The following is a 57,671-nucleotide window of genomic DNA, read 5'->3' as shown; positions in this document are numbered from 1 at the left end:
GCGCTGCAGGCGGGCATTGCCGCTCAGACGGTGAAGATTGCGCGCTATGCGCTGTGCGCGACGCTGGATGACGTGGTGCTGAACACGCCCTGGGGCGGACAGTCTGCCTGGGGGTTGCAGTCGATGGTGGCGACCTTCCACCGTGAGGTGGTCGGCGGCGACCGTTTCTATGACTTGCTGGCGCGGCTGGAGAAAGAGCCGGGCGGCAATATCGACATGCTCGAGTTCCTGTACATGTGCCTATCGCTGGGGTTCGAGGGCCGTCTGCGGGTGGAGCAGGGCGGTTCCGAGAAACATCTGCAAATCCGCGGCGCGCTGGCCCGGATCATCCGAAATCAGCGCGGCCCGGTGGAGCGCGATCTGTCGCCGCATTGGGAAGGCCTGGTCAAACCGTTCAAGGCGTTGTCGGTCTGGCGGCTGGTCTGGATCACCCTGGCGGCCGCCTGCGCAGTGCTGGCACTGCAGTTTCTGAGCCTGAGCTGGATGCTGTCGAACCAGACCGAGAATGTGGTCGGGCAGCTGACGATTGTCGATTCCGGCCCCAAGGCGGAGCTGGAACGGCGTGCGCCTCCGCCGCCTCCGCCTCCGCCGGCGCCGACGGCCGAAGAACAGATCGCCAAGGTCACGGGCTTCCTGGAACCGGAGATCAAGGAAGGCATCGTGCAAGTCTTTCAGAAGGGCAACACACTGATTATCCGGCTGGCCGGTTCGGGCATGTTCGGCTCGGGGTCGGACCAGCTCAGCAAGAAATTCCGGTCCTCGGTGAACCGTGTGGCTGAGTCGCTGAATGACGAAAAGGGCAAAATTATCGTGGCGGGCCATTCCGACAATATTCCAATCCGCTCCTCCCGTTTCCCGTCCAACATGGCGCTTTCGTTGGCACGGGCGAAATCGGTGATGGCAGGCATGGCCAAGATGATGACAGACCCGGACCGGCTGTCGGCCGAGGGCCGCGCCGACAAAGAACCGATTGCAGATAACAGCACCCGCGCAGGGCGGGCCAAGAACCGCAGGATCGAAATCCTGCTGGTTCAGGAGGTTGAAGGATGATCCGCCGTTATATCTTTCCGCTGTTCCGGTCGATCTACACCGTTCTGCTGATCCTGGCAGCGGTGCTGTCGGCCTGCGTGTGGTATTTCGCGCCGTTTATTGGCGGCGATGAGTGGCGTCCGTTTGACAGCGTGATGTCGCGGCTGATCACCATCGGGATAATCTTCCTTCTGTATTTCATCATCATCGGCATCATCTTCTGGCGGCGCCGCCGCAAGGACAAGGAGATGACCGAGGAGATCGCCGAGGCGGTGGATACCTCGGAAGATGATGTTTTGTCCGAGGAAATCGGCGAACTGCGCGGCAAGTTCAAGGACGCGATGAAAGAGCTGCGCAAGTCCAAGGGCGGCCGCCGTCATCTGAACGATCTGCCGTGGTACATCATGATCGGCCCGCCCGGCGCGGGCAAAACCACGGCGATTGTGAATTCCGGCCTGCAGTTCCCGCTGGCCGAGAAACTGGGCAAGGCTGCGATTGGCGGCGTCGGCGGCACCCGCAACTGCGACTGGTGGTTCACCAATGACGCGGTGCTGATCGACACTGCCGGGCGCTATACAACCCAGGAAAGCGATGCCGAGGCTGATAACGCCGCTTGGCTGGGCTTCCTGGGGCTGATGAAGAAATACCGCAAGCGGCAGCCGATCAATGGTGCGATTATTGCAATCTCGCTGTCGGATCTGTCGTTGCAGGATGAGATCACACAGAAAAGCCACGCCGCTGCGGTGCGCCGCCGCTTGGCCGAGCTGCGCGAGAAACTGGGCGTGCGTTTCCCGGTCTATGTGCTGTTCACCAAGGCAGACCTGATTGCCGGCTTTCAGGAGTTCCATGACGCCTTGGGCAAGGAGGACCGCGAACAGGTCTGGGGATTCACCCTGCCAGTGCCCAAGGGCAAGAAGGAACAGGCGCCGATTGCCGGGTTTGACGAGGAATTCGGGCTGTTGCTGGGGCAGGTCAATGCGCAGCTTTTGGAGAAGATGCAGACCGAGACCGATCATCAGCGCCGCGCACTGATTGCCGGATTTCCGGCGCAGGTCGCCTCGATGCGCGGGGTGGCCCGGGAGTTTCTGACCGAGGTGTTTCAGGACAACCGTTATGAGCAGCGCCAGATGCTGCGGGGGATTTACTTCACCTCCGGCACCCAGGAAGGCACGCCGATCGACCGGCTGATGCTGGGCATGGCGCAAACTTTTGGCATCGGGCGGCAGGCGATTGGCACCGGGCAGGGCACCGGGCGGTCCTTCTTCCTGACCCGGCTGTTTGAAAGTGTGATGTTCCCCGAGGCGGGGCTGGTGTCGGCTGACGACAAGGTGGAACGCCGCTACCGCTGGACCCGCCGGATTGCGATCACTGCCACCGTTCTGGTGGCGATTGGAATGGGTGCGCTTTGGGTGCGTTCCTACCTTAAGAACACCGATTTGATTACTCAGGCCGAAGGCCAGGTTTCTGCTTATCAGGCCGCTTCGGCGCAACTGCCGCCCAGCCCGGTCGGCGATACAGATCTGGTGCCGGTGGCAGCAGCGCTGAACAACCTGCGCGACATGCCGGGCAACCCGGTGCTGTCGGATCCGGAGCCTGACGGGGCGATGACCTATGGCCTGTATCAGGGAGAAGTGATCGGCACCCAGGCGGCGCAGACCTACCGCACGGCGCTGAACCAGCGGCTGCTGCCGCGGCTTCTGGTGCGGCTGGAGCAACAGATCGAAGGCAACATCAACAACCCAGACACGCTGTATGAAGCGCTGAAGATCTATCTGATGCTGGGCCTGCAGGGGCCGATGAACCAGGATCTGGTCAAGGAGTGGATGCGGCTGGATTGGGAGCGGATCGCCTATCCCGGCATCGCCCGAAACCAGCTGCGCGCCGATCTGATGGATCACCTGACCGCCCTGCTATCGCAGCCAATGGAGGAGATTGCTCTCAACGGACCGCTGATTGCCCAGGCGCAAAACATTCTGTCGGAAATGCCGCTGGCACAGCGGGTCTATAACGGCATCTTGAACTCCAAGAAGGCCACTGCACTGGCGAAATGGCGGATCACGGACGTTGGCGGCCCGTCGGTCAAGCGGGTGCTGGTACGCAGCTCCGGCAAGCCGCTGAACGAGGGGATCGAGGGGATCTTCACCTATGATGGCTTCCATAACGTGTTCCTGCCGGAGGCTGTCAGTGTCGCCGAGCGTGTTCACCGCGAGGCCTGGGTGCTGGGTGAGCAGAACGAAGCCGCCCAGAACGAAGCGGTGCTGCTGAAACTCAGCCGCGATGTTCTGGACCTTTATTACAACGACTACATCAGCCGCTATGACCAGATCCTGGGGGATATTGACATTATCCCGCTGGAGTCACTGTCCCACGCCGTTGAAGTCACGAATGTGCTGTCGGGGCCAACCTCGCCCATCGTCAACATCCTGAACGACATCAGTGCGGAAACCCGGTTGAACGAGGACAAATCTGTGCTGGATGCCGGCACTCTTGCCGCGGGTGCTCAGAATGTGGCCGCGATTGAGGCGCGATCCAACCTGTCGATCCAGGGCCAGATCCTGCTGGAGGCGCTGGTCGGCTCTGCCGAAAACGCACCCGGACAGGCCGCCAAGCCGCCGGGCGCCTATGTGCAGGAGCGGTTTGAATGGCTGTACAATCTGGTGAACCGGCCCGACGGCCAGCCCTCGCAGCTGGATGATCTGATGGGCCAGCTGCAGCAGGTTTATCAGGAACTGAACAAGATGTCCTTCTCGGGCGTGGCCACGGGCGGGCAAAGCGGCCAGGCGCTGCTGCAGTTCCAGCAAACCGCCAGCCGGATGGGCGGGCCGCTGCCCCGCTGGGCGACGCAGATTTCCGCGGGGTCCTCGGGGATTACTTCGGAAGGCACGCGTGCTTCGATCAATGCGCGCTGGCAATCGGCGGTGCTGCCGTTCTGCCAACAGGCGTTGGGGAACCGCTATCCGTTCAACCGCTCGGCCCGGGCCGATGTGGCGATGGCCGATTTTGCCAAGCTGTTTGCGCCCGGCGGGCTGATCGACGGGTTCTTCAATGATCAGCTGTTGAAATACGTCGATACCCGCAGCCGTCCCTGGATCTGGAAGCGGGTGAACGACGTGGATCTGGGCATCAGTCCGGCGGTTCTGCAGCAGATGCAATATGCCGCCGAGATCAAGGAGGCATTTTTTGCCGGCGGTGCGCAGCCTGCAGTGCAGTTCCAGATTACTGTCAACGCGCTGGACCCCAAGGCCAAAGAAGTGGTGCTGGAGATCGATGGCTCCAAAGTGGCCTATAATCACCGGTCCGGTGCGCCGACGCCTGTGGCGGTGACCTGGCCGGGGTCGGTCGGGCTGGCGCGGATCACCCTTTTGCCCAAGAAGCGCGACGCCGAGAATGTGATGTCGCGGGACGGGCCTTGGGCCTGGTTCCGGCTGCTGGATGCGGCCGAGGTGCGGCGCACCAATGTCTCTGACCGGCGGCGGGTGAATTTCCGCGTCGGCGGACGTCTGGCGCTGTTCGAACTGCAATCGGGTTCAGTCATCAATCCCTTTGCCCTGCCGGCAATGGCAAAATTCAGCTGCCCGAAGTCGATGTAATGGCAGGCTTCGGTGCATTCGGTAAGATGCCTTCAGCCGGGGATTTTTTCCGGCTGAATACGCCGGGCGGATTTGTGCGGGTTTGGGATGCCTGGCTGCAGCAGGTTATGCTGGACGGGCGGGAGGCTTATGGGTCCGGTTTTGATGCCCACTACATGACCGCGCCGATCTGGCGGTTCTGCTTGCCTGCCGGGCTGGCTGGTGCGCAAAGGGTGATCGGGGTGCTGATGCCCTCGGTCGACCGGGTGGGCCGGCGGTTCCCGCTGACGCTGATGGCGGCGCTTCCCGGGCCGGGCGATGCGGCCTTGCCCCGCTTTTGCGAGGGGGGGCTGTTCGAGCGGCTGGAGAATGTTGCGCTGGATGCATTGGAGGACACGATGACCAAGGACGATCTGGCAGAAGAGCTTGCAAGCATTCCAGCGCCGGACATACGGTCGGCGGGTCCGCTGCCGGCTGCAGGCCCTGGCTTTGTTTTGGCTGGTGCCCAGGGGCCGGAAGTGCTGCCTGGCGCCCTGGCGGGTGCCGCGCTGGAAGGGAGGCTGACCGGCTGCAGCCTGTGGACGGCGATGCTGGATGGTGCGCCGCGGAGGCTGGCCTGTCCGGGTCTTCCGCAAGGCGGTACTGCATTGGGAATGTTTGACCTTGGGGCGCCGCTTTGGACGGTTGCGGAGGGGCTGTGATGAACCAGCTGCGCAAATACCGCTACACCGCGCAGACCCATGTCGGGCTGAAGCGCAAGGTTAACGAAGACGCAGTTCTGGCGTTGCCGGAACATGACATCTGGCTGGTGGCAGACGGAATGGGCGGCCATGACGCCGGGGATTATGCCAGCCGGCTGATCGCCGATGCGGCGGCCATGATCCCGCTGGGGCTTGATCCGGCGGCGCGGATGCAAGCGCTGCGGGAGGCGATCCAGAACGCCCATACGGCAATCCGGGCTGAGGCCGATGCCCGCGGCGGCGGCACAATCGGATCGACGGTTGCTGCACTGGTGATGGCCAATCAGCATTTTGCCGGGCTATGGGCCGGCGACAGCCGGATCTACCGGCTGCGGGACGGGCATATCGAAATGCTGACCGAGGATCACTCGGCTGTGGCAGAATTTGTGCTGGCTGGAAAAATGACATGGGACGAGGCGGAACAGCATCCGCAATCCAACGCGATCACCCGAGCTGTGGGTGTTGGGGAAGAGCTGGAAATCGACAAGATCCGCGGTGACACGGAACCTGGAGACCGCTTCCTGATCTGCTCGGACGGGCTGACAAAATATGCCACGTTCCAGATCCTGCAGGACGCGCTGACCGGCACACCGCTGGAGACCGTTGGTGATCAGCTGATCCAGATCGCGCTGAACGGGGGCGGCGCGGACAATATCACTGCTGTGGTGATTGACGTGATGTAGCGCAACCGTTTCCCTGCGAGGGAAACGGTCCGGAAAACACGTGTTTTCCGAGCCGGAATTTTCGCAAAATTCCGGTTTCCTGATCAGGGTTTGGCAGTGACCAGGATCCGGCTGTCCAATGACCGGATGCGGCTGGAATCGGCCTCGTAGCTGGCCTGCAGCGCTTCGGCAAAACCCACCGCGCTTTCGGAGGTCGGGCGCATGCCGTCAAACAGCGGTTCTGAGGAATGCAGGACCACCACCTTGCTTTTGCCAAGGGTGCTGTCATCAACCTTGAAAGCAATGCCGCCGCCGGTGGCGGATTCTTCCAGACTATAGGCGACTCGCACGGGAACCGCACCGGCGGTACCATCCCGCAGACTGGCGACGGCATTGTCTTCGCGCGAGATGTTGGGCAGCAGGTGGAACACATTGCCGGAAACATCCAGTATCGACACGGTCAGGTAACCCTCGGTCACATCATCCGGCAGCACGATATCGATGACCGGGTTTTCGCCGACAAAGAAACGGCCTGATGGGTTGGGTTCCACCGTTGTCCCGCCAACAGCAAATGCCACTTCGGCGCCGCCGGAAGGGGCTTTGGGCAGATGCTGTTCGACAACACAAAGCGCGTCGTTCAGCACCTCCACATCCAGTACCACCTGGCGTTCATGGGCCAGCGCGCGCAGCGCATCAAACAGTTCCAGCCGGGTGGCGGTGCTGGCGACGCGGCCGCTGATCAGCACCGGGTCGCTGGGCGCGTAACCGTCGTAATGGCCATTGCCGTCACGCAGCAGCGGGCCGCAATCGGCAAAAGTCTCCATCACCGCCTTGACCTCGGCCACCGGCAGCATCGGCAGCTCAAACCGGATCTCGGCCTTGCCTTCCAGGGCGCCGGGCAGGCCGTTGCGGAACAGCTCGTTCAGCCTTTCGGCCACGTTGGTGTCGTCGGTGGTGCCGGTGAGCCGGGCCTTGTTGTTGCTGACGACCAGGCGCCATTCTCGCAAACCCTCAAGCGGTTTAACCGTGTCGAGCACATCTGCGCCCCAAGTGTCGGATATCGCGCCGGAGGCCAGCGTCAGATCGGCATCCTGAGACAGCGCCAGAAGGGCATCGCGTGCCGCTTCGGACGGCACATTGCCAACGATCTGGACCGGGCCATCGACGGGTTTTTCGGCGATGAAGGAATAAGGGCGGGCCACAGGGTAGGAGGGCTGGAGAACACTGTCGAGCATACCGCTGAAGTAGGCGCCGGCCCCGCCGCCGCCGAGCAGAAGCAAAACCGCCAAGGCCGTCCAAAGACCGCCGCGGCTGCCTTTCTTTTCCTCTGCCTTGCCCCGAACCGGCTTGGCGGAGGGTTGCGGCGGCGGTGCGGGTTTGCTGGTCTGCGGGACGATAATAGTGGCGTCCTCAGCCGGGCCATCCAGCACATCCCCCAGGCTGCCACCATCGGGATTGTCCAAAAAGGCCAGAACTTCCCCTGCATTCTGGAACCGCGCGTTCGGATCCGGGGCGCACATCCGCTCGATCAGGGCTTTGAAGGGTTCGGGCAAGCCATCCGTATCGAGTGGTTTCTGCTTGTTTTCAACCACTTCCATCGGATTGGCGCCGAGTTTCGGCGCCGCGCCGCGGAAGTTGGCCAATAGCAGCGCCCCCAGCGAATAGATATCCGAGCGGGCGTCGGTGTCACCGCTCATCTGTTCCGGTGCGGCATAGGAGTATTTGCCGGCAAACTCATTTCCAACAATGGTCTGGGCGCCCGGATTGGTGTCCTTGGCGATGCCGAAATCGATGATGACGGCTTCGGCGGGATCCCCGCCGCGCAGGATGATGTTGTCCGGGCTAAGATCGCGGTGGACGATATTCCGGATATGCGCTGCCTGCAGACCCTGGGCCACGCGGCGGCAAATCACCAGCAGGTCGTCAGCCGCCATCGGCCCCTGTTTCAGGCGCTTGTCGAGACCGGGGCCTTCGACATAGTCCATCAGAAGATAGATATGCCCGTCTGGCGTGCGGTGATTTTCCGAATAGCGCACCACCGCGGCATGGCGGATTTCGCGGATATTCTCCTCGCGCGCCATCAGGACGGTGAAGTCCTCATTGGCGGCAAGTTCCTGTTTCAGCACCTTAAGGGCCACCAGGTTGCCGGAAATTTCCGAGCGTGCCTTATAGACATGAGACGTGCCGCCGCGGCCCAGCAGGCATTCGATCCTGTAGGTATTGTTCAGCAGGTCACCCGGCTGGAACAAGTCGCCAGGGCGCGATTCAAGCATGGAAGTCTCCCTGGCCTCTCATCCGGCGCGGGTCGGGGCTGTGGTCAGCCCAGAGCCTGGAATTCAACACGGCGGTTTTCGTCAGCGCGTGTGTTGTTTTCGTTGTAGGGCGCGGTTTCACCCATGCCGATGGCTTTGAGCATTTCCTCGCCCACACCGCAGGAGCTTATCAGGTGACGGCGGACTTCCTCCGCCCGCAGCAGCGACAGCCGTTCATTATAGGCGGCGGACCCAGAACTGTCGGTATGGCCGATGATCTGGAACACGGTGCCGTCGAGCGCCTTCATCGAGGCGCACATATTGGCCAGTTTCGGCGCCTGATCGGCGCGCAGCGCGGCGCTGTCGAAGTCAAAGGAGATCTGGACATTGATCTGGGTTTGCCGGTCGACCGGATTGTATTCCTCGGCTGCGGCGGCCACGGTTGCGGTTTCCTCTGCAGGATCCTCGGCCGCAGCTGTGCTGCTTGGCACGATCACCAGGCCGCGCGTCTTCTGTTTCTTGAAGGCTTCGGTGATTTCCTCGACCGACAATTCGCCGCCATTCGACTGCGCCTGAGCCAGCGGGGCGAAAATCAGGCCCGCACCCAGAACACTTGCAAAAATTCCCTTAAGGCGGATCATGCCCGGCGCCCTCCCCTGCCATTTCAACATGGCTGGCAGTCTATACCAGCACCTGCGGCCTGCCAATGGCAGGCAGAGTGAAGCGCGGGAAAAAAACACGGTGTTTCCGGCAAGTTGCAATCAGGGGGTTTACTGCCGCGTGGCGAGGGATTGAAATGGGCGCAAATGATCCGGGAGGGAAAATGCGGGTTCTGCCAGCAGTGATAATCGCCATTGGCCTTGTGCTGGCTCCGGCGGTTTGGTTCGGGCTCAGCTGGCTGCTGAGCGAAGAAGACTTCCAAGGGTCGGGCGGTGTTGATTCGACCGCGCGGATCGAGATCGAGATGCTGCGCCAGCAGGTCGAGGATCTGCAATCCCGGATGACGGATCTGCAGAGCGAGGTTGCCAGCCTGCCCGCTGGAGGGGCAGGCGGCGGAACCCCTTTTACCGATGACGCGGCAGGCGAGGCCGCAATCTGGAACCAGACCGGCGGCGCCGATCTGGATTACGCCCAGGTGGTGCTGATTGCCGACCGTTTGAATGTGAACCGGGGCCTGCGGGTAACAGGCGGCAAGTATCTGACAGAGAAACTGGGCCGCCCGCGGGAGGAATTGAACGATACCTGCCAGCCGATGACCAATGCGAACCTCAAGGAAAAACTGGTGACCGAACAGGTCGGGCCGATCCGGGTCAGCATGCTGCGCCCGGCGATCGAAAGCCTGAAGGTGGTGTTTGAAAACATCCGCCAGGCGGACCCGGACCTTTATGCCCGCATCAACACCGCCGGCGCGCTGTGCGTGCGCCGGATCCGCGGCACCGCAAATTCATTGTCCACCCACAGCTATGGTCTTGCCGTCGATTTGAACATTGACGGCAAGCTGGATAATTTCACTGATGGCAAGACCCAGCTGGGCCTGACCATCATGGCGGATTTCTTTTATGATCAGGGCTGGGTCTGGGGCGCCGGGTTCCGGCGCGAAGACAGCATGCACTTTGAGATCAGCCGCCGCCAGCTGGATGCGTGGATCGCGGACGGTCAGCTGTGACGGCGTTCCACAGTTCTGACTGTCAGCCTTCCAGCCCGTAAGCCTGCCGGATTCCCCGTTGGGTTCCAGGCCCGAAGTCCCCGTCTATGGCGCCGGCGTAGAAATTGTTCTCCTTCAGTTTCTGCTGAAGGGAACGCCGTGTCTGCTGAGTGAACATATTGGGCCGCTCGCTTAGCAGGTTGAGCACATCTGAACTGCCGCTGCGCAGAGCCGCATAAAGATAATGCGCTGAATCTTCCGGACCTTTCGACGGGATCAGACCGTCATCTATCAAGGCAGCGAAGTTAAACTGGGCCTGCGGGTGGCGCAGATCCGCAGCGCGTTCAAAGAAGGTCAGGGCTTTTTTCGGATTGGCAGGCAATCCCAGCCCGCCCTGGTAGTGCAAGAAGCCAAGGTCATTGATCGCATCCGCAAAATCCTGAGCCGCAGCAGCCTGGTACAATTCCAACGCCTTGGCCGGGTCCGTTGAGACACCTGTGCCGCGTTCATAAAGCTTGGCCAGTTCGAACTGCGCCTCTGGGGAGCCTGCATCCGAAGCGCGCTGCAGAAAGCCGACCGCCGCGGCTGGATCAAACCGGCCCTCATTGGGGTTCAGCCGGATATAGGCCAGGCCCAGCATCGAGCGGGTATCGCCAAGATCCGCCAGCGCCAGCAGCTGCTCTTCCTGGTCTGGTTTCAGCGCCGCCCAGGCCTCGGAGGCATCTGCGACCGTGAGCGGCGCATCATTTTTGCCCGGGCCGGCCAGATAGAAAGGCACGCCTGTCAGTGAGCCATAGGTATGCGGTTCCTGCAGATTGGCAGTGTTTTCCATCACCCGGTCGCGCACCTGACGGAACATCAGGCTGATCTCCAGCCCTGGCTGCACCATTTTTTCTATCAGCGCAGTGGCATAGGGCGAATTGCTGCCGGAGCCGTCCAATGCCACCTGGCCGTCCTTGGCAGCAAAGGCCACCAGGGTGCCGCGGTCCGGATCGGCTGCTGCCATGCCGCCGCCGCCGCGGGTTGCGGCAGTTGTCTCGGCGGCTTCATTGCTGCTTTGTCCCAGCGCAATGGAATCGCGCAGCGGGTTGTTGCGGCAGCTGTCGAGGATCACAATCCGCATCTTGCGGGCCCGGTCCACTGCCGCTAGCAGTTGCTTCAGCGACAAGGACTGGCGCTGCACATCGCGGTTGCTGGCCACCTGGGCATCTGCCGGGATCAGAAAATTCTCGCCCTGCACTTCAATCCCGTGGCCGGCGAAATAGACCAGCGCCAGATCGGCCACTTCGGAACGGAAGGTGAAATCCTCCAGCAATTGCACCATATCGGACATGCCGGGATCCAAGGCGAGGCTGACGTCAAAGCCGATCCCTTCCAGCGTGTCCGCCATTGCCACGGCATCGTTGCGGGTGTTCTCCAGCGGCGGCAGGTACTGGTAATCCGCCACGCCGATAACCAGCGCAAGGCGGTCGCTTGCAGCCTGTGCACCCGCTGCAACAAGCAGGCAGGCTGTGAAAATCAAAGGTTTGATGAGGCAAGACATGCGGATACCCGGGCTGGCAGTTTCAGCTATGGCCCAATGTAGTCCGCTGCAGCAGCAAAGAAAAAGGAAATTCGCCGCTGCTGATGGTGATAACACGGCCCCGCCCGGGTCGGGCGGGGCCGCTTGATTTCAGGTGCTTGCCAGGCTGCCTGCGGCGCGCAGCCGCTCGCGCAGCTTTTCAAGGGTGACCCCGGCCGCAGCGGCCGGCAGATCGGCAGGCCCGGATTCATCAACCTGCGCCTGCACGCGCTTGTAGAAACCGGAGAGCCCGGACAGAGTCTGGATCACCAAATCAAAGTCCTGCAACGAGCGCAGCTCCTGGCTGGTTGGGGCGGTGCCGCGTTCCAGCACGTCCAGGACAACGTCTTCCAACGCTTGCATCTGGCTGCGCAACTGCTCCATCTCCCAGGCCGAAGCGGCGCATAATTCGCCTAGGGCTTTGTCGGGGCGTTCCATGGTTATAGCCGCCCGACAACCTGCTCGATGGCCTGTTTCATCGTGGCCACCGTGAACGGCTTTCGGACAATATTGTTCAGACCCAGCTGTTTGCCCATCTGGATCATTTCCGGAGTCGGTTTGCCGGTTACCAGAATGAAACCAACCCGCTGGGTCACTTGATGGCCGCGCACTGCCTGCAGCAGCCCCAGCCCGTCCATGCCCGGCATGTTGTAGTCCGACAGCACCAGATGCACAGGTGTCTGGGTCAGCTTCTGAAAGGCGGATTGGCCGGCATTCTCGACCATGTAGTTCTTGATGCCGATCTCATCCAGGCTTTGTGTGATGATCCCCCGGCTTGTCGACATGTCGTCAACGACCATAACGCGGAGAGAGTCTTTCAAGCTCATTTTTTCTTTCCTTCTGCTCTGCTTGCAGCCGCGGTCAGGTGTTCCTGCCTGCGGGTGAGTTGACATAAGTGGTGATCCCGGCCGTCTTCAGCTGCTGCGCCGCCGGGCCTGACATGCGCTCGGAATGACCGATGAAGAGATAACCGCCCGGGTTCAGGGCATTTTGGAAGGCGCTCCAGACCTTCTGCTGGGTCGGGTTGTCGAAATAGATCGCAACGTTCCGGCAGAAAATCGCATCGAACCTGCCGCGGAACGGGAAAGGTTCGATCAGGTTCAGCACCCCGAAAGTGATCAGCTTGCGCAGACTTTCGGGAAAGCGCCCGTCGGGATCGCGTTTGGGCACCAGTTTGCTGTATTTTGCATCGATCTGGGCCAGCTCGTCTTCGGGGTATTTCGCCGTCTGGGCATGCTGCACCACAACCGGGTCGATATCCGTGCCCAGGATCTTGAAATCCAGCTGTGCCGCTTCGGGACAGATGTCCAGCACCGTCATGGCAATCGAATAGGGCTCTTGCCCGTTCGAGCAGCCCGCCGACCACAGCCGCACCCGGCCGCCGCGGCGCGCCTGTTCGATCAGCGGCGGCAGCACGTCGTTGCGCAGCGTCTCGAAATGGTGCGGCTCCCGGAAGAAATGGGTCACATTGGTGGTCAGCAGCGACAGCAGCCCGCTGCGTTCCTGGTCGGCATTCGGGCCGTCCAGGCTGGCAAGGTAATCCTTGAACTTGGTGATGTTGCGCTGGCGCAGTTTGCGGGCCAGGCGCGAAGACACCAGGGGCTTTTTGCTGGCCGCCATGGCCAGGCCGAAGTGTTTATGCGCGAACTGCGCAATGGCTTCGAATTCCTGATCCGACAGCGAAAAGCTCTCTGTGTTGGGGGAGATGGAACCTTCTGCGCTCACGGCATCACCTGCTCCGGAGCTGAGATCACCGCATCGAGATTGATGATGCGCACCATGGTGTCATCATGCGAGATGATGCCCTGGATGTACTCCATCGTGTTGCGGCTATCGACTGGCGGGGTATCCTGGATGTCGTCCGGATTGATCGAGATGATCTCGGAGACCGACTCGGCCAGCAAGCCAACCGGCTTGCCATGCACTGAAACGACGATGACGACGTTGCGCTCGCTGGCTTCGGTTTGCTGCAGGCCGAAACGGGCGGACAGATCGTAGATCGGGATCACCGCACCGCGCAGGTTCATCACCCCCAGCACGTCGGCCGGAGCATGCGGCAGGATCGTCACCGGCGACCAGCGCCTGATCTCGCGAATTTGGGTGATCTTCAGGCAGAAGGCCTGCCCGGCCACGGTGAAGCTGACAAACTCGCTGTGTTCAGCGTGTTTCACTTCCTGATCGGTTTGCTTCGCTTCAGCTTGCATTGCTCATTCTCCGCTCGGTGTCAAAGGCGGCCGCTGTGGGCGAGGCCGCAATGATGCTTTCAGGGTCCAGGATCATGGCGATCTTGCCGTCGCCAAGGATGGTTGCTGCGGCAACGCCGGCGATTTCCCCGCAGACGCCGTCCAAGCTTTTGATCACCACCTGGCGCTGGTCGTGGATGTCATCCACTGCCAAGGCGCAGCGCTGGCCGGTTTCGGTTTCCACCAGCAGGTAGACGCCGGCCTGCTGGTCGCTTTCGCGGTACAATCCAAGGCTGCCGGCAACGTCGCAGATGGGCACGAAGTTGCCGCGGATCGACAGCAAGGTGCCGTCGGCGCCGAGGCTGTTGATCATGTCATCGCTGCCGCGCATGGTTTCGACGATCGAGGTAATCGGCACCACCATGGTCTGGTCGGCAACCGACACTACCATGCCGTCCATCACCGCCAAGGTCAGCGGCAGAATGATGGTGAACGTCGACCCCTTGCCGGGTGTGGAGGAAATATTGATGCGGCCGCCTAGGCCGGTCACCGCATTTTTCACCACATCCATGCCCACACCGCGGCCGGAGAGGTTCGACACCTCCTTGGCGGTGGAGAAACCAGGCGCGAACAGTAGATTGTCGATCTCGCCGTCAGTCAGCTCGGCATTTTCCGGGATCAGGCCCTTCTCAATGGCGATCTGCTTGACCCGCGGGCGGTTCACACCGGCGCCGTCATCCTTGATTTCTATGCAAACGCTGCCGGACCGGTGGGAGGCCGAAAGCTGGATTTCCCCAACCTTGGATTTCCCGGCGGCTTCCCGGTCCTCAGGTTTTTCAACGCCATGGTCGACCGCATTGCGCAGAATATGCGTCAGCGGGTCGGACAGCCGCTCGATTACGGTCTTGTCCACCTCGGTGTTTTCACCCACATTCACCAGCTTACAGGTTTTTCCTGTCGCAGCCGAAGCTTCACGCACGATCCGCGCCATACGCTGGAACAGCGGTTTCACCGGCTGTGCACGGATGGCCATGACACCTTCCTGGATGTCGCGTGCGAGGTTTTTGAAGCCTTCCAGCTCCGTTTCAACGTCCCGCGTGTCAGAGACGTCGAGGTTGGCGATTTGCTGCGCCAGCATCGAATGGTTGATGATTAGCTCCCCGACAGCGTTGATCAGCCGGTCCACCCGCTCGAGTTCGACACGGAGCGTGGGCTTGGGACCGCCACGCTGCTCCTGCTTGCCGCTCTCGGCTTTCGGGGCCGATGCCTTTTCTTCGGCAGGTGCCGGCTTGGCTTCGGGTTCTGGTGCGGGGACCGGCGGCTCAAAAGGGACTGCGGGTGCCTCTCCCTCTGCTGCGTCCGCTGCCGGCGGCGCGGGAGGCGCATCCGGTGTGCTGAACATAGCGTCCAAAGCGGCCAGCGCATTGGCTTCCGCTTCAGCGTCGCCTTCGCCGTCGATCGACAGTTCGCAAAGACCTTCGACAAACTCGAAGACAGCCTCGACCATCGACCGGGAGTCCTTGGTCACCAAGGTGATGTCCCAGGCCAGGTAGCTTTCGCTCATGTCCATGGCGTCAAAGCCGGGCAGCTCGTTTTCGTCAAGCTTCACGGTCAGATCGCCCATGTCCTTAAGCGCCTGGAACAGGAAGAACGGCTCATTGCCGGTACCGTACATTTCCTTCAGCGGCTGGAACCGGATCCGGTAGGTTTCCTCCTGCGGCTCTGCCGGTGCTTCCGGCACAATGCCAAGATCGGCCACCGGCGCCGGAGCGCCAAGTCCCATCGGCTCGAAAGTGAGGTCTTCCTCTTCTTCGGGTATGTATTCATCCAACGCTGCCAACAGCGTATCATTGTGCGCTTCGTCAATCTCGCCACCGTCCCGGGCGACTTCGACCAGCGCCGACAGTTGATCGCTGGAGCGCAGCAGCAGCTGGATCAGCTTTCCGTCCAGCTCCATCCGGCCGGCGCGCACCTCGTCAAACACGGTTTCAAACCGATGGGCAAAGGCCACCAGGTCGTCCAAGCCAAAGGCCCCGGCTCCGCCTTTGATCGAGTGCACGGCGCGGAAGATTGCATTGACTGTCTCAGGGTCGTGATCGCCTCCTTCGATGGCGGTCAGCCCCTCATCCGTTGCTTCAAGGAGCTCTTCGCACTCCTCAAAGAAGGTATCCTGAATCGAACCCGACATCTTAGGCCGCAGCTCCTGTCACGCGCTTGAGAGCGAAGATCAGAGAGGCATCGTCAAACGGCTTGGTGATCCAGCCGGTGGCGCCGGCGCCGCGGGCGCGGGATTTCAGCTCAGGCGCGCTTTCAGTGGTCAGCACCAGGATCGGCACCTTGGAATTTATTCCGGTGCCGCGCAGCTCCTCGATCACGCCGAAACCGTCAAGGTTGGGCATGTTGATGTCGGTGATCACAACGTCCGGATCCACATCCGGGTACATGTCCACACCTTCACGGCCATCGACCGCGCAGTGGTATTCAAATCCGGCCTCTTCCAGGGTCGCGGCCAGAAGATTCCGGATGGTGCGGGAATCGTCGATTGCCAGAACTTTGGTTTTCATGCTGTTTCCTCGTCTTCAAAACGGTTGGGCTCCAGCCCCAGAAGGGTCAGGGACTTGCGGCAGGGTTCGGTGATGTTGGTGACTGAGAAGCCCACCCCCTCGGACCGCCACTGCTGCTCTGCACCGAGCAGGAGCTGCAGACAGCGCGAAGGCATCAAGGCAACACCGCGGCAGTCGACTTCGACTGCTTTGGAGCGTGCCCCTTGAAGAAAGGCGATCAGCGGATCCAGCTCCGCGAAGGCGTTGGGCAGATCCAAAATGTGCTTTTGCGTTTCCGTAGTCATTGTCGGCGATTCGCACCCCCGTTGTCGGCGATCAGTTCGAGTTTGATGATGCAATTGATATGCGGCGGGCCTTAACATTTGATTGCCGGTTCACCCGTGTGGAGGGGGATTCATAAGGAGCTCGGGTGCAATTTTGCCGTGGAAATCCCCTCAATTTTTATTCGTGCTGCCGGAGATGGGGAATCACCTGCGGGCCGCAATCATTGAGGGGTGCAATCTGCGTGCAGCCTGCGCGTGTATCTTTACCCAGCCTTTACAGAGTGACGCTTTTGCGCAGCAGAATTCAGCACCTTTTTGCGTTGTCACAAGGAGGATCCGCGCCTCCGTAAGCCGCAAATTAACATATGCGGCACATCCTGAGAGACATCATCTTTTGCGGGAGCCTAGACCGCAATGCTCTTAGGAGGACGGAATGAAAGCGCTAAAATCGCTCAAGCTGGCACACAAATTGCCGCTGTTTATTGTTGGGTTCGGTGTTCTGGTGACGGCGATTCTCGTCACGATCAGCACGATCAGCTTCCAGAACAGTGCAGAAAAAAATGCCGAAGACCAGTTCCGCTCCATGGTGGCTGACCGGAAGTATTCGGTACAGACGCTGTTGGATGGAATTCATGCGGATGTGCAGACACTGGCGGCCGTGCCGTCGACTGCTACCGCGATCGAATGGCTGACGATGACTTGGAACGATCTGGACGGAAATCCGGGGCAGGTTCTGCGTCAGGCCTATATTGACGATAACCCGAATCCGCTCGGACAGAAACATCTGCTAGCGCGTGCAAAGGGTGACTCGCCTTACCACATGCATCACGAAAGCTTTCACCCGGCGTATAAGACTCTGATCGAAAGCAAGGGTTACTATGATGCTTTCCTGATCAATCTGGCCGGGGACATCGTTTATTCGGTGTTCAAGGAAAGTGATTTCGGAACCAACATGATGACCGGTCAGTATAAAGACTCCGGCCTGGCAATAGTGTACCGCTCTGCCTTGGAAGGCAGCCGCGGCGAGGTGTTTTTTGCCGACTTGGAGCCCTATGCGCCTTCTGCCGGCGCAGCCGCGGCCTTTGCTGCGGTGCCGGTTGTAAACGACGCCAATTTGACGGTCGGCGTGCTGGCGGTTCAGATTCCGGTGGATTTGCTGGGAGCCATTGTCAACAATGAACAAGGCTTGGGGCAGACTACCCAGATCTACCTGGCAGGTTCTGACATGAAAGCGCGGACCAGTTCACGGTTTGAAGACGGGTTTGAAGTACTTTCTCAATTGCCTTCGACGGAGCAGGTGACAACAGCCTTTGATGGTGAATCCCATGTGCAGAAAGGCGTTCCGGGCCTGAACGGGCATCCAGTGCTCGCCTATTCCGAGCCGCTGCCGCTGGAATTCGCAAACTGGGCCATCATTGCCGAACAGGACTGGGCCGAATTGATGGCTCCGGCAGTCAAGAAACGCAACATGCTGCTTCTTGCCTCAGTGATCTGCGCGGCCGGCATGTCCTTCTTCGGCTGGCTGTTCGCCCGCTCCATCACGCGGCCGATCGACCGGATCTGCAACAATATGGAAGCCGTGTCGTCCGGTAATCTCGACACCGATATCGAAGCCGCAAACCGCAGCGATGAAATCGGCAAGATCGGCAAAACCCTTGTTTCGATGCAGGACGACCTGAAACTGGCCCGTGCCGCAGAAGAGGAACGCGCAGAAATGCAGCGGCAGCAGCAAGATGTTGTCGAAAGCCTGAGCGCCGGGCTTATGCAATTGGCCGAAGGCGACTTTTCCCAGCCGATCAAAAACGCGTTCCCACAGGAATACGAACAGCTGCGGGAGAACTACAACAGCACGGTCAGCAACCTCAGCTCCACGGTCCGGCAGGTGGTTGAAGCTTCGGGGAGCATCCGCAATGGCGCCGCTGAGATCAGCCAGGCGTCGGACGACCTGTCGCACCGCACCGAAAGCCAGGCCGCCACGCTGGAACAGACAGCTGCGGCTTTGGATGAGCTGACTGCGTCGGTGAAATCCGCCGCCGAAGGCGCCCGCAGCGTTGAAAGCACCATGGCCGAGGCCCGGACCGAAGCGGAAAACAACCGGGAAGTTGTGCAAAGCGCCGTGTCCGCGATGACCGAGATCGAGCAGTCCTCAAACCACATCTCGCAAATCATCTCGGTGATTGACGACATCGCCTTCCAAACCAACCTCCTGGCGCTGAACGCCGGCGTTGAGGCGGCGCGGGCCGGCGAGGCGGGCAAGGGATTTGCTGTGGTTGCCTCTGAGGTGCGCGCCTTGGCGCAGCGGTCCTCGGATGCAGCGATGGAGATCAAGACGCTGATCGGTGACAGTTCCAAACAGGTAGAGCGTGGCGTCGATCTGGTCGGCAAGGCCGGCGAGGCGCTGCAAAGCATCGTCGAGCAGGTCACCCATATCTCGCAGCTGGTTTCCGGCATTGCCGAAGGCGCGGCCGAACAGTCAACCGGCTTGCACGAGATTAACACCGGTGTCACCCAGCTGGATCAGGTGACACAGCAGAATGCGGCGATGGTGGAAGAAGCCACAGCCGCCGGGCACATGCTGAATACGGATGCCGGCAAGCTGTCCGAACTGGTCGCCCATTTCCGGGTGGCCGGCGGCAGCGCAGCACCCGCTCCGGCCCGTGCTGCCGCTTCAGCGGCACCCGCTCCCGCGGCCAAACCTGCGCTCTCGGCACATGGCGAGGCAGACTGCGAGATCGAGGCCAGTCCGGTGCCAGCCGCCGCGGCTGCCAGCGGCAACGCCGCGCGCGATCTCTGGCAGGACTTTTAAACACACACCGAATGCGCCGCGGCCCAGGCTGCGGCGCATTTATATATGTCAACCTATGCCTGCAATTCTGAGGGCATTGCAAATTGACTGGGGATCCCATTGTCTTCGCGAAACTTATTGATCATTACCACTGACCGCAGCTTTGCCAGGAATTTGCAAAGCTACATGGAATCTGCCTATCCCGGCATGAAGGTTCTTTTGGCCAACAATCTGATGATGGCCTACAATCAAGCAGAGGCCGCACAGCCGGTTTTTGCTTTTGTGGAAGATGGTTTTTCCAAACTGCCTGAGTTCGAAATGATGATGGCGCTGTTTTCCGCCATGGATACCCGATGGGTGGCTGTTATGGACACTCAAGGCGCGACGCCGGCCAGAAAATCCTCGCCGCTGCTGGATGTCGGGGCGGGCATCTTCGAACTGACGAAAGCGGATCATCCCAGCCAGTTTGCCCAGTATTTTGACATGATGATCAATGCGCCGCGGCGCAGCGCCCGTGCGGCCCCGGGTGCATCCGCTGCCCGGCCCTCTGCCGCAACAGCTGCCAGTAAGAAGCTGATCCTGATCGGGTCTTCTACCGGCGGCGTCGAAGCCTTGCGCAGCATTCTGGTCGGATTTCCCTTTGACTGCCCGCCGACGCTGATCGTGCAGCATACCGGCAAGAATTTCGGATCCGGCCTGGTATCGCTTCTGGACCGGCTGTGCCCGGCGCGGGTGCGTGCTGCTGAAGATGGGACCGCGCTGGAGCCGGGCCATGTCTATATTGCTGCAGGCCAGCGCCGTCATATGGGTTTAAGCAGCCGTAAGCCGCTGCGCCTGCGGATGAAGGAAGGGCCTGATATTTCCGGTCATACTCCGTCTGTTGACGCTCTGTTCACCTCTGCCGTGCCATATGGAAAGGAGGTTGTGGCCACCATCCTGACCGGCATGGGCCAGGATGGCGCCAGGGGGCTTCTGGAGTTGCGCAAGGCCGGCGCGAAAACATTTGCCCAGGACGAAAAGTCTTCGGTTGTATACGGGATGCCCAGGGTTGCCTGGGATATCGGCGCCGCACAGCAGCAGGTGCCGCTGCCGCGGATGGCCAGCACTCTGCTACAGGCAAGCAAGGCCTGAACACACTACAGGAAGGAACCAAAACATTGACCACTGTTTTCGCCAACTCGAAGTCTGTAACGGTTCTGCAGGGGGAATACCGGGTGGCCACAGATCCGAAGATCGTGTTTTCAACGGTGCTCGGCTCATGTATCGCAGCCTGCATTTACGATCCGGAAAATGGTGTGGGCGGAATGAATCATTTTCTGCTGGCCAATGCCCGCCAGGGCGGCGCAGCCAATGCCCGTTACGGCATCCATGCGATGGAACTTCTGATCAACGGCGTCCTGAAGAAGGGGGCGATCCGCTCCAATCTGAAAGTCAAAGTGTTCGGCGGCGCCAAGATGTCCGCAAACCTGTCGGACATCGGCGCAGCCAATGCCGATTTTGTGCAGCGGTTCCTGCGGGATGAAGGCATCCCCTGCATCTCTTCCAGCGTTGGCGGCACCTCGGCCCGCCGGGTGCGGTTCCATGCGTGCTCCGGCGCAGCCCAGCAGACCCATGTTAAGGACGACCGCAAGCTCGGCGAACTGGAACAGCGCGCAGCCGCCCGGCCTGTTCCGGCCCCGGCTCCGGCAGGCGGAAGTGCAGGTGCGGTCGACCTTTTCTGACTTAGGCTGCCGGCAAGGAACAGCTTGGGCATCCGAAATTTTGTTTGCCCGTGCCTGCCTGCAGAGGTAGGTCCTAACAGTGATGACGACAATCCAGGCTGCAGTTTTGACATTCCTGGTTCCGCTTGGAGCCTGGCGGGGCCTTTTGATGCCTGTTGCCTTGCTTTTGGGCTTGGCATCCATGGTGCAGGCGCAGATCACCGTCTTCGCGGCTGCCAGCACCAAAACGGCACTGGATGAGGCCGCTGCTGCCTACATGGCTGAAACCGGCCGGGCCGCCGTGTTGTCCTACGCGGGTTCACCGGCTTTGGCACGGCAGATTCAGCTTGGCGCCCCGGCGGATGTTTTCATTTCAGCCAATCCCGGCTGGATGGATGTTTTGCAGCAAGACAGGCTGATTGTTCCTGCCTCACGGTTGGATCTTCTGACAAACCGGCTGGTTCTCATCGCACATGGAGCAGGTGCCGCGCCGCTGGATCTGGAGACCGCCGACCTGGGCGCGCTGCTGGGGGAAAGTCGGCTTGCCATGGCGCTGGTCGATGCGGTGCCGGCCGGGATCTATGGCAAAGCCGCGCTGGCCGCGTTGGGGCAATGGCCCTCCGTTGCGTCCAAAACCGCCCAGGCCGCCAATGTGCGCGCCGCCCTGGTGCTGGTCGCATCGGGCGAAGCGCCAATGGGCGTGGTCTATGCCACGGACGCAGCCGCAGGCAGCAATGTCACAGTGGTTGCGGTGTTTCCGCAGGACAGCCATCCTCCGGTCATCTACCCCGCCGCGGCAATCTCAAGCGGCAATGCGGCTGAGGCCCAGACCTTCTTAAACTACTTACGCAGCCCGGTGGCCCGCGGCATTTTTCTGCGCCACGGGTTCGGAGTGTCTGACCCGTGAACGCTGAGGCTGCATGGCTGGGTCCCGAGGAGTGGCAGGCAGTGATGCTGTCACTGCGGGTCTCGTTGTGGGCAACACTGGCCGCGCTGCCACTGGCGGTGTTTGTCGCCTATGCGCTGGCGCGCTGGCAGTTTCCCGGCAAGCAGCTCCTGAACAGCCTGGTGCATCTGCCGCTGATCCTGCCGCCGGTCGTGACCGGCTATCTGCTTTTGATGGTATTCGGCACCAAGGGACCGGTCGGAGGTGCGCTGCAGCAGATCGGTATTGTTTTTGCCTTCCGCTGGACCGGGGCAGCGCTGGCCGCGGGTATCATGGCCTTTCCGCTGATGGTGCGGGCGATCCGCTTGTCGGTTGAGGCGGTGGACCCCAAGCTGGAACAAGCTGCCGCGACGCTGGGTGCATCTCGGGCGTTATGTTTTGCCACCGTTACCTTGCCGATGATCCTGCCTGGCCTGATTGCCGGCACAGTACTGGGGTTTGCCAAGGCGATGGGGGAATTCGGGGCCACAATCACCTTTGTTTCAAGCATTCCGGGACAGACGCAGACCCTGCCGTCGGCGATTTACACTTTCCTGCAGGTGCCGGGCGGTGAAAGCGCTGCGCTGCGGCTGACGCTGGTGTCGATTGCCATCGCATTGATTGCGCTGCTGCTGTCAGAACTGCTGGCGCGCAGGGTTGCTGACCGGGCTGGGGGGCGCTGATGCTGACTGTCTCGCTGCGGCATGCGCTGCCGGGGTTCGGGCTGGATGTGCAATTCGAGGCGCCACCAGGCGTCACCGTGCTGTTTGGCCGTTCCGGAACCGGCAAGACAACAGTGATACAGGCGGTGGCCGGCCTGTTGCGCCCGGATCAGGGGCGGGTGGCACTGGACAGTGAGTTGCTGTTTGACACCACCCAGCGGCACTGGCTGCCGCCGCACAAGCGCCGCATGGGCTATGTGTTTCAGGAGGGCCGGCTGTTCCCGCATCTGACGGTGCGGCAGAACTTGGCGTTCGGGCAATGGTTCGCGCCGAGGGATGCCAAGCGAGAGAGCCTGGACCGGGTTGTGGAGCTGCTGGGCATTGGCCCTCTGCTGCAACGGCGGCCGGGTCTGCTGTCAGGCGGCGAGAAGCAGCGGGTGGCACTTGGCCGGGCGCTGCTGTCGGCGCCGCGGATGATCCTGGCGGATGAGCCGCTGTCAGCTTTGGATGAGGCGCGCAAGGCGGAAATCCTGCCCTATTTTGAGCGGTTGCGCGACGAGATCGGCATTCCGATGCTTTATGTCAGCCACTCTGCAGCGGAGGTGGCACGGCTGGCCACCACGGTTGTGGTGCTGCAGGACGGCAAGGTGCAGCGGCAAGGAACCGCGGCGGAGGTGCTGGGCGACACTGCCGTCATGCCCGCAGGGGTTCGGGCCGCCGGGGCGCTGCTGGAGGCACGTGTTGCCAGTCATCACAACGACGGGCTGACAGAACTCGACGCGGGCGGTGTACTGCTGTTCCTGCCGCAGATCGCAAAAGCTGTGGGCAGTGTGGTGCGGGTCAGGATCTCGGCGCATGAGGTGATCCTGTCACGCCAGCCTCCCGAAGGTCTCTCGGCGCTCAACATTCTGCCCGGCACGATTGAGCATGTCCGCACTGGCGGCGGTCCGGGGGCCATGGTCTCGCTGCAAACGCCCGCCGGGCGGGTGCTGGCCCGGGTCACCCGGCGTTCTGCCCAGGCCTTGGGGCTGGAGGCGGGAGTGGAGTGCTTTGCTGTGGTCAAGACCGTGTCCATCGCGCCAGAGGATATCGGCGGGGGCGGATAGGGCAGCCCGCGTCTTCAAAAATACCAAAACAATCCTTCAAGCATTCTTGATACGGAATTAAGTTCGGTTGCGTGGCCCAGGCAGTTATCAAAGTGGCAGCAGTTCAGCAGGAAAGGCAGCCCATGACTAAACGATCCTATTACGCACCGGAAGGCGGGCTGCCGCCGCAGACCCAGCTGCTGACCGACCGCGCGATGTTCACCGAAGCCTATGCGGTGATCCCCAAAGGCACGATGAGTGACATCGTGACAAGTCTGCTGCCGTTCTGGGACAAGGCGCGGTTCTGGGTGCTGTCGCGCCCGCTGTCCGGATTTGCCGAGACGTTTTCGCAGTACATCGCAGAGGTGCAGCCTGGCGGTGGCAGTGATCGTCCCGAAACCGAAGCAGGCACCGAGGCGGTGCTGTTTGTGGTGCAAGGTGCGATGACCCTGGCCGTTGATGGCGCTATGCATGAAATGGAGGAAGGCGGCTATGCCTTCCTGCCGCCGCATGCCAATTGGAGCTTGCGCAACAATGGCGATGCGCCGGTCCGGTTCCACTGGATCCGCAAGGCTTATCAGCCGGTTGCAGGTCTGGACGCGCCGGAAGCATTTGTCACCAGCGACAAACACGTCGATCCGACCCCGATGCCGGAGACCGAGGGGAAATGGGCGACGACCCGCTTTGTGGACCCGAACGATCTGCGCCACGACATGCATGTGACCATTGTCACCTTTGAACCCGGCGCAGTGATCCCATTTGCCGAAACCCATGTGATGGAACACGGGCTGTATGTGCTGGAAGGCAAGGCGGTTTACCGGCTGAATCAGGACTGGGTCGAGGTGGAAGCCGGAGATTACATGTGGCTGCGCGCCTTCTGCCCGCAGGCCTGCTATGCGGGCGGACCGGGCAAATTCCGCTATCTGCTGTATAAAGACGTCAACCGGCACATGCCGCTGGCGCCGCTGCGTTGAGCGGCGGGGGAGCGCCCGGCCCGAATATGTGCCCGGACGCTTCCCGACTGTTCAGCCGGGCGGAGTTTCCACAGCTGCGGGCGCGCCCAATCCATACGAAAGTTTTTCTGCGGCGTCCTTCACCAGGGCGCCGATGCCGTTGATGCCGCCGTCCGGCATCCGGGCGGTGGGGCCGGAGATGGAAATCCCTGCCAGCACCTCACCCTGCATGCCAAAAACTGGGGCGGCAACACAGCGCATCCCCGGTGCTTTTTCTTCATCGTCGAACGACCAGCCGCGGCTTCGGATCTGCGCCAAATCAGCGCGCAGGGCTTCCGCGGAGGTCAGGGTTTTTTCCGTGAACCGTTCCAGTGCCTGCCCCCGCAGGAAACGGGTCAACTGATCCTCTCCGAAACAGCTGAGCAGCGCCTTGCCGATGCCCGAAGCGTGCATCGGTGAAGTGGTGCCGGGCGGGAAAAAGGCGCGGATCGATTCATGGGTTTCCACCTGGCTTACGAACATCACGTCGCCGCCGCGTTCGATGCCGAGGTTGGAGGTCTCGCCAGTGGCCTCCATCAGCTCCCGCATCACCGGCCGCGCCCTTTCGATCACGCTGGAGCGGCGCAGGAAGGCAGAGCCGAGACGGAACGCCATCGCGCCGATGTGCCAAGTCTGGCTTTGCGGCTCCACTTCGACGATCTGGCGAACCTCCAGTGTCGATAGCACCCGGTACATGGTGGCGGCCGACTGACCCAATGCAGAGGACAATTCCGTCAGCGTCATGCCGTTGGCAGCGGCCAGCGCGTCCAATACATCCAGCGCCCGGTCCAGCGATTGGATCGTGGCTGGCTGGCTGGCGGAATCAAAGCTCTTGGGGCGGCCTTTCCGGCGTGGTGGTTGGGGCATTTTTAGGTCTTCCAAGGCAATTCAAGCAGCAGCTTATGAATAAAACTGAAAATCACTTCTGTACAGTGAAAAAACACAAACCATTATTTTTAAAGTAATTAACCGTTCTGTTTGGATTTTTGAAAGCTTTTTTCAAAAAAATTCCCCTGCGCAGCACGGCCCTTTACAGTGACGGAAATCGCCACAGGAGGGCACGACATGAGCTTTCAAAATCCGGTTTTCATCCCCGGTCCGACCAATATGCCCGAAGTACTGCGCAAGGCAGTGGACATGCCGACGCTGGACCACCGCTCGCCGCTGTTCGGCCAGATCCTGCACCCGGCGCTTGCCGGTGTGAAAAAAGTTCTGAAAAGCGAAACCGCTGAGATCTTTGTGTTTCCGTCGACCGGAACCGGCGGTTGGGAAACCGCGCTCACCAACACGCTGAGCGCAGGCGACAAGATTCTGGCCGCGCGTAACGGCATGTTCAGCCACCGCTGGATCGACATGTGCCAGCGCCACGGGCTGAATGTGCAGGTTGTCGAAACCCCCTGGGGCGAAGGCCTGCCTGCAGACCGTTACGAGGAAATCCTGACCGCCGACACATCCCACGAGATCAAGGCGGTTCTGGCGACCCACAACGAGACCGCAACCGGCGTGAAATCCGACATCGCCGCCGTCCGCCGCGCGCTGGATGCGGCCGGCCACCCGGCATTGCTGTTTGTCGATGGCGTCAGCTCGATCGCCTCGATGGATTTCCGGATGGATGAATGGGGCGTCGATATTGCCGTCACTGGTTCGCAGAAGGGCTTCATGCTGCCGCCGGGCCTGGCCATCGTTGGCTTCTCGCCCAAGGCGATGAAGGCGGCGGAGACCGCGACCCTGCCTCGTACCTTCTTTGATATCAAGGATATGGCCGCGGGTTACGCCAACAGCGCCTATCCCTACACGCCCTCTGTCGGTCTGCTGAACGGGTTGAACATGGCCTGTGGTATGCTGCTGGACGAAGGGCTGGAGAATGTCTTTGCCCGCCACCACCGGATTGCCGAGGGCGTCCGCGCTGCGGTCCGGGCCTGGGGGCTGGAGCTGTGCGCCGTGTCGCCGGACGTCTATTCCGACAGCGTCAGCGCCATCCGCACGCCGGAAGGGTTCGACGCCAACAAATTCGTGAGCCTGGCGGCCGAGAAATACGGCGTCGCCTTTGGCACCGGCCTGGGCGAGGTCGCGGGCAAAGTGTTCCGCATCGGCCACCTGGGCAGCCTGACCGACGTGATGGCGTTGTCGGGCATTGCGACCGCCGAAATGGTCATGGCCGACCTGGGGCTGAACATCCAGCTGGGCTCCGGCGTGGCAGCTGCACAGGATTACTACCGCGGTAATACCGGCGCCAGCGCCAAGGCCGCCGCGTAATGAAGGATACCGTTATGTATATCCCCACTTACGAGGACATGCTGGCCGCGCATGAGCGAATCCAGCCGCATATCCGCCGCACGCCGGTGCGCACCTCAGCTTACCTGAATGAGCTGACCGGAGCCGAGCTGTTCTTCAAGTGCGAGAACTTCCAGGAGCCGGGCGCCTTTAAGGTGCGCGGCGCCAGCAACGCGGTTTTCGGACTGGATGAGGCGCAGGCCGCCAAGGGCGTGGCGACGCATTCCTCGGGCAACCATGCCTCCTGCCTGTCATACGCGGCGATGCTGCGCGGCATTCCCTGCAACGTGGTGATGCCGCGCACCGCGCCGCAGGCCAAGAAGGACACCGTGCGCCGCTATGGCGGCAAGATCACCGAATGCGAGCCCTCCACCACCTCGCGCGAGGAGACATTTGCCAAGGTGCAGGCCGAGACCGGCGGCGATTTCGTGCATCCCTACAATGACCACCGCGTCATTGCGGGGCAGGGCACCTGCGCCAAGGAGTTCGTCGAACAGACCGATGGGCTCGACATGGTTGTGGCCCCGATCGGCGGCGGCGGCATGATCTCGGGCACCTGCCTGACGCTGTCCAATCTGGCGCCGGAAACCCAGGTGATCGCGGCAGAGCCGGAGCAGGCCGACGACGCCTACCGCAGTTTCAAGGCGGGCTACATCATCGCCGATGATGCGCCCAAGACAATCGCTGACGGGCTGCTGGTGCCGCTGAAAGACCTGACCTGGCATTTCGTCTCGGGCCACGTGAGCGAGATCTACACCGCGTCCGATGCCGAGATCATCGACGCGATGAAACTGATCTGGAAGCACCTGCGCATCGTGATGGAGCCGTCCAGCGCGGTGCCGCTCGCCGCCATTCTGAAAAACAAGGACGCCTTCGCGGGCAAACGCGTGGGCTTGATCGTCACCGGCGGCAATGTCGACCTCGACAAGCTGCCCTGGATGAACAGCTAAACTGGGGAATAAAACCATGAACGCACAGACCAAATTCGAAGAGCTTGAAGTCGGCTATGACGTCCCGGCGATCCCGGGCATGGACGAAGCCGACATCCAGACCCCTGCGCTGGTCCTCGATCTGGACGCGCTGGAGCGCAATATCAAAAAGATGGGCGACTATGCCAAGGCGCACGGCATGCGCCACCGGGTGCACGGCAAGATGCACAAGTCGGTGAATGTGGCCAAGCTGCAGGAAGAACTGGGCGGCGCGGTTGGCGTCTGCTGCCAGAAGGTCTCCGAGGCGGAAGTCTTTGCCCGCGGCGGCATCAAGGATGTGCTGGTCTCGAACCAGGTCCGCGACCCGCAAAAAATCGACCGTCTGGCCCGCCTGCCCAAGCTGGGCGCCCGCACCATTGTCTGTGTCGATGACATCGACAACGTGGCCGACCTGTCGGCGGCGGCGCAAAAGCACGGCACCGAGCTGGAAGTCTTTGTCGAGATCGACTGCGGCGCGGGCCGCTGCGGCGTGACCACCACCGAAGCAGTGGTTGAGATCGCCAAGGCGGTGAACGCGGCCGAGAACCTCAAATTCTCCGGCATCCAGGCCTATCAGGGCGCGATGCAGCACATGGACAGCTATGAGGACCGCAAGGCCAAGCTGGACATCGCCATTGCCCAGGTCGCCGATGCAGTTGAGGGCCTGAAGGCCGAAGGCATCGAGTGCGATCTGGTTTCCGGCGGCGGCACAGGCTCCTACTACTTCGAGTCGAACTCGGGTGTTTACAACGAGCTGCAGTGCGGCTCCTACGCCTTCATGGACGCGGATTACGGCCGCATCCTGGACAAGGACGGCAACCGGATCGACCAGGGCGAATGGGAAAACGCCTTCTTCCTGCTGACCCAGGTGATGAGCCACGCCAAGGCCGACAAGGCCATCGTGGACGCGGGCCTCAAGGCGCAGTCGGTCGACAGCGGCCTGCCCTTCATCTTCGGCCGGGAAGACGTGGAATACATCAAATGCTCGGATGAGCACGGTGTCGTTGCCGACCCGAACGGTGTGCTGAAAGTCGGCGAAAAGCTGAAGCTGGTGCCCGGTCACTGCGACCCGACCGCCAACGTGCATGACTGGTACGTCGGCGTGCGGAACGGCAAGGTTGAAACCGTCTGGCCGGTCTCTGCCCGCGGCAAAGCCTACTAAGAACGATCCCCGAACTGGCGGAGGTGCGCATGCCGCCCTCCGCCGGCTTTTTTGTTGAGGAGAAACAGACATGTATATCGTTCCGGAAAAGGCGATTGCGGACCTGGTGACCCGCGAAGCCTCGTTCGACGCGGTCGAGAAGGTCTTTGCCGCGATGGCCGCAGGCGATGCTTACAACTTCCCCGTCGTGCGCGAGGCGATCGGCCATGAAGATGCGCTTTACGGCTTCAAGGGCGGCTTTGACCGCGCAGGCCTGACCCTTGGGCTGAAGGCCGGCGGCTACTGGCCGAACAACCTGGAAAAGCGCGGGCTGATCAATCACCAGTCCACCGTCTTCCTGTTCGACCCCGACACCGGCAAGGTGAAGGCAATGGTTGGCGGCAACCTGCTGACCGCGCTGCGCACGGCAGCGGCGTCCTCGGTGTCGATCAAGCACCTGGCCCGCCAGGACGCCAAGGTGATCGGCATGATCGGCGCCGGCCATCAGGCCAAGTTCCAGCTGCGGGCCGCCTTGGAGCAACGCAGCTTCGAAAAAGTGATCGGCTGGAACCTGCACCCCGAGATGCTGCCGAACCTGCAGGAGGTGGCAGATGAAGCTGGGCTGCCCTTTGAAGCGGTTGAACTGGACGGTATGCGCGAAGCGGATGTGATCATCTCGATTACCTCGTCCTTTGATGCGATCCTGAAGGCGGATCAGGTCAGCCCCGGCACGCACGTCGCCTGCATGGGTACCGATACCAAAGGCAAGCAGGAAGTCGATCCGCAGTTGCTGGTCGCAGCAGACGTGTTCACTGATGAGGTCGCCCAGTCGGTCTCCATCGGCGAGGCGCAGCATGCAATTGCGCAGGGCCTGATCCAGAAGGGCGACGTGGCCCAAATTGGCGCGGTCATCAACGGCATCAACCCGGGCCGCACCTCGGACGACCAGATCACCTTGTTCGACGGCACCGGCGTCGGCCTGCAGGATCTGGCCGTCGCGGCCTCCGTAGTTGATGTGGCGGTTGAAAAAGGCATCGCTATCGAGGTCGATTTCTAAGTCCCAGCCAGAAACACATTCTGCAAATATCCGCATAGCGGAATGGCAGGAGAGAGGTGTACCTCTCTCCTGTTTTTTCTTTGAGGGACTCCAAACATGTTTCTGGGATTGAGCCTGCTGGTGGTCGGCGTGGTGCTGTGCCTGAACGGCGTCTGGCAAGCCGGCCGGATCCAGGACCGGGAAATCATTCTGATCAATGCGGTCGCGGCTCTGGTGTTCTTTGCCATCATTCTGCTGATTGCCCTTGATGCCCGGCAGCCGGCAGACCTGTTGGATGCGGGCATGACCCTGCTGTTCGGTACCACCTATCTGTGGGTTGCCTACAACCGCGCGGTTTCCTCCAGCGGCGAGGGTCTGGGCTGGTTCAACGGGTTTGTGGCGCTGACCGCGGCGCCCATGGCGTTGCGGGTGCTGGCGCAGGCGGAGGGGTTATTCGATGTCTGGCTGGCCGCCTGCTGGGCCGCCTGGTCCGGGCTCTGGTTCCTGTATTTTCTGAACCTCGCGCTCAGGCGCGGAAACCCCCGGCTGACCGCCATGGCAACTCTGTTGTGCGGGATCTTCACCGGCTGGCTGCCCGGTCTGGTGGTTTTACACGGGCTGACTGGCTGAGGCCGCAACGAAAAAGCCGGCCCATCAAGGGCCGGCTCTTGCTTTCAATTCATGCAGCTTGCGTCAGGCGCGGTCCTCATGCGGCAACGACCCGCGGCCGTGGCCGCTTAGCCCGCCGGAGACTTCCTCAGTCGCCTCACCCGTCAGTTCCTGCGGCAGCAGCAGGTTCAGAACGATGGCAATCAGCGCCGCCGGCAGCAGGCCGCTGGTCAGCAGGATGCGCGCGGTGTCCGGCATGTGCTGCAGTGCGCCGGGTTCCAGCTGCAAGCCAAGGCCGATGGACAGGGAGATCGCAAAGATCACCATGTTGCGGCGGTTCCAGTCCACGTCCGACAGCATCGACACACCAGCCGCAACCACCATGCCGAACATCACGATCACACCGCCGCCCAGCACCTCGATCGGCACGGTGCGGATCACCGCGCCCACTTTGGGCACCAGGCCGCAGACGATCAGGAAGATGGCACCGCAGGTCACAACATGGCGGCTCATCACCCCGGTCATCGCGATCAAGCCGACGTTCTGGCTGAAGGAGGTGTTGGGGAAGGCGCCAAAGAAGCCGGCAAAAGCGGTGCCCATACCATCGGCGTAGGTCGCGCCTGCAATTTCCTCCTCGGTCGCCTCGCGGCCTGCGCCGCCCTTGGTCACACCGGAAACGTCACCGACGGTTTCAACCGCAGAGACAAAGCTCATCAGGCAGAAGCCGATGATGGCGGCGGCGGAGAACTCGAAGCCGTATTTGAACGGCTGCGGCAGAGCAAAGGCGGAGGCCCCGGACCAGGAGCCGGAAATCGCCTCGAAGGTCAGCATGCCGGTCATCAGCGCATAGACATAACCCACGATCAGACCCAGCAGCACGGCAGAGACCGAGAGCATCCCCTTGGTGAAGAACTTGAGGCCCAGGGTCACCAGGATTACCACCAGCGCCGCCGACCAGTTCAGCAGCGAGCCGTATTCCGGCGTGCCGATGGCTGGAACACCGCCCGCGGCATATTGGATGCCGACCTTGACCAGCGCCAGGCCGATCATCGTCACCACCAGACCGGTGACCAGCGGCGGCAGGGCAAAGCGGATCCGGCCGATCACCGTGCCGAGCAGACCGTGGAAGATGCCGCCCACGATGACGCCGGTGAACAGCGCGGCCAGCCCGTCCACTCCCTTGCCCGCAACCAGCGGGATCATGATCGGCAGGAAGGCAAAGGAGGTGCCCTGCACGATCGGCAAGGCAGAGCCGACCGGCCCCAGGGTGATGGTCTGCAGCAGCGTCGCAATACCGGCAAACAGCATCGACATCTGGATCAGATACAGCAGCTCCGGGAAATCCGGCGAGTTGGAGCCGAAGCCGAACCCGGCGGCGCCGGCAACAATGATCGCGGGTGTCACGTTCGAGACGAACATCGCCAGCACATGCTGGATGCCCAGCGGGATCGCCTTGTGCAAGGGCGGGGTGTAGTTGGGATCGCGCAGCTGTGCCGGCGACCCAATGGAAGTGTCAGCCATGAGGTCGTTTCTCCTGTCGGTCATGGGGATCTCGCCGCTTCTTGCTATTTTTCGAGCGGCTTCAGAGTGTTGCGGTCAGTCTGAGACCACTGTGAAAGGCTCCTTGAACCAATGTTCTTCAAGGTTCGGCGTGGTGCCGATACGGTCAACCACGATGTATTGCCCGGGCGCGCCCAGCGGGGCGAGTACCCCGTGCCAGGTGCCGCGGTGCAGGTTGATGGACTGGCCGGGCTGGCTGATGAAGGCTTTCAACTCAACCGGGACACCGCCTGCGTCTTCTGCGACAACAACCAGCATCGGCACGCCGCTGACCGGCACAAAGGCCTGGCTGCCGTCAGGATGGCGTTCCACCATGTCCACCTTGTGCGGCAGGTGGCGGGCCCGGGCGTCGAACAGGCTGATGCCCGCCCCCCCGTCCTCGCCGAAATCGAGGCGGGCGCGGTCGTGGTGACGGCCGCACATGCCCTGATTGATCAGCTTGTCCGGCGCACCTGCGACCTCGATCACATCGCCATAGGGCGCAAAGGCTTCGGCGGTCAGCGGCACGGCGGTCAGCAGCCGGCTCATGGCAGCAGATCCTGCAGCCGGAACTGGGCAATGCGCTCGACCTGGCGGCAGGCCTCGTCGAACTCAGTCGCCCGGTCGTTGGTGATCCGGCGGTTGAAGGCCTCCATGATCGACGCCTTGTTGTGGTCGCGCACTGCGATGATGAAGGGGAACCCGTGCTTCTCCACATACTCGGTGTTGAGCCGGGTGAAGGTCTCGCGCTCCTCGTCGGTCAGCATGTCCAGCCCGGCACTGGACTGTTCCGAGGTGCTCTCAGCGGTCAGGCGCCCGGCGGCGGCCAGCTTGCCTGCCAGATCAGGGTGCGCGGTCAGCACGCCCAGGCGCTCTTCTTCACTGGCGGAGCGGAAGATACGGCACAGCGCGTTGTGAACACCGGCGGCACAGTCATGCGCCGGACCCAGCTCCAGATCAAAGGCGCGGTCGGCGATCCAAGGCGAGTGCTCGAAGATCGAGCCATAGCTGGACACAAAGGCCGCGCGGTCCATCCGGCTGAGGCGCAGGTGCTTTTCGGGCGCATGGGTTGCGGCCCAATGTTCGGCAATGTCGATGCGGCGCGGGCACCAGACATCCTCGAAACCCTGGATATACTCAATAAAGCGCTTCAGGCCCGCGATCTTGCCCGGACGGCCCACCAGACGGCAGTGCAGCCCGATGGTTATCATCTTCGCAGCACCGGCTTCGCCTTCGGCGTAGATCACGTCAAAAGCATCCTTCAAGTACTGAAAGAAATGCTCACCCGTGATCCAGCCCGGCGAATTGGCGAAGCGCATGTCGTTGGCTTCCAGCGTGTAGGGAATGATCAACTGATCACGCCCGCCGGTTTCCAGCCAATAGGGCAGGTCGTCGTCGTAAGTGTCTGAGATATAATTAAATCCGCCTTCCTCAGCCACCAGCCGTACGGTGTTGGCGCTGCAGCGCCCCGTGTACCAGCCGCGCGGGCGGTCGCCGGTAACTTCGGTATGAAGACGCACAGCTTCGGCAATGGCGGCGCGCTCCTCCTCCTCTGTCATGTCCTTGTGCTCGACCCACTTCAACCCGTGGCTGGCGATTTCCCAGTCCGCGTCCTTCATCGCCTGCACCTGCTCGGGCGAGCGGGCCAGCGCGGTGGCGACGCCGTAGATGGTCAGCGGAATGCCGGCGCCGGTGAACAGCCGGTGCAGCCGCCAGAAGCCGGCCCGCGACCCGTATTCATAGACCGACTCCATGTTCCAATGGCGCTGGCCGGGCCATTGCACGGCGCCGGGAATGTCGGACAGAAAGGCCTCGGAGGCCGCATCCCCATGCAGGATGCAGTTCTCGCCGCCTTCTTCATAGTTGAGCACGAATTGCACGGCGGCTTTGGCCCCATTGGGCCACTGCGGGTCGGGTGCGGCAGCACCGTATCCGCGCAAGTCACGGGGATAGCGCGTCACGTCAGGTCTCCTGTCTTTTTATTATGTATAGAACAGACAATCCCGTTCAGCTTTCAGTATATTTTTGAAAGAACTTTTTGACTCTTCCTTCTGTATGCACTGGGCTGAACAGCGCATACTTTAAGTCAACAGAATTGAATGGAGGCTGGCATGACCGGATTTCTGACCACCCATGTGCTGGACACTGCCCGCGGCTGCCCGGCGGAAGGGCTGAAGATCGACCTTTACCGGATCGAAGGCAACGAACGCATCCACCTGCGCAGCCTGACCACCAATGACGACGGGCGCACCGATGAGCAGATCCTGCCTGCAGGTGAATTCGCAACCGGCACCTATGAGCTGGTGTTCCACGCCGGCGGCTATCTGCACAACACTGGCCAGGCGGGCGCGGACCCGCTGTTTCTGGACGAAGTGCCGCTGCGTTTTGGCATAAGCGAGGCTGACAGCCACTATCACGTGCCGCTGCTGCTGTCGCCCTACGGCTATTCCACCTACCGCGGCAGCTGAGCCGCACTTCCCAAGATACCTCTCCTCCCGCTTGGCACCTGCCGGCGGTTCCCGTCCCAGGAAACTGGGGCGGGCTTTTTCATTCTGAGGGGAGGGATGCCTGGATGTGGTCTACTATGAAATCCATGAACAGCCGCACCTTGGGGTCCTGGTGGCGGCGGTGGACATAGAGACAGGCCATCTGAATCGGGATCGGCGGCTCCTCTGCCAGCACTGGCACCAGCCGGCCCGAGGCAAGGTGTTCTGAAATCTCGAAAACCGGTTTCAGGATGATCCCATGCCCCTCCAGCGCCCAGTTGGTCAGCACGTCGCCGTGATCGGATTCAAACGGCCCGGTGACAGTCACCCGCTTAACCCCGTCCTGGCTGCGCAGCGGCCATTGGAACTCCGGCGCGCCGGGGTAGCGCAGGTTCAGGCAGTCGTGCGCCTCTGTCTTCAACTCGTCGCTGCTGGCAGGCTGGCCGCGGCGTCTGATATAATCCGGTGAGGCACACAGCACCCGCGCACAATCGGCAATCTTGCGGATCCGCAGGTTCGAATCCTCCGGCACTCCGAGGAAAAACGCTGCATCCAGCCCCTCGGCCGCCAGATCCAGCTTTCGGTCCGACAGCCGCAGGCGGATCGAGATCAGCGGATAGGCCTCGTTGAACTTCGGCACTGCCGGCGCAATCAACCGCTGCCCCAACCCTAATGGAGCCGCCACATACAGGGTGCCGCGCGGAGTTTGGGTGACGCTGCTGATGTCAGCCTCGGCCTCATCCACGGCCTCCAGGATCTTGACCGCGCCGTGATAAAACAGGTTGCCCTGCTCAGTCGGATTGAGCAGCCGCGTGGTGCGCTGGAACAGCCGCACGTTCAGATGATCCTCCAGCTGCGAAATCCGCGAGGACGCCACGGCTGCCGAAATCCGCATATCCCGGGCCGCGGCGGACATGTTGCCAAGTTCGTAGACACGGACGAAGGTACGGATGTTGTCGAGATAGGCCATTCAAGTATTCTTTGTGTTATTTTGAAACAGCTTGGGTTTTTTACCTAATACATGAAAATAGCGGCATGCTCTAGTCTCGGGTCAAAGCTTATGAGGAGAGAACAATGGAAGAGCTTGTGATCATGTGGGACTGGCTGGGCTTTGCGGTCCGCTGGCTTCACGTCATCACCGCCATTGCCTGGATCGGATCGTCCTTCTACTTCGTCGCGCTCGACCTTGGCTTGCGGAAGGTTCCGCATCTGCCGGTCGGCGCGCATGGCGAGGAATGGCAGGTCCATGGCGGCGGTTTTTACCACATCCAGAAATATCTGGTGGCGCCGGAAAATATGCCTGAGCATCTGATCTGGTTCAAATGGGAAAGCTACGCGACCTGGCTGTCAGGCGCGGGCCTGTTGATGATCGTCTACTGGGCGGGCGGGGAGCTATACCTGATCGATTCCAGCAAGGCCGACCTGGCCCTGTGGCAAGGCATCCTGATTTCCGGCGCGTCGCTGACCATCGGATGGATCATCTATGACTTCCTGTGCAAATCGCCGCTGGGGGAGAAGCCGACCTTCCTGATGGTGCTGCTGTTTGTGCTGCTGGTCGCCATGGGCTGGGGTTACAACCAGATCTTCACCGGCCGCGCGGTGATGCTGCACCTGGGCGCCTTCACGGCTACCATCATGACTGCAAACGTTTTTTTCATCATCATGCCGAACCAGCGCATCGTGGTGAAGGACCTGCAGGAAGGCCGGACGCCGGATGCCAAATACGGCAAGATCGCCAAGCTGCGCTCGACCCACAATAACTACCTGACGCTGCCGGTTGTGTTCCTGATGCTGTCCAACCACTACCCGCTGGCCTTTGCCACTGAGTACAACTGGCTGATCGCGGCGCTGGTGTTCCTGATGGGCGTGACCATCCGCCACTACTTCAACAGCAACCACGCGGGCACCAGCAACCCGACCTGGACCTGGCCTGTGACCGCCATCCTGTTCATCGGCATCATGATCCTGAGCCAGGCGCCGCTGCAGCAGGACACCTATGAAGAATCCGAGGCACGGGAGCTGACCAAATCCGAGCAAGTGTTTGCCAGCAACCAGCATTTCGAGGACGTGATGAATGTGGTGCCGGGCCGCTGCGCCATGTGCCACGCGCGGGAGCCCTACTATGACGGCATCCGCCGCGCGCCCAAGAACGTGCTGCTGGAGACCCCGGCCGATGTGGCGAAATACGCCAAGGAGATCTATCTCCAGGCTGGTGCCACCCACGCGATGCCGCCCGCCAACGTGACCTACATGGAGGACGAGGAGCGCGCCCTGATCCGCCGCTGGTACGGCAGCGCCTCCAAGGAGCAGCCCTTCGCACTGGCCGCGAACTGAGCTAGACCCATGTTCAATTCGAATGGCCCCGCCACCCCGGCGGGGCCATTTTTCGTCCGGCACTGGGCGTGCACCCCCTGTGCACCCCTGTAAACCGGCCCGCTGCCAAAACGCGCTGAGCCCGGCTGGCAGAGCTATTTCCCGGCGTCACTTCGCCGGAAGGCCGCCAGACCGTGTTTGACCGCGTAATCGACGAACAGCCGGATTTTGGGATCCTGCAGTTTCCGGTGCGGGTAGAGGCAGCCGAAAATGGTCGGCTCCGGCGGCGTGTCGGGCAGCACCTCCACCAGCGCGCCGCTGCGCATCTGCGCAGCCACGTCAAACCGCGGTTTGTTGACGATGCCACGCCCGTCCAACGCCCAATTGGTCAGCACATCGCTGTCATCGGCGTCGTATTTGCCCGAAACCTCCAGCTTGCGCGGACCCTCGGGGGTTTCCAGCGTCCAGTAATATTCCGGCGAGCGCGGGTAGCGCAGCAGCAGGCAATTGTGGCCGGTCAAAAGGTCCTCCGGCAGCTGCGGGGTGCCGTGACGCTCCAGATAGGCGGGCGCAGCACACAGCACACGGGCGCAATCGGCGATCTTGCGCATTTTCAGGGTCGAGTCATGCGGGGTGCCGATGAAGAACGCCACATCCAACCCGTCGGCCAGAATGTCGACTTTGCGGTCCGACATCCGCATGCGGATTTCGGTGGCCGGGTAATCCTCGACAAAACCAGGAACGAGCGGCGCGACGATACGGCGGCCCACACCCAGCGGCGCGGTTACCCGGATCACTCCGCGCGGCGCCTCGGAGAATTGCGCCACCACCGCCTCGGCGTCCTCAATCGATTCGAGAACTTTCCTGGCCTCGGCATAAAATAGCTGTCCGACCTCGGTCGGGGTCAGCGATCTCGTGGTACGGTTGAACAGCCGCACGCCAAGGTGCTTTTCAAGCTCCTTGATCCGTTTGCTGGCAACCGCCGGAGTCAACCGCAGGTCACGCCCGCCGGAGGTGATGCTGCCCAGTTCGACGACTCGGGTAAAGACCCGCAGGGATTCCAGATAAGACATGGTTCACAGACCTTTAGGGGCGTGATTACCGCTTGCCATTCATGCGGCCAGGCAGAAAACACACCGGTTCCGGCATCTATTAGCCTAACCATTTTCAACAGGGTGTTGAAAGCCTTTCGCGATTGCACCCGTTCATGGCGGCAGTCAGACAGTGTAAAACTGACATAAGCGGGCCAGCACGGCCCAACCACATTCCGGAGGCCAGATGACACATCAAACCGACATCCGCTTTCTGCTGAACGGCAAGAACATTGTGCTGGAGGAGGTAAAGGCCACCACGACCCTGCTGGATTTCTTGCGCCTGGAACAGCGTCTGACCGGTACCAAGGAGGGCTGCGCCGAGGGCGATTGCGGCGCCTGCACCGTGCTGGTGGGCCGGCTGCAGAATGGCGCCCTGCGCTATGAGGCTGTGAATGCCTGCATCCGTTTCCTGGCCTCGCTGAACGGCTGCCATGTGGTGACGGTTGAGCATCTGTCCGGTCCAGGCGGGCGGCTGCATCCGGTGCAGCAGGCGATGGTCGAATACCACGGCAGCCAGTGCGGCTTCTGCACACCCGGCTTTGTGATGTCGCTGTATGCGCTGTGGATGGAGAACCCGCAGCCGAGTGAGGCGGAAGTGGAAACCGCCGTGCAGGGCAACCTTTGCCGCTGCACCGGTTATGAGCCGATTGTCCGCGCCGCCAGGGCAGTGAACCAGTACGGCACCCCGGCGAATGATTACCTGAACACCGAGCGCGAGGCACTGACCGGCAAGCTGAAGGCAATCCAGCCCAACGCCCGCGTGGTGACCGGCCCGGAGGACGACCGCGCCATCCTGCCGCTGGATGCGGCGGACCTGGCTGAGGTGCTGGCTGGGAACCCCAAAGCGACCATTGTGGCGGGTTCGACCGATGTGGGCCTGTGGGTCACCAAATTCATGAAGCCGATCTCACCGGTGGTGTTTGTGTCCCACCTTGAGGAGCTGAAGGCGATCGAGCTGACCGGCGACGAGCTGACCATCGGCGCCAGTGTGACCTATACCGAGAGCGAGGCGGCGATCCGCCAAGCCTTCCCGCATCTGGGTGCATACTGGGACCGCATTGCCGGCTGGCAGGTGCGCAACATGGGCACCATCGGCGGCAACATCGCCAATGGCTCGCCCATCGGGGACACCCCTCCGGTGCTGATCTCGCTAGGCGCCGAAGTGACGCTGCAAAAACAGGGCGGCAGCCGCACCCTGCCGCTGGAGGAGTTCTTTATCGACTATGGCAAGCAGGACCGCGAGCCGGGCGATTTCGTCGCCTCGATCCGCATCCCAAGGCCCATGGCCGGGCAGATCGACGCCGCATACAAGATTTCCAAGCGCCGGGACGAGGATATCTCGTCGGTTGCGGCAGGGGTCAGTGTCACTGTGAAAGATGGCGTGATCGCCGCTGCGCGCATCGCATTCGGCGGCATGGCGGCCACACCCAAGCGCGCTGCAAGTGCCGAGGCCGCGCTGGTGGGCCAGCCCTGGGGCGAGGCCGCGTTTGACGCGGCGGCGGAAGCGGTGAGGCAGGACTTCACCCCGCTCAGCGACTGGCGGGCGTCGGCGGAGTACCGGTCGCTCTCGGCCAGCAACCTGCTGCGCCGCTTCTATCTGGAACATGATGCTGCCACCGCCGGGGCTGTCCGGCTGGCCGTCGCCTGAGGAGGATTTGAGATGAAAGACCATCAGACCATCAGCGGCGCCGTGCATCATGACCGCCAGCACGACAGTGCCGTCAAGCATGTCACCGGCCGCGCCGAATACACCGACGATATCGCCGAACCCTATGGCACGCTGCACGCCTATCTGGGTGTGTCCACCGTAGCGCATGCCAATATCAAGGGCATCGACCTGTCGGCCGTCCGCAACGCCCCCGGCGTGGTGGATGTGCTGACCGCCGAGGACGTGCCCGGCGTCAACGACATCAGCCCCACCGGCAAGCATGATGAGCCGGTGTTCCCGACCGAGAAAGTCGAATTCCACGGCCAGCCGATGTTTGCGGTAATCGCCGAGACCCGCGACGCCGCCCGCCGGGCCGCGGAGCTGGCGCAGGTGGATTACGAGGTGCTGCCGCATGCGCTGGACCCGGTCCAGGCGCAAGAAGCGGGCTATCCGATGATCACCGACCCGCTGAAGCTGGAGCGCGGCGATGTGGAGGTAGGCCGCAAGGGCGCGGCGCACCGCATTCAGGCGCAGATGACGGTTGGCGGTCAGGATCACATGTATCTGGAAGGCCACATCGCCTTTGCCGTCCCCGGCGAAGATGAAGATGTGACCGTGCATTGCTCCACCCAGCACCCCAGCGAAGCGCAGCATATGGTGGCGCATGTTCTGGGCGTGGCGAACAACGCGGTGACCGTCAACGTGCGCCGGATGGGCGGCGGGTTCGGCGGCAAGGAAAGCCAGATGAACCTGTTCTGCGCGGTGGCTGCGATTGCCGCCAAGAAACACAACCGCGCCGTCAAGATCCGCCCCGACCGCGATCAGGACATGACCGCCACCGGCAAGCGCCATGATTTCGTGATCGACTATGACGTAGCCTTTGACGATACGGGCCGTATTCAGGCGGTTGAGGGCGGCTTTGCCGCGCGCTGCGGCTATTCCTCGGACCTGTCCGGGCCAGTCACCGACCGGGCGCTGTTCCATGCAGATAACGCCTATTTCTACCCGAACGTGCTGCTGAAAAGCCGGCCCATGAAGACCAACACCGTGTCTAACACCGCGTTCCGCGGCTTTGGCGGCCCGCAGGGTGTGATTGCCGCAGAGCGGATGATCGAAGAGATCGCCTATGCCCTGGGCAAGGACCCGCTGGATGTCCGTAAGGTCAACTTCTATGGCGAGGAAGGCCGCGACCTGACGCCTTACCATCAGAAGGTGGAGGACAATATCCTCGACCGGCTGATCGGGGAGCTGGAAGAAAACGCCGAGTACCGCAAGCGCCGGAAAGAGATCATCGCCTTCAACAATGAGTCGAAGATCATCAAAAAGGGCATTGCCCTGACCCCTGTGAAATTCGGTATCTCCTTCACCGCAACCTGGTACAATCAGGCGGGCTCGCTGATCCATGTCTACAACGACGGCTCGATCCACCTGAACCACGGCGGTACCGAGATGGGGCAGGGCCTGAACACCAAAGTGGCGCAGGTTGTGGCCGATGCCTTCCAGGTGGATTTTGAGCGCATCAAGATCACCAAGACCACCACCGAGAAGGTGCCGAACACCTCCGCCACCGCGGCCTCTTCGGGCTCGGACCTCAACGGTATGGCAGCACTTGATGCGGCGGAGCAGATCATTGCCCGGCTGACCAAGTTTGCGGCGGAGAAGTATGAAGTGTCCGAAGCGGAAGTCGAATTCCTGCCCAACCGCGTGCGAGTTGGCAGCGAAGAGATCCCCTTCGACGCGCTGGTGAAAGCGGCCTATATGGCCCGGGTTCACCTGTCGGCGGCGGGTTTCTACAAAACCCCGGAAATCCACTGGGACCGCGCGGCGGGCAAGGGGCAACCGTTCTTCTACTACGCCTATGGCGCGTCCTGCTCGGAAGTGTCCGTCGACACGCTGACCGGCGAATACCGGGTGGAGCGCACCGATATCCTGCACGACGTGGGCCGCTCGCTGAACCCGGTCCTGGACAAGGGCCAGGTGGAGGGCGCGTTCATTCAAGGCATGGGCTGGCTGACCACCGAGGAACTGTGGTGGGACGGCGAGGGCCGGTTGCGCACCCATGCGCCCTCGACCTACAAGATCCCGCTTGCCTCTGACCGGCCGCGCATCTTCAACACCCAGCTGGCCCAATGGTCGGTGAACAAGAAACGCACCATCAAACGGTCCAAGGCCGTGGGCGAGCCGCCCTTCATGCTGGGCATCTCGGTGTTCGAGGCGCTGTCGATGGCCGTTGCCAGCACCGCGGACTACAAGGTCTGCCCGCGCCTGGATGCCCCGGCCACGCCGGAGCGCGTGCTGATGTCCATCGAAACCCTCAAAGGGCAGGGCTGAACCATGGCCCGCCGCCCCTCTCTCCAGACCTTTCTGGCCAGCCACAAACATGTGGTGCAGGTCGCGCTGACCCGCGTGCGGGGATCCTCGCCGCGCGAGGCCGGCGCCTGCATGTTTGTGGCGACGGAATCCTCATGGGGAACCATTGGCGGCGGCCAGCTGGAATACATTGCCATCGACCACGCCCGGCGGATGCTGAAGAGCCATGTCATCAGCGACACGCTGGACGTGCCGCTGGGGCCAGAGATCGGCCAGTGCTGCGGCGGACGGGTGGAGATGTCGCTGGCGCAGATGCGTCAGGCCGACCGTGAGGATGCGATTGCCAAAGAACAGACGGAGGAACAGGCGCTGCCGCATATCTATGTCCTGGGTGCAGGCCATGTCGGCCGGGCTCTGGCGGATCTGTTCCAGCACCTGCCGGTGCGCTGCATCCTGATTGACCAGCGCGCCGAAGAATTAGCCTTATGCCATGCGGATGTGGAAATCCGCCAAAGTGCCATTCCCGAGATCGACATTGCCATCGCCCCGGCGGGCAGCGCGTTTATCGTTCTCACCCATGATCATGCGCTCGACTTCCTGCTTGCCTCCGCTGCCCTGCAGCGCGGCGATGCAGGATACGTGGGCCTGATCGGATCGGCCACCAAGCGGGAGAAATTCCGCCGCTGGTGCCGGGACCATTGCGACGGTCAGCGAACCGACCGTCTCATCTGCCCCATCGGGGCAGGCGGCAGCCGCGACAAGCGGCCCAGTGTCATCGCGGCCTTCGTGGCTGCGGAAGTGATCGCTGATTTGACCTCTGAAACTGCCGCGTCCGCTCCAGCACGGAGCATTGACCTGCCTGATACGGGCAAGCAACCGGACGCAGAGGGAGAAACGGCTGGGGTATTCAGCCGTTAAGGACTGCGTCCTCTGATAGGAGGAGGCCGCCATGACCACAGGGCGGAGCTATACGTACAAACTGTTCGCGCGGAATGACTTCAGTGCATTCTGGGCGCTATTCACGGACAACCTGATCAACCTGATCGTGCTATCCGGCATCTGTCAGTTTGTCTTCAACATGCCGGCGGACATCGTGTTCGGCCGCATCGTGCCCGGCGCCGCAGTGGCGATCCTGGCAGGTGTCGCGGTTTACACCTGGCTGGCCAAACATACCGCCGAGAAAGAAGGGCGCGACGTGACCGCGCTGCCTTATGGCATCTCGACCCCGGTGATGTTTGTTTACCTGTTCGGGGTGATCGGGCCGATCTACTGGTCGACCAATGACGCGATGCTGGCCTGGCAGGTGGGCATTGGCGCGGGCTTCATGGGCGGTATCGTCGCTGGCCTTGGTGCCATCGTCGGCCCCTGGCTGAAGCGGGTGACACCGCGTGCCGGTATGCTGGGCACGCTGTGCGGCATTGCGCTGGTGTTCATCGGCACCGTGCCGCTGGCGACGATATTCGAGGATCCGTTCATCGGTTTTGCCTCGATGATCATCATCCTGTGGGGCCTGGTGGGCCGTCACCGGTTGCCGTTCAACATCCCCGCCGGTCTGCTGGCGCTGATTGTGGGCACCGTTGTGGCGCTTGGCATGGGCAAGGCTTCGGTCTCGTTCGAGGGTGTGGGCGTTTACCTGCCGGTCCCCTATTTCGGTGACCTGATTGCCGGTATCCAGCATCTGTTTGCCAACCCGGAGCTGTTCCTGGTGCTGGTGCCGGTGCAGATCTACAACTTCATCGAGACCATGAACAACGTCGAAAGCGCCGAAGCCGCGGGTGACCATTACCCGGTCGGCCTGTGCCAGGTGACCGACGGCGTCGGCACCATGATCGGCGCCGTGTTCGGCTCGCCGTTCCCGACCACCGCCTATATCGGCCATCCGGCCTATAAACGCATGGGCGCGCGCTCGGGCTATATCATCGGCGTTGGCCTGGTGATCCCCTTTGCCGCCTTCTTTGGCCTTCTCGCGTTCCTCAACAACCTGATCCCCGTGGCGGCTGCCGCGCCGGTTCTGGTGTTTGTGGCGCTCAGCCTGGTGACCAACACTGCGCATTCGGTGAAGACCGACCATATCGCCGCTGTCACCATCGCGATGATGCCGCATGTCTCTGCCTTCCTGGTGGTGAAATGGGGCGCATTGGCCGGAGCTTTGGGCGCATTGGGTGCGACCGGCATGGCGCAGCTGGGCGATGCGGAGCTGACCGCAGCGCTGCTGCAGCAGGGCGCGCATTACGAAGGTCATCTGGCCCTCAGCCAGGGTGCGATCCTGACCGGCCTGATCTGGGGCGCCATCGTGGCCAGCGTGATCGACGGCGACTTCCGCAACGCGGGCGGTTTTGCCCTGGCGGCGGCGGCAATGTCGCTGGTCGGCGTGATCCATTCTGCCAGCCTGCATTGGCCGGAGTTCACCGGTGTCGCAATGGGTTACCTGATCGCGGCCGGTTTCCTGTTCATCTACCCGATCTTCCACAAGGCGGATGAGCATGAGGAAACCGAAGACGATCCTGCCAAGCCCCATGTGCCGCATCTGCCGGCAGGCGAATAATCCCAAATGACAAGAGGCAGGGGGCCTCGCGCGCCCTGCCTGCGAACCAAGGACATCAAAGACATGACATCGAAACAGACGCTGCTGCGCGGACGGGTGCTTTCCTTCACCGCCGAGCCGCAAGGCCCCGAGGACACCAGCGCCTATGAGTTCATCGAGGACGGTGCGCTGCTGGTGGCGGACGGCAAGATCCTGGCCAAGGGCAGCTATGGCGGTCTCGCCGAGCTGGCCGCCGGGGCCGAGGTGATCGACCACCGTCCGAACATCCTGATGGCCGGCTTCATCGACACCCATCTGCATTTCCCGCAGGTGCAGGTGATCGCCTCCTGGGGTTCGCAGCTCTTGGAGTGGCTGAACAACTACACTTTCCCCGAGGAAACCCGTTTTGCCGATGCTGGCCACAGCACTAAGATGGCGGGCCACTTCTTCGACCTGCTGACTTCGCATGGCACCACCACCGCGGTGGCCTATTGCTCGGTCCACAAAACCTCGGCCGAGGCCTATTTCGACGAGGCTGCGCGCCGCAACATGCGGATGATCGGCGGTAAGGTCCTGATGGACCGCAACGCGCCGGCGGGCCTGTTGGACACGCCTGTCAGCGGCTATGACGATACCAAGGCGCTGATCGAAAAATACCACGGCAAGGGCCGCGGCATGTATGCGGTCACCCCGCGCTTTGCCATCACCTCGACCCCGGAACAGATGGAAATGGCCGGTGCACTGGTGCTGGAGCATCCGGACTGCTACGTCCAAACCCACCTGTCTGAAAACCACGACGAAATCGCCTTTACCGCCGAGCTCTATCCGCAGGCGCGCGACTATCTGGATGTCTATCAGTCCTACGGGCTGCTGACCGAAAAAATGCTGCTCGGCCATTCGATCCACCTGAAGCCGCGCGAGATTGATGCGCTGGCAGAGACCCAGGCCAAGCCGGTGTTCTGCCCGACCTCCAACCTGTTCCTGGGCAGCGGGCTGTTTGACGACGCTGGCCTGCGCGGCCGCGGCATCACCAATGCCATTGCCACCGACATCGGCGCCGGCACCAGCTATTCGATGCTGCAGACCCTGAACGAGGGCTACAAGGTCCTGCAATTGCAGAACCAAAAGCTGCACCCGTTGCGCGCCTTCCACTGGATCACCCGCGGCAACGCCGTGGCGCTAGGGCTGGAGGACAAGATCGGCACGTTGGAGGCCGGGACCGAAGCCGATATCGTGGTGCTGGACTCCCGCGCCACTCCGGCGATGGATCTGCGGATGCAGCGGGCCGAGACCCTGTCGGAGGAATTGTTCATCCTGCAGACTTTGGGGGATGACCGCTCCATCGCCCAGACCTATGCGGCCGGCCAGCCGATGAAACCGGCGGCATAAAAACGCAACGGAAAAGATCCGCCGCAACGCTGGCGCCTCTGAGCTCCGATGGAGGCCGTTGCCGTTCTCCGGCGGCGGAAAACGGCCAGGAAAAATCGATTTTTCCTGGCCGGAATTCTCGCAGAACTCCGGCTGAGGAGCCCCGGCAGGGCGTGATCCTCTCAAACCTTGCGCTGAATCGGGCCGACGCAATAAACCTCTTCCAGGATGATCTCGACCAGGTCGAACTGCGTGTGCAGGTTGACGTCCTCGAAATAGATGTGGCTTGGCCAGGCCTGGCTGACGTGGTTGTCCTCGGGCAGGTCCACATGGGCGCAGACATTGCGGATTGCCGCCACGTGCGAGCGCGCCATCTCGCGGGTTTCGGCCTTGGTGGCGTCCAGATCCTCGATGCTGTTGCGGTCGATCTCGGGAGAACCGATGCCCGAGGTCAGCGGCATGTTGCGCTCGATCGCCTGCTGTTCGTAGAACGAGATATCCACCAGATCCGCGGCCAGCCGCATGATGAAGACAGGGTTCGCGCTGACCTTGGCGTCGGTCAGTGCCAGCAGCGCCGGGTTTTCCGACGGCGCCAGTTCGGGGGCTGCTGCGGCGTCGGCTGATGTGCCGCCGCGGCGGCGCGATCTGCGGTCTTTCTTCTTGGCCAGGGTCACGTGGTCGCCGCGATAGTTGTTGTCAAACACCCGGTTCGCATAAGGCTTGTCGCGCAGCATGTGGCGGATCGAACGGATCGACATGTTCTTGCAGTTTTCCGGCCCGATGAAGAAGGGCGAGCCGGAGGCGTCTGACAGCTCGACCCAGCCGTTCGGGAAAGTGGCGATATGGTGGTCCATCCAGGGACCCAAAACCGTGTCGCCCAGGTGATCCAGCAGCGCATTCACCTCATCCGGATCATTCACCACGTCGCCCAGCAGCGGTTCCTGCCCATAGATGTCGGCAGCCAGACTGTAAGGCGCAGTGATCTGCAGCAGCGGCGGCAGGCCGGTCAGCTCTTCATGCACCCGCAGGATATTGGTGATTGTCAACGGCACGCCGGTGGTAAAGTCCGGGGTCTGGAGGCCGCGCCAGTTTTCCTTGTTGATCAGGATGTTATCGGGATCGGCGCCCGGCGGGTATTTGTCCGGGTACATCATGGTCTGGCCCAGCGGCTCGCAGGACCAGGCATAAAGCGCCCAGGTGATATAGAATTTGTTCACCCCCAGCAGGCGGCTGACCGCAAGGTTGGCGCGGACATAACGGTAGGGGTCTTCGTGGTAATATTCGCGGGTTTCGATGCCGTAGAGGTCGTTCAGCACCGCCAGCGCCAGCATATGGACCGAGGCCACGCTGTTGACGCGGTTGGGGTCGGCTTTCTGCCCGAAGTTGGCATCGAAACCGCCGGCGATGGCGGTGTCAAAAACCCGTTTCATTTCCGCCTTGGCCTCCGCGCCGCCTGCCTGCCAGGCCCGCAGCAGGTCCAGTCCCTTGGGGAATGCGTAATCTTCGATTCTGGTCATGGATCGGCCTCAAACCTTGTGAACCCGGGGCGCGCAGACCGTACCTGCCGGGAAGGAGGCTATCCAGAATTGGGCACATCAACTATACCCGTTATAGATCCAACTATAGGCCCATTTTGACCAATGCCAAAATCCCCGGGCGGCGCCTTGCTGCAAGGTTTCACAATCGAACGCGACTCCTCGGTGCCGATCTACCGGCAGCTGGATGCTTCCTTGCGGCGGCTGATCCTGGACGGCTCGCTGGCGCCGGGGCAAAAGCTGCCCTCGACCCGCGAGCTGGCGCAGGAGCTGGGGATTTCGCGGATCACGGTGAAGAACGTCTATGAACAGATCATCGCCGAGGGCTATGCCCAGGCCCAGACCGGGGCCGGCACCTTTGTGGCCGACGGGCTGGACACCGAAGCGTTTCCGCAGATCCACACGCCGCGGCGCAAGGACAAACCGTCGGTGATCGAAATTTCCGGGCGGGCGCGGACCATTGCGGCGTCCAAATCGGTGGCGCGTTATGGTGAGACAGCGCCATTCCGGCCCGGCGTGCCGGCGCTGGATCAGTTTCCGGTCAAGCTGTGGAACAAATACATGGCCGAGGCGATGGCGCGGGATGCACGCCGCAGTCTGAGCTACGGGCAGGTGAACGGCAATGCGGCCCTGCGCAAAGCGATTGCCCGGCATCTGGCCGATGCCCGCGGCATGAAGGTGGATTCGGAGCGGGTGATCATCACGTCGGGCGCCCAGCAGGCTTTTGTTCTGATTGCCTTTGTGCTTCTGAATCAGGGGGATACGGTCTGGTACGAGAACCCCGGCCATATCGCCGGGCGCGACGTGATGCAGATCATGGGCGCCAATGTGGCCGCGGTGCCGGTGGATGGCGAGGGGCTGGACCTGGATCATGCGATCCGCCGCCACCAAAGGGCTGCACTGATCTTTACCACACCCTCGCACCAGCAGCCCCTGGGCACCACTATGAGCCTGGGGCGGCGGCTGGCGCTGCTGAGTTACGCGCAGGAAAACAACACCTGGATCATCGAGGATGATTACGACAGCGAGTTCCGCTACCGCGGGCGGCCGCTGCCCGCGCTCAGCGCCTTGGACAGCGCGCAACGGGTGTTCTATGTGGGCACGTTCTCCAAGTCGATGTTTGCGGCGATGCGGCTGGGCTATGTGGTGGTGCCGCCGGAGTTCGCTGGAACCTTTGCCACCGCGCGCAATCTCCTGGGACAGAACTCCTCCGCCGTTGCGGAGGAGGCGATGGCGCGGTTCATGGAGGACGGGCGCTTTACCGAACATATCCGCAAGATGCGACGGTTGTACCGGACCCGGCGGGATGTGCTGTTTGAGAGCTTGGCACGCGAGTGCAGCGAATTCCTGGAACTGCAGCGCACAGATGCCGGGATGCATATGGTGGCTTGGCTGAAGGGCGGCATGGATGACCAGACCGCGCATGAGGCACTGCTGGAGGCGGGCATCGACTCGCTGCCGATCTCGGTTTACTGCATCGAGCCGATTGGCCGCACAGCGCTTGTGCTTGGCTTTTCCGGCGTGGATGAACGGATCATTCCGCGGCTGGTCAAGCGGCTGGCGGAGGCGCTGAAGGGACTCAGGTCAGCGCGCTAGCCGCTGAAGGCCACCTCAACTTGCAAGCCGGGATTTGCATCGGACAGGGTCAGCCTGGCGCCATGCAGCTCGGCAATTGCCGCCACCAGACTAAGGCCGAGGCCGCTGCCCGGAGTGGTGCGACTTTGCTCCAGCCGGTAGAGGCGGCGCAGCACGTTATGATGTTCAGCCTCGGCGATGCCGGGGCCGTGGTCGCGCAGAGACAGGATTGTCTCCCTGTTGTGCTGCAGCGACAAACTGATGCCGGTGCCCTCCGGCGTGTGACGCAGGGCGTTTTCGATCAGATTGGCCAGCATCTGGCCGATCAGCGCCCGGTCGCCGCTGACCAGGACCGGCGCCTGCGGCAGGCTGAGCGTGAACGTGCGGTTCTGCTCTTCGGCGGCCGGCTCATAGATCTCGGCAAAGGTGGCTGCGATTTCGCAGAGGTCCACCGGTTTGAACCGCGATTTCGGCGTGCCGCCCTCCAGCTGGGCGATCTGCAGCAACGCCTGGAAGATGCTGGTGATGCCGCGGGTTTCCGCCAGCGCCTGATCTGCCAGCGTTTGCGCTTCTGGCGGCAGGTCCGGCATTTCCTGCAAGCGGGCAAGCTGCACCGCCACCCGCTGGATCGGCGTTTTCAGGTCATGGGCAATATCTGCCGAGACCTGCCGCAGCGCCTCGGTCGATTGCTGCTGTGCCTGGGCCATGCGATTCACGCTTTGGCCGATGCGGGTGATGTCGCGGGGCCGCGCTGTCTCCGGCACCCGCGCAGCAAGTTCGCCGGAGGTCAGCGCAGACAGGGTGCGCTCAATCCCTGCCAGCGACCGGGCCGAGCGCCGCGCCAGCAGCACGCCCCCCAGGACCGCAATCGCAATGGCCGGCAGCAAGCTGAACAGAAGCACCCGCAGATAGGTCTGCCGCAAGTCGTCCAGGGGCTTGGCAGTTTGCGCGACGGTCAGCAGCCCGCCGTGGATGTATTCGCTAAGCGAAATGAAGTGGCCGGTGATCTCTACCGGGTCTGGACCCAGCGCCACCACCCTGAACCCTTCCTGTTGCTGCATGATCGCCGCATTGCCCGCCACCACCCGCCCGCCCGGGCGGCGGTAGCTGAGCAGACGCCGTTGCGGATCGGTCTCGGCGGTTTCAGCATTGACCAAAGCGGCCAGCGCCGCCGCGGAAGGCGTAGCCCGGAACCCCGCCATGTCCTGGGTCAGGCTTTCCTCGATCGCCTGCCGCTGGGCGCCATGGGCAACATAATAGGTAATGCCAAGGCTGAGCGAGCTGGCCGCCACGAACAGCAGCGACAGCCACAGCGACTGCCGCATCGGCGAGGAGCGCAGCAGGGCCCGCGCGCGGGTGCTCAGGTTATTCGGCAATCCGGTACCCCGCGCCGCGCACGGTTTCGATCAGCTCAGTCTCAAAGGGCCTGTCGACCTTGGCGCGCAGGCGTGAGATATGGGTCTCCACTACATTGGTCTGCGGGTCGAAACTGATGTCCCAGACCGCCTCCAGCAGCATAGTGCGGGTTTGCACGCGGCCCTTGCGGCGCAACAGATGCTCCAACAGGCGGAATTCGCGCGGCAGCAGGTCGATCTCCTGCCCTTCGCGGGTCACCTTGCGGCGGACCAGATCCATCTCCAGATCACCTGCCCGCAGCACCGTCTCCTGTGCCTGCAGTCCCGGACGGCGGGCCAGCGCAGCCACGCGGGCGGCCAGTTCGCCAAAGGCAAAGGGCTTCACCAGGTAATCATCCGCCCCGGCCTCCAGCCCGTCGATCCGGTCGTTTACACCGCTGAGCGCCGTCAGCATGATGGCAGGTGTGCGCACGCCCGCGCCGCGCAGGGTCTTGATCAGGCTCAGCCCGTCGAGGCTGGGCAGCATCCGGTCGATGATCAGCACGTCATAGTCAGCCGCGTTGGCCTGCAGCAGCCCCTCGCGGCCATCAGTGACAAGATCAACGCTATGCCCCTCCTCGCGCAATCCTGTGGCCACATAAGGCCCCGTGGTCGTGTCGTCTTCCATCACCAGGATCTTCACCGCATCCCCCGTTCTGCTGCCCGCCGGGTCGTACACCGGATGGCACCTCAGCGCACATTACAGATCTGTATAGAATGCGTCAGGACATTGAAATCCGGCACTGCCATCTGCCTTGCACCACTTCAACGCAAGGAAATGAAAATGCTCAGAACCAACGCTCCCAAACGGTCTGTCTTTGCCCTGACCGCTGCGGCCTCGGCCGCTGCGATGTTTGCCCTGGCCCCCGCCCCCGCACTGGCGGTGCCTGTCGGCGGCTATGCGGATCTTGTCGAAACCATCTCGCCTGCGGTTGTGTTTGTCGAGGTCACTGGCAAAGCGCGGCCCGCTGCCGACCGCCAGGGGATGCCGCATGACAAGTTCATGGAAGAATTCCTGCGCCGGTTCGGCGGCAGGATGCCCCGGATGAACGACGACCGCCCGGTAAGGGGCGCGGGCTCCGGCTTTGTGATTTCGGAGGACGGACTGATTGTCACCAACCACCACGTGATCGACAATGCACAGACCGTATCCGTTACCCTGGCCGACGGCAGCGTGCATGAGGCCACAGTGATCGGTGCCGACCCGCTGACTGATATTGCGCTTTTGAAGGTTGAGGCCGCCACGCCGCTCACTGCGGTCGAATTCGGCTCTTCGGATGAGCTGCGTGTGGGGGATGAGGTGCTTGCGATGGGAAGCCCCTTTGGCCTGGCGGGCACGGTGACTTCGGGCATCGTCTCGGCCACCTCCCGCAATATCAACGCCGGGCCGTTTGATGACTTCATCCAGACGGATGCGGCGATCAACCGGGGCAATTCCGGCGGCCCGCTGTTCAACGCCGAAGGTGAGGTCGTCGGCGTCAACACCATGATCTATTCGCCCGGCGGCGGTTCGGTCGGGATCGGCTTTGCCGTGCCTTCGGATATGGTGCAGAAGATTGTCGCCGATCTGGAGGATGACGGCGAGATCACCCGCGGCTGGCTGGGCGTGCAGATCAAACCCCTGTCCGAGGACGCCGCCAATGTCCTGGGCCGCGAAGCAGGCAAGGGCGTGGTGATCGAAAGCGTGGCGGCTGACAGCCCTGCGGCCGAGGCCGGCCTCAAACCTGGCGACGTGGTGCTGCGGTTTGGCGATAGCGACATCACCGAATTGCGCGACCTGACAGCTGCGGTGGCGGCGAATGCACCGGGTGTCGCAGCACAGATCGAAGTGCTGCGCAGAGGCGAGGAAGTCACCCTGGATGTCACCTTGGGCGACCGCGCCAGCCAGGACGCCTGATTACCTTTTAACCACCACTCCCTGCCCGGTGACGGGCAGGGGATGGGACGGCCAAGGCTGTTTCCCCTCCGGCAGGCAGGGAGTGTCTCTGCCGGGCCTTGGCCGGACCTCTATCACTCAGGGGTTGCTATTCCGGCCAGGGCAGGGAGTAGGTCTTAACGTTTGTGAAAAACTTCATGGCTTCTATGACGCCTTCTTTGACGCCGTTGCCAGAGTCCTTGATGCCGCCGAAGGGGGACATTTCGATGCGAAAGCCGGGCTGTTCCCAGATGTTGCAGGTGCCGACGTCCAGACCGTTGATATAGGCGATTGCCCGGTTCAGATCATTGGTGCAGACACCCGATGAGAGGCCGAAATCGGTGGTATTGGAAATCTTTATCACCTCGGCGTCATTGTCCGGCACCCGCACAATCGGCACGATGGGGCCAAAGGTCTCCTCCATCACCAGTTCGCTGCCATGCGGAACCTTGTCCATCACGATCGGCGGCAGCAGCGCGCCCTGGCGGCCCGGATTATACAGGATCTCGGCGCCGTCCTTTTCGGCCTGTAGCACACGGTTTTCGAACAGTTCTGCCGCCTTATCGTGGATGACGCAGCCCAGTTCGGTCTCCGGATCCTGCGGGTCGCCGAATTTGATCGCTCGAGCTTTCTCCAGCACCAGCGGCACAAATCTGTCGGCGACGCTTTCCTGCACCAGGATACGTTTGATCGCGGTGCAGCGCTGGCCGGAGTTGCCGGTGGCGCCGGCCACCGCGATGGTGGCGGCCTTTTCCAGATCGGTATCGGACAGGTCATTGCAAACGATCAGCGGATCGTTACCGCCCAGCTCCAGCGCCTGGCGCTTGTAGACGCCTTTTTCGGCGATCATCTTGCCCACTGGCACGCCGCCGGTGAAGGTGATGATGTCGATGTTTTCATTGGTGATCATCTCGTCGCCGATGTCCTGCGGCCAGCCGGTGACCACCTGGAACATCTCCGGCGGCAAGCCCGCGTCGTACAGGATGTCAGCCAGCGCAAGGCAGGTCAGCGGTGTCAGCTCGGTCGGTTTGCAGACCATGCAGTTGTTGGTGGCAATCGACGGTGCGATCTTGTGGCTCACCATGTTCAGGGGGTGGTTGAACGGGGTGATCGCCGAAATCGCCTTGACCGGCTCGCGTTTGGTGAAGATCTTGCGCGCCTTGCCGTTATGGGTGAGGTCGCAGGAAAAGATCTCGCCATCATCCTTCAGCGCCTCAGCCTCGGCGAACTGGTAAACATCCTGGGCGCGCTTGGTTTCATAGATGGCGTGCTGGTGGCAGATGCCCAGTTCCAGCGTCAGCCATTTGGCCAGATCTTCCCGGCGCTCGCCGATCAGCTCACCAGCGCGCTGCAGGATCCGGCTGCGCTCGTAGCGGGTCAGCTTGGGCGTGTAGTTCGCCGCGATTTCAAATGCCATACGGGCATGTTCGGCTTTGCCAGCAGGAACATATCCCACCACTTCGTTGGTGTAGGGGTAATGCACCGGGACGGTTTCGTCGGTAAACACGATCTCGCCGCCGATGCGCATGCCTTCGTTGCGGATGTCGATGTTAGTCATGGTCTGGTCTTTCATGGCTCACAGCGCCGCTGCGGTGGTGGCGTAAAAGAAAGCGTCAAAGTTGCGCAGGTCTTCGGGCTGATCCGGCAGGTCGATGACACGGTTGACGATAAACGGAACTTCCTGTTCAGTCAGCCCGCCGTGGCTGCGCAGCGGTTCTTTCAGCGCTGCCAGGTCGTGGCGGTGGGCAGAGGTGCCGATAGTGACGTTCTCACCCGAGATCATAACAATGTCGCCGATACGGTCGCCGGGCAGTTCAAACCGCTTAATAGCCTCTTCCTTGTCCACCACTAGGATCAGTTCCTCGCGGGCGTCCAGTCTGGCCATGATGCCTGCCTTGTCGGCGTCCTCGGGCAGGTAAGCGGTGGCAAAGGCGCCAAGCGCACCGTGGTGCACCACATAGGGGTCGGTGATCGGCAGGATCACCCGCGCGGCGTCTTTGCCCATCCAGTCGTCCAGCAGGTCCTGCGCGTAGATCACATTGGGGGAGCCGTCAGCGTGGTGCTTGGGTTTCATGCCATGGTCGGCGGTCACAACAATTGCCGCACCCATTTCATCGAGCTGCGCCAGGTATTTGTCGAACATCGCATAGAAATCCAGCGCGCCCTGCTGTTCCGGTGCGAACTTGTGCTGGATGTAATCGGTCGTCGAAAGATACATCACGTCCGGCCTGAACTCCTGCAGCAGCTTCACACCGGCGGCAAACACAAATTCGGACAGTTCTGCCGAATAAATCTCTGGCACTTCCATGCCCAGCCACTGGCTGGCGTTGTCGATACCGTGCTCTGCCTTGGTCGTCCCACCCGACCTTTCGGAGGAGAAGGCGACCGCGCGGTCCTCATCGAACTTCAAGCCGGCCCCCAACAGCGCGCGCAGCTTGTCCTTGGCAGTGACCATGGCAACGCGATAGCCGGCCTCGTAGAACTGCGAAAAGATGGTCGGCGCGCGCAGGAAACGCACGTCGTTCATCATCACCTCTTCGCCGCTGTCCGGGTCGATCAGGTAGTTGCCGCAGATACCGTGCACGCTGGGTGGGCGGCCGGTGGCGATCGACAGGTTGTTGGGGTTGGTGAAAGAGGGGATCACCGAATGCGCCAGCCGGTCGGTGCCGATCTCGCGGATCCGCTTCAGCGTTGGCATCAGACCCTTGGCGATGGCAACTTCCAAGTATTCAGGCTCGCAGCCATCGAGGCAGATGGCAATCGCGCAGGTCTTCGGCGCAGGGTAGCTGCGCTCGTTCGCGATGACGGGGGTTCCAATGGTCATATTTTGGGGTCCTTTGTCTTCAAGCAGCCAGTTTGGCGCGTTCTTCCAGCGCCGCGGCGGGCGGGGCCGCGCTGACGACGCCCATTTCGGCAAGAGTTTCCTTGGAGGCGGTCACAACCCGCCGCATCACATGTTCATCCATCTGTCCGATGCAGCCGATGCGGAAACTGTCCACAGCGGTCAGCTTGCCAGGGTAGATGATAAAACCCTTCGCCTTCATCAGCTCGTAAAAGCGGCTGAACACGAAATTCTCATCCGCAGGGCAAAAGAATGTGACGATGATGGGCGACAGCCAGCGGCTAGCCAGCAGCGTCTCAAAGCCCAATTCCCGCATCCCCGCAACCAGTACATCGCGGTTGCGCGCATATCGGGCGCCGCGGCCAGCAACACCGCCTTCAGCTTCATGCGCCTTAAGCGCTTCCAGAAAGGAGGCAACCGCATGGGTCGGCGGGGTAAAGCGCCACTGGCCGGTCTTTTCCATATTGGCCCATTGCGCGTGGATGTCCAACGACAGCGAATGGCAGTTGCCCTTGGCGGCTTCAATCTCAGACGTGCGGGTGATGACAAAGCCGAAGCCCGGCACGCCCTCAATGCACTTGTTGGCCGACGACACCATTGCCTCATAACGAATGTCCGAGGGCTGCAGATCAATCGCACCAAAGGCCGACATGGAATCAATCAGAAGCTTACGGCCCGCGGCATACACCGCCTTGGATATCTCGGCGATTGGGTTGAGGATGCCCGAGGACGTCTCGCAATGGATTGCCACCACATGGGTAATCGCAGGGTCATCTGCCAAAATCTGCGCCACCTCGTCCCCGCGCGGCGGCAGGTAGTCGCCCTTGTCCAGCACCACGTGATCGCGGTCCAGGTATGTCAGCGTTTGCGCCGATCGCTGCCCATAGGCGCCATTGGCCAGCACCAGCGCCTTGCCATCACGGGGAATGAAGGACCCCAGCATCGCCTCCACCGCAAAGCTGCCGGAACCCTGCATCGGCACACAGTCGAAATCCTCCGCACCTTCGCCGAGCAACGCCAGCAACCGGCTGCGGATATCGCGGGTCATTCCGCGGAAATCATCGTCCCAGCTGCCCCAATCCCGCAGCATCGCCTGTTTCACTGCGTAAGAGGTGGTCAATGGCCCCGGCGTCAGCAAGTAGGGTTCGCCCAGCCTGGGCGGTTCAATCGGATCCGTGGAAGCACTCATCCGCACTCTCCCAAGAGGAATTTGAACACATCATTGCCGTCCGCCAATCCATATGTAAAATTGCAAAAAACAATCTTCTTATAGGTTGCTCCTATAGGTGGCAGCGAGAGGGAACAGATGCGCCACAGCCAGCTTCGCGCCTTTCACCATGTCGCGCTTCTGGGCGGCTTTTCCCGCGCCGCCAGGGCGCTGCATCTGACCCAGCCGGCGGTCTCCGAACAGGTCCGAAAGCTGGAGCAGGATCATGACATTTTGCTGTTTCGCAGGGAGGGGAAGCAGATCGCACTGACCCCTGAAGGGGAAGAGCTGCTGCGGCTGACCAAAGGCTATTTCGAGACTGAAGCGCAGATCGGCGAGTACCTTTCCGATTCCGGTGCAGCGGTGGAGGGTGAGCTGCGGATCATTGCCGACTCGGCCCTGCATATCACCGCTCTCCTCGGGCCGTTCCGCAAGAAACACCCGAATATCACCATTCTTCTAAGGGCAGGGAACACCGAAGACGTTCTGGAAGAGCTGCGCAGTTACAATGCCGAGATAGGTGTCATCGGCAGCTTGCCCCCGGGCCGGGACATGACCGGGCTGGACCTGGGCGCCACCGGCATCACCGCTTTTGCCGCCCGCGGGTTTTTACCTTCAGGCCGGCCGAGCCTGAGCCTTGCAGACCTGCAGGGCCTGCCGCTGGTGTTTCGCGAAGCGGGCTCAAAAACCCGCCAAAAGATTGAATCTGAGGCGCGAGGCAGGGGCGTTACTCTGAAACCCGCGATTATTGCCGAAGGCCGCGAAGCGGTACGGGAACTGGTTGCCTCGGGCGCCGGCATCGGGTTTGTCTCCGAGGCGGAGTTCGGACATGACAGCCGGCTGGTGAAGATCAGGCTGGAGGATGCCGGCCTAACGATGAGCGAGAGCATTGTCTCGCTCTCTCAGCGCCAGGATGTGCGGGTGATCCGCGCCTTCATGGAGTTTGCCGCAACCACATTGGCACGGCAGGAAATGCCCGAAGCCAGCCCGCCAGCTGGAGGATGCCGCCAGAAACACTGCCGCTCAGACTGAGCTTCACGGTCTTTGCTGCGGCCTCAACAGCCAGTCAATAAGCAGGCTGCGGGTCTGCTTACTGACTATATTCAACATAATCCGCATTACGCACCGGATCTATATAACCGGGGCACATTCTAGATTGGGTTGCGACAGTTCCCCTATCTTGCTGGCAAGCAAGGAGAATGGAAGATGGCCCACATAGAGCTGGATTTGCGTGAACGGCGCGCAATTGAGGATATGCTGAACGCAAAGACGCCCG

49 protein-coding genes (1 of these 49 running past the window's edge) are annotated in these 57,671 nt (G+C 61.9%); 27 read left to right on the top strand and 22 right to left on the bottom strand.

The window, feature by feature from the left end:
* The 4 genes in view from icmH to AQUI_RS0126230 are tightly spaced (each overlapping or abutting the next) and all read left to right on the top strand, a layout consistent with a single transcriptional unit that may run on beyond the window.
* On the top strand, positions 1–1,050 hold the 3' portion of the coding sequence (icmH, locus tag AQUI_RS0126245; RefSeq protein WP_027260159.1) for a type VI secretion system protein TssL, long form. The gene continues 384 nt to the left of window position 1, outside the view; only the last 1,050 of its 1,434 coding nucleotides appear in the window; the start codon falls outside the window, past its left edge; the stop codon is at positions 1,048–1,050.
* Complete coding sequence (gene tssM / locus AQUI_RS0126240; protein ID WP_027260158.1) at positions 1,047–4,619, top strand: type VI secretion system membrane subunit TssM; 3,573 nt, start codon at positions 1,047–1,049, stop codon at positions 4,617–4,619. The genes icmH and tssM overlap by 4 nt, the downstream gene beginning before the upstream one ends.
* A complete protein-coding gene (gene tagF, locus AQUI_RS0126235) occupies positions 4,619–5,299 on the top strand; it encodes a type VI secretion system-associated protein TagF (RefSeq protein WP_027260157.1) in 681 nt (226 codons plus the stop codon). The genes tssM and tagF overlap by 1 nt, the downstream gene beginning before the upstream one ends.
* Positions 5,299–6,021 carry a PP2C family protein-serine/threonine phosphatase gene (locus tag AQUI_RS0126230; RefSeq protein WP_051372074.1) on the top strand — a complete coding sequence of 241 codons (723 nt, stop codon included), beginning with the start codon at positions 5,299–5,301 and terminating at the stop codon, positions 6,019–6,021. The genes tagF and AQUI_RS0126230 overlap by 1 nt, the downstream gene beginning before the upstream one ends.
* An 83-nt stretch (positions 6,022–6,104) precedes the next feature.
* Here AQUI_RS0126230 and AQUI_RS0126225 read toward each other — a convergent pair whose 3' ends face one another.
* Entirely contained in the window at positions 6,105–8,273 is a 2,169-nt protein-coding gene (locus tag AQUI_RS0126225) for a serine/threonine protein kinase (protein WP_027260155.1), read from the bottom strand.
* Positions 8,274–8,317: 44 nt separating this feature from the next.
* Positions 8,318–8,893 carry an OmpA family protein gene (locus AQUI_RS0126220; protein WP_027260154.1) on the bottom strand — a complete coding sequence of 192 codons (576 nt, stop codon included), beginning with the start codon at positions 8,891–8,893 and terminating at the stop codon, positions 8,318–8,320.
* Between the two features lie 182 nt (positions 8,894–9,075).
* Between AQUI_RS0126220 and AQUI_RS0126215 the strand changes: the two genes are divergently transcribed.
* Positions 9,076–9,918 carry a M15 family metallopeptidase gene (locus AQUI_RS0126215; protein ID WP_027260153.1) on the top strand — a complete coding sequence of 281 codons (843 nt, stop codon included), beginning with the start codon at positions 9,076–9,078 and terminating at the stop codon, positions 9,916–9,918.
* A 22-nt stretch (positions 9,919–9,940) separates the two neighbouring features.
* Here the strand turns inward: AQUI_RS0126215 and AQUI_RS0126210 are convergent, their stop codons facing one another.
* The 8 genes from AQUI_RS0126210 to AQUI_RS0126175 all read right to left on the bottom strand — a co-directional run bounded on the left by AQUI_RS0126210 (position 9,941) and on the right by AQUI_RS0126175 (position 16,489).
* A complete protein-coding gene (locus AQUI_RS0126210; RefSeq protein ID WP_027260152.1) occupies positions 9,941–11,440 on the bottom strand; it encodes a caspase family protein in 1,500 nt (499 codons plus the stop codon).
* A 129-nt stretch (positions 11,441–11,569) separates the two neighbouring features.
* Positions 11,570–11,896, bottom strand: coding sequence for a hypothetical protein (locus tag AQUI_RS0126205; RefSeq protein ID WP_027260151.1), 327 nt, complete (start codon positions 11,894–11,896; stop codon positions 11,570–11,572).
* Between the two features lie 2 nt (positions 11,897–11,898).
* Entirely contained in the window at positions 11,899–12,285 is a 387-nt protein-coding gene (locus tag AQUI_RS0126200; protein ID WP_027260150.1) for a response regulator, read from the bottom strand.
* 34 nt (positions 12,286–12,319) lie between these two features.
* Entirely contained in the window at positions 12,320–13,183 is an 864-nt protein-coding gene (locus AQUI_RS0126195) for a CheR family methyltransferase (protein ID WP_027260149.1), read from the bottom strand.
* Positions 13,180–13,662, bottom strand: coding sequence for a chemotaxis protein CheW (locus AQUI_RS0126190; protein WP_027260148.1), 483 nt, complete (start codon positions 13,660–13,662; stop codon positions 13,180–13,182). The genes AQUI_RS0126195 and AQUI_RS0126190 overlap by 4 nt, the downstream gene beginning before the upstream one ends.
* Complete coding sequence (locus tag AQUI_RS0126185; protein ID WP_027260147.1) at positions 13,652–15,829, bottom strand: chemotaxis protein CheA; 2,178 nt, start codon at positions 15,827–15,829, stop codon at positions 13,652–13,654. Before AQUI_RS0126185 ends, AQUI_RS0126190 begins: the two co-directional genes overlap by 11 nt.
* A gap of 1 nt (position 15,830) precedes the next feature.
* Positions 15,831–16,205, bottom strand: a complete 375-nt coding sequence (locus AQUI_RS0126180) for a response regulator (RefSeq protein ID WP_027260146.1) — start codon at positions 16,203–16,205, stop codon at positions 15,831–15,833.
* Entirely contained in the window at positions 16,202–16,489 is a 288-nt protein-coding gene (locus AQUI_RS0126175) for an STAS domain-containing protein (protein ID WP_027260145.1), read from the bottom strand. Before AQUI_RS0126175 ends, AQUI_RS0126180 begins: the two co-directional genes overlap by 4 nt.
* Positions 16,490–16,901: 412 nt before the next feature.
* Here AQUI_RS0126175 and AQUI_RS0126170 point away from each other — a divergent pair, with 412 nt between their 5' ends.
* The 7 genes from AQUI_RS0126170 to AQUI_RS0126140 all read left to right on the top strand — a co-directional run bounded on the left by AQUI_RS0126170 (position 16,902) and on the right by AQUI_RS0126140 (position 24,599).
* Entirely contained in the window at positions 16,902–19,274 is a 2,373-nt protein-coding gene (locus AQUI_RS0126170) for a methyl-accepting chemotaxis protein (RefSeq protein ID WP_027260144.1), read from the top strand.
* A gap of 165 nt (positions 19,275–19,439) precedes the next feature.
* Positions 19,440–20,384 (top strand): CheB methylesterase domain-containing protein, encoded by a 945-nt coding sequence (locus tag AQUI_RS0126165; RefSeq protein ID WP_051372073.1) that lies wholly within the window; start codon positions 19,440–19,442, stop codon positions 20,382–20,384.
* A gap of 26 nt (positions 20,385–20,410) precedes the next feature.
* A complete protein-coding gene (locus tag AQUI_RS0126160) occupies positions 20,411–20,974 on the top strand; it encodes a chemotaxis protein CheD (RefSeq protein ID WP_027260142.1) in 564 nt (187 codons plus the stop codon).
* Between the two features lie 148 nt (positions 20,975–21,122).
* The gene (gene modA, locus AQUI_RS0126155; protein WP_035920617.1) at positions 21,123–21,860 is read left to right on the top strand and encodes a molybdate ABC transporter substrate-binding protein; all 738 of its coding nucleotides are present in this window, start codon (positions 21,123–21,125) and stop codon (positions 21,858–21,860) included.
* A complete protein-coding gene (gene modB, locus AQUI_RS0126150) occupies positions 21,857–22,561 on the top strand; it encodes a molybdate ABC transporter permease subunit (protein WP_027260140.1) in 705 nt (234 codons plus the stop codon). The genes modA and modB overlap by 4 nt, the downstream gene beginning before the upstream one ends.
* The gene (gene modC / locus AQUI_RS0126145) at positions 22,561–23,646 is read left to right on the top strand and encodes a molybdenum ABC transporter ATP-binding protein (protein WP_027260139.1); all 1,086 of its coding nucleotides are present in this window, start codon (positions 22,561–22,563) and stop codon (positions 23,644–23,646) included. The genes modB and modC overlap by 1 nt, the downstream gene beginning before the upstream one ends.
* Before the next feature lie 122 nt (positions 23,647–23,768).
* A complete protein-coding gene (locus AQUI_RS0126140; RefSeq protein WP_027260138.1) occupies positions 23,769–24,599 on the top strand; it encodes a bifunctional allantoicase/(S)-ureidoglycine aminohydrolase in 831 nt (276 codons plus the stop codon).
* Between the two features lie 51 nt (positions 24,600–24,650).
* Here AQUI_RS0126140 and bhcR read toward each other — a convergent pair whose 3' ends face one another.
* Positions 24,651–25,484, bottom strand: coding sequence for an HTH-type transcriptional regulator BhcR (gene bhcR, locus AQUI_RS0126135; protein ID WP_027260137.1), 834 nt, complete (start codon positions 25,482–25,484; stop codon positions 24,651–24,653).
* Positions 25,485–25,682: 198 nt separating this feature from the next.
* Here bhcR and bhcA point away from each other — a divergent pair, with 198 nt between their 5' ends.
* The 5 genes from bhcA to AQUI_RS0126105 all read left to right on the top strand — a co-directional run bounded on the left by bhcA (position 25,683) and on the right by AQUI_RS0126105 (position 30,666).
* Positions 25,683–26,873 carry an L-aspartate--glyoxylate aminotransferase BhcA gene (bhcA, locus tag AQUI_RS0126125; RefSeq protein WP_027260136.1) on the top strand — a complete coding sequence of 397 codons (1,191 nt, stop codon included), beginning with the start codon at positions 25,683–25,685 and terminating at the stop codon, positions 26,871–26,873.
* Entirely contained in the window at positions 26,873–27,841 is a 969-nt protein-coding gene (bhcB, locus tag AQUI_RS0126120) for a beta-hydroxyaspartate dehydratase BhcB (RefSeq protein ID WP_027260135.1), read from the top strand. Before bhcA ends, bhcB begins: the two co-directional genes overlap by 1 nt.
* Positions 27,842–27,857: 16 nt before the next feature.
* Positions 27,858–29,021, top strand: coding sequence for a 3-hydroxy-D-aspartate aldolase BhcC (gene bhcC / locus AQUI_RS0126115; protein ID WP_027260134.1), 1,164 nt, complete (start codon positions 27,858–27,860; stop codon positions 29,019–29,021).
* 70 nt (positions 29,022–29,091) lie between these two features.
* A complete protein-coding gene (gene bhcD, locus AQUI_RS0126110) occupies positions 29,092–30,057 on the top strand; it encodes an iminosuccinate reductase BhcD (protein WP_027260133.1) in 966 nt (321 codons plus the stop codon).
* A gap of 96 nt (positions 30,058–30,153) precedes the next feature.
* Complete coding sequence (locus tag AQUI_RS0126105; RefSeq protein ID WP_027260132.1) at positions 30,154–30,666, top strand: AmiS/UreI family transporter; 513 nt, start codon at positions 30,154–30,156, stop codon at positions 30,664–30,666.
* 63 nt (positions 30,667–30,729) lie between these two features.
* Here AQUI_RS0126105 and AQUI_RS0126100 read toward each other — a convergent pair whose 3' ends face one another.
* From AQUI_RS0126100 to puuE, 3 genes are all read right to left on the bottom strand, one after another.
* Positions 30,730–32,166 (bottom strand): uracil-xanthine permease family protein, encoded by a 1,437-nt coding sequence (locus AQUI_RS0126100; protein WP_027260131.1) that lies wholly within the window; start codon positions 32,164–32,166, stop codon positions 30,730–30,732.
* A gap of 75 nt (positions 32,167–32,241) precedes the next feature.
* Positions 32,242–32,733 (bottom strand): ureidoglycolate lyase, encoded by a 492-nt coding sequence (locus AQUI_RS0126095; RefSeq protein WP_027260130.1) that lies wholly within the window; start codon positions 32,731–32,733, stop codon positions 32,242–32,244.
* A complete protein-coding gene (puuE, locus tag AQUI_RS0126090) occupies positions 32,730–34,145 on the bottom strand; it encodes an allantoinase PuuE (RefSeq protein WP_027260129.1) in 1,416 nt (471 codons plus the stop codon). The genes AQUI_RS0126095 and puuE overlap by 4 nt, the downstream gene beginning before the upstream one ends.
* 150 nt (positions 34,146–34,295) lie before the next feature.
* Here puuE and uraH point away from each other — a divergent pair, with 150 nt between their 5' ends.
* The gene (uraH, locus tag AQUI_RS0126085) at positions 34,296–34,652 is read left to right on the top strand and encodes a hydroxyisourate hydrolase (RefSeq protein WP_027260128.1); all 357 of its coding nucleotides are present in this window, start codon (positions 34,296–34,298) and stop codon (positions 34,650–34,652) included.
* 79 nt (positions 34,653–34,731) lie between these two features.
* Here uraH and AQUI_RS0126080 read toward each other — a convergent pair whose 3' ends face one another.
* Positions 34,732–35,640 carry a LysR family transcriptional regulator gene (locus AQUI_RS0126080; protein WP_027260127.1) on the bottom strand — a complete coding sequence of 303 codons (909 nt, stop codon included), beginning with the start codon at positions 35,638–35,640 and terminating at the stop codon, positions 34,732–34,734.
* Positions 35,641–35,744: 104 nt separating this feature from the next.
* Here AQUI_RS0126080 and AQUI_RS0126075 point away from each other — a divergent pair, with 104 nt between their 5' ends.
* The gene (locus AQUI_RS0126075; protein ID WP_027260126.1) at positions 35,745–37,004 is read left to right on the top strand and encodes a urate hydroxylase PuuD; all 1,260 of its coding nucleotides are present in this window, start codon (positions 35,745–35,747) and stop codon (positions 37,002–37,004) included.
* A 134-nt stretch (positions 37,005–37,138) separates the two neighbouring features.
* Here AQUI_RS0126075 and AQUI_RS0126070 read toward each other — a convergent pair whose 3' ends face one another.
* Positions 37,139–38,056: a LysR family transcriptional regulator gene (locus AQUI_RS0126070; RefSeq protein WP_027260125.1), complete on the bottom strand. Its 918-nt coding sequence runs from the start codon at positions 38,054–38,056 to the stop codon at positions 37,139–37,141.
* Between the two features lie 205 nt (positions 38,057–38,261).
* Here AQUI_RS0126070 and xdhA point away from each other — a divergent pair, with 205 nt between their 5' ends.
* The 5 genes from xdhA (at position 38,262) to guaD (ending at position 45,948) form a co-directional block, all read left to right on the top strand.
* Positions 38,262–39,725, top strand: coding sequence for a xanthine dehydrogenase small subunit (xdhA, locus tag AQUI_RS0126065; RefSeq protein WP_027260124.1), 1,464 nt, complete (start codon positions 38,262–38,264; stop codon positions 39,723–39,725).
* A gap of 12 nt (positions 39,726–39,737) precedes the next feature.
* Positions 39,738–42,056, top strand: a complete 2,319-nt coding sequence (xdhB, locus tag AQUI_RS0126060) for a xanthine dehydrogenase molybdopterin binding subunit (protein WP_027260123.1) — start codon at positions 39,738–39,740, stop codon at positions 42,054–42,056.
* Positions 42,057–42,059: 3 nt separating this feature from the next.
* Positions 42,060–42,953: a xanthine dehydrogenase accessory protein XdhC gene (gene xdhC, locus AQUI_RS0126055; RefSeq protein WP_027260122.1), complete on the top strand. Its 894-nt coding sequence runs from the start codon at positions 42,060–42,062 to the stop codon at positions 42,951–42,953.
* 31 nt (positions 42,954–42,984) lie between these two features.
* Positions 42,985–44,580 carry a xanthine/uracil/vitamin C permease gene (locus tag AQUI_RS0126050; RefSeq protein ID WP_027260121.1) on the top strand — a complete coding sequence of 532 codons (1,596 nt, stop codon included), beginning with the start codon at positions 42,985–42,987 and terminating at the stop codon, positions 44,578–44,580.
* Between the two features lie 63 nt (positions 44,581–44,643).
* Entirely contained in the window at positions 44,644–45,948 is a 1,305-nt protein-coding gene (guaD, locus tag AQUI_RS0126045) for a guanine deaminase (protein WP_027260120.1), read from the top strand.
* A gap of 161 nt (positions 45,949–46,109) precedes the next feature.
* On the opposite strand, the gene AQUI_RS0126040 is transcribed toward guaD, so the two are convergent.
* Positions 46,110–47,444, bottom strand: coding sequence for a uroporphyrinogen decarboxylase family protein (locus tag AQUI_RS0126040; protein WP_027260119.1), 1,335 nt, complete (start codon positions 47,442–47,444; stop codon positions 46,110–46,112).
* Positions 47,445–47,567: 123 nt separating this feature from the next.
* On the opposite strand from AQUI_RS0126040, the gene pdxR reads away from it, so the two are divergent.
* Positions 47,568–49,058, top strand: coding sequence for a MocR-like pyridoxine biosynthesis transcription factor PdxR (pdxR, locus tag AQUI_RS0126035; protein ID WP_027260118.1), 1,491 nt, complete (start codon positions 47,568–47,570; stop codon positions 49,056–49,058).
* Here pdxR and AQUI_RS0126030 read toward each other — a convergent pair.
* Positions 49,055–50,413 (bottom strand): sensor histidine kinase, encoded by a 1,359-nt coding sequence (locus AQUI_RS0126030; RefSeq protein WP_084294569.1) that lies wholly within the window; start codon positions 50,411–50,413, stop codon positions 49,055–49,057. The two genes, pdxR and AQUI_RS0126030, sit on opposite strands and share 4 nt — an antisense overlap.
* Positions 50,403–51,074: a winged helix-turn-helix domain-containing protein gene (locus AQUI_RS0126025; RefSeq protein ID WP_027260116.1), complete on the bottom strand. Its 672-nt coding sequence runs from the start codon at positions 51,072–51,074 to the stop codon at positions 50,403–50,405. Before AQUI_RS0126025 ends, AQUI_RS0126030 begins: the two co-directional genes overlap by 11 nt.
* Positions 51,075–51,209: 135 nt before the next feature.
* Between AQUI_RS0126025 and AQUI_RS0126020 the strand changes: the two genes are divergently transcribed.
* The gene (locus AQUI_RS0126020; protein WP_027260115.1) at positions 51,210–52,328 is read left to right on the top strand and encodes a trypsin-like peptidase domain-containing protein; all 1,119 of its coding nucleotides are present in this window, start codon (positions 51,210–51,212) and stop codon (positions 52,326–52,328) included.
* 127 nt (positions 52,329–52,455) lie between these two features.
* Here the strand turns inward: AQUI_RS0126020 and phnY are convergent, their stop codons facing one another.
* Genes phnY through AQUI_RS0126005 form a run of 3 tightly spaced genes read right to left on the bottom strand, consistent with a single transcriptional unit; the run spans position 52,456 to position 56,377 of the window.
* On the bottom strand, positions 52,456–53,904 hold the full coding sequence (gene phnY, locus AQUI_RS0126015) for a phosphonoacetaldehyde dehydrogenase (RefSeq protein WP_027260114.1): 1,449 nt from the start codon (positions 53,902–53,904) through the stop codon (positions 52,456–52,458).
* A gap of 18 nt (positions 53,905–53,922) precedes the next feature.
* Positions 53,923–55,170, bottom strand: coding sequence for a phosphonoacetate hydrolase (phnA, locus tag AQUI_RS0126010; RefSeq protein WP_027260113.1), 1,248 nt, complete (start codon positions 55,168–55,170; stop codon positions 53,923–53,925).
* A 19-nt stretch (positions 55,171–55,189) separates the two neighbouring features.
* Positions 55,190–56,377: a 2-aminoethylphosphonate--pyruvate transaminase gene (locus AQUI_RS0126005; RefSeq protein ID WP_027260112.1), complete on the bottom strand. Its 1,188-nt coding sequence runs from the start codon at positions 56,375–56,377 to the stop codon at positions 55,190–55,192.
* Between the two features lie 117 nt (positions 56,378–56,494).
* Between AQUI_RS0126005 and AQUI_RS29035 the strand changes: the two genes are divergently transcribed.
* Positions 56,495–57,427 carry a LysR substrate-binding domain-containing protein gene (locus tag AQUI_RS29035; protein WP_051372072.1) on the top strand — a complete coding sequence of 311 codons (933 nt, stop codon included), beginning with the start codon at positions 56,495–56,497 and terminating at the stop codon, positions 57,425–57,427.
* Positions 57,428–57,671 lie beyond the last annotated feature (244 nt).

The organism is Leisingera aquimarina DSM 24565 (genome assembly GCF_000473165.1).
GTDB classification, from domain to species: domain Bacteria; phylum Pseudomonadota; class Alphaproteobacteria; order Rhodobacterales; family Rhodobacteraceae; genus Leisingera; species Leisingera aquimarina.
The sequence above is the reverse complement of the archived record's forward strand: the minus strand, read 5'-3'. Positions and strand labels throughout refer to the sequence as shown.

Coding starts and splice junctions, on each gene's coding strand:
- AQUI_RS0126175 (WP_027260145.1), bottom strand. CDS start 16,489: ATGACTACGGAAACGCAAAAGCACATTTTGGATCTGCCCAACGCCTTC.
- bhcC (WP_027260134.1), top strand. CDS start 27,858: ATGAACGCACAGACCAAATTCGAAGAGCTTGAAGTCGGCTATGACGTC.
- AQUI_RS0126225 (WP_027260155.1), bottom strand. CDS start 8,273: ATGCTTGAATCGCGCCCTGGCGACTTGTTCCAGCCGGGTGACCTGCTG.
- xdhB (WP_027260123.1), top strand. CDS start 39,738: ATGAAAGACCATCAGACCATCAGCGGCGCCGTGCATCATGACCGCCAG.
- modA (WP_035920617.1), top strand. CDS start 21,123: ATGCCTGTTGCCTTGCTTTTGGGCTTGGCATCCATGGTGCAGGCGCAG.
- AQUI_RS0126170 (WP_027260144.1), top strand. CDS start 16,902: ATGAAAGCGCTAAAATCGCTCAAGCTGGCACACAAATTGCCGCTGTTT.
- xdhA (WP_027260124.1), top strand. CDS start 38,262: ATGACACATCAAACCGACATCCGCTTTCTGCTGAACGGCAAGAACATT.
- phnY (WP_027260114.1), bottom strand. CDS start 53,904: ATGACTAACATCGACATCCGCAACGAAGGCATGCGCATCGGCGGCGAG.
- AQUI_RS0126165 (WP_051372073.1), top strand. CDS start 19,440: ATGGAATCTGCCTATCCCGGCATGAAGGTTCTTTTGGCCAACAATCTG.
- AQUI_RS0126215 (WP_027260153.1), top strand. CDS start 9,076: ATGCGGGTTCTGCCAGCAGTGATAATCGCCATTGGCCTTGTGCTGGCT.
- AQUI_RS0126075 (WP_027260126.1), top strand. CDS start 35,745: ATGGAAGAGCTTGTGATCATGTGGGACTGGCTGGGCTTTGCGGTCCGC.
- AQUI_RS0126220 (WP_027260154.1), bottom strand. CDS start 8,893: ATGATCCGCCTTAAGGGAATTTTTGCAAGTGTTCTGGGTGCGGGCCTG.
- modC (WP_027260139.1), top strand. CDS start 22,561: ATGCTGACTGTCTCGCTGCGGCATGCGCTGCCGGGGTTCGGGCTGGAT.
- AQUI_RS0126180 (WP_027260146.1), bottom strand. CDS start 16,205: ATGAAAACCAAAGTTCTGGCAATCGACGATTCCCGCACCATCCGGAAT.
- uraH (WP_027260128.1), top strand. CDS start 34,296: ATGACCGGATTTCTGACCACCCATGTGCTGGACACTGCCCGCGGCTGC.
- bhcB (WP_027260135.1), top strand. CDS start 26,873: ATGAAGGATACCGTTATGTATATCCCCACTTACGAGGACATGCTGGCC.
- AQUI_RS0126020 (WP_027260115.1), top strand. CDS start 51,210: ATGAAAATGCTCAGAACCAACGCTCCCAAACGGTCTGTCTTTGCCCTG.
- xdhC (WP_027260122.1), top strand. CDS start 42,060: ATGGCCCGCCGCCCCTCTCTCCAGACCTTTCTGGCCAGCCACAAACAT.
- AQUI_RS0126095 (WP_027260130.1), bottom strand. CDS start 32,733: ATGAGCCGGCTGCTGACCGCCGTGCCGCTGACCGCCGAAGCCTTTGCG.
- guaD (WP_027260120.1), top strand. CDS start 44,644: ATGACATCGAAACAGACGCTGCTGCGCGGACGGGTGCTTTCCTTCACC.
- pdxR (WP_027260118.1), top strand. CDS start 47,568: ATGCCAAAATCCCCGGGCGGCGCCTTGCTGCAAGGTTTCACAATCGAA.
- tssM (WP_027260158.1), top strand. CDS start 1,047: ATGATCCGCCGTTATATCTTTCCGCTGTTCCGGTCGATCTACACCGTT.
- AQUI_RS0126185 (WP_027260147.1), bottom strand. CDS start 15,829: ATGTCGGGTTCGATTCAGGATACCTTCTTTGAGGAGTGCGAAGAGCTC.
- AQUI_RS0126105 (WP_027260132.1), top strand. CDS start 30,154: ATGTTTCTGGGATTGAGCCTGCTGGTGGTCGGCGTGGTGCTGTGCCTG.
- AQUI_RS0126100 (WP_027260131.1), bottom strand. CDS start 32,166: ATGGCTGACACTTCCATTGGGTCGCCGGCACAGCTGCGCGATCCCAAC.
- AQUI_RS0126140 (WP_027260138.1), top strand. CDS start 23,769: ATGACTAAACGATCCTATTACGCACCGGAAGGCGGGCTGCCGCCGCAG.
- bhcA (WP_027260136.1), top strand. CDS start 25,683: ATGAGCTTTCAAAATCCGGTTTTCATCCCCGGTCCGACCAATATGCCC.
- AQUI_RS0126210 (WP_027260152.1), bottom strand. CDS start 11,440: ATGTCTTGCCTCATCAAACCTTTGATTTTCACAGCCTGCCTGCTTGTT.
- phnA (WP_027260113.1), bottom strand. CDS start 55,170: ATGACCATTGGAACCCCCGTCATCGCGAACGAGCGCAGCTACCCTGCG.
- bhcR (WP_027260137.1), bottom strand. CDS start 25,484: ATGCCCCAACCACCACGCCGGAAAGGCCGCCCCAAGAGCTTTGATTCC.
- AQUI_RS0126200 (WP_027260150.1), bottom strand. CDS start 12,285: ATGAGCTTGAAAGACTCTCTCCGCGTTATGGTCGTTGACGACATGTCG.
- tagF (WP_027260157.1), top strand. CDS start 4,619: ATGGCAGGCTTCGGTGCATTCGGTAAGATGCCTTCAGCCGGGGATTTT.
- AQUI_RS0126205 (WP_027260151.1), bottom strand. CDS start 11,896: ATGGAACGCCCCGACAAAGCCCTAGGCGAATTATGCGCCGCTTCGGCC.
- bhcD (WP_027260133.1), top strand. CDS start 29,092: ATGTATATCGTTCCGGAAAAGGCGATTGCGGACCTGGTGACCCGCGAA.
- AQUI_RS29035 (WP_051372072.1), top strand. CDS start 56,495: ATGCGCCACAGCCAGCTTCGCGCCTTTCACCATGTCGCGCTTCTGGGC.
- AQUI_RS0126005 (WP_027260112.1), bottom strand. CDS start 56,377: ATGAGTGCTTCCACGGATCCGATTGAACCGCCCAGGCTGGGCGAACCC.
- AQUI_RS0126190 (WP_027260148.1), bottom strand. CDS start 13,662: ATGCAAGCTGAAGCGAAGCAAACCGATCAGGAAGTGAAACACGCTGAA.
- AQUI_RS0126080 (WP_027260127.1), bottom strand. CDS start 35,640: ATGGCCTATCTCGACAACATCCGTACCTTCGTCCGTGTCTACGAACTT.
- AQUI_RS0126070 (WP_027260125.1), bottom strand. CDS start 38,056: ATGTCTTATCTGGAATCCCTGCGGGTCTTTACCCGAGTCGTCGAACTG.
- AQUI_RS0126230 (WP_051372074.1), top strand. CDS start 5,299: ATGAACCAGCTGCGCAAATACCGCTACACCGCGCAGACCCATGTCGGG.
- AQUI_RS0126040 (WP_027260119.1), bottom strand. CDS start 47,444: ATGACCAGAATCGAAGATTACGCATTCCCCAAGGGACTGGACCTGCTG.
- AQUI_RS0126050 (WP_027260121.1), top strand. CDS start 42,985: ATGACCACAGGGCGGAGCTATACGTACAAACTGTTCGCGCGGAATGAC.